Source organism: Kitasatospora setae KM-6054, assembly GCF_000269985.1.
GTDB classification, from domain to species: domain Bacteria; phylum Actinomycetota; class Actinomycetes; order Streptomycetales; family Streptomycetaceae; genus Kitasatospora; species Kitasatospora setae.
The window spans coordinates 7,738,418-7,793,838 of sequence record NC_016109.1 but is presented as its reverse complement, the minus strand read 5'-3'; the positions used below and the strand labels follow the sequence as shown (position 1 = coordinate 7,793,838).

Here is a 55,421-nt window from a genome sequence, read left to right as displayed (position 1 = left end):
CGGGAGTGGATCCTGTTCACCGACGAACAGCCGGTCACCACCGTCCACCCGGAGCGCGAGCCCGGCCGCGTCCAGCGCCCGTACCAGGGCAAGTACGCCAGTGCCCGGCGCCTGGTCCTCAAGGCGTTCGCCGAGTCCCGCAGCGAGGCCGCCCGCGCCAAGGCCGCCGCCTTCCTGGAGCAGTCCACCTGCCCGAACTGCCACGGGCTGCGGCTGCGCCCCGAAGCCCTCGCGGTGACCTTCGCCGGCCTGCCGATCACCGGCCTGGCCGCTCTGCCCGCCGCCCGCCTCGCCGACCTGCTCCGCCCGTACACCGCCGCGGACGGCCCGGCCGGAGTGATCACCACCGACCTGGCCGACCGCCTCACCGCCCTGGACCGCCTCGGCCTCGGCTACCTCGCCCTCGACCGCGCCGCCCCCACCCTCTCCACCGGCGAACTCCAACGCCTGCGCCTGGCCACCCAGTTGCGCTCCGGCCTGTTCGGCGTGGTGTACGTCCTGGACGAGCCCTCGGCGGGCCTGCACCCGGCCGACACCGAGGCGCTGCGCCGCGTCCTGGCCGAACTGCGGGCGGCCGGGAACTCGGTGTTCGTGGTCGAGCACGACATGACGGTGGTGCGCGGCGCGGACTGGCTGGTGGACGTCGGCCCCGCCGCGGGCAGCGGCGGCGGCCGGATCCTGCACAGCGGCCCGGTCGAGGGCCTGCGCGCGGTGGCCGCCTCCGCCACCCGCCGCTTCCTGTTCGACCCGCCGCCCCCGCCGCCGCCGCGCCACCGCACCCCGTCCGGCGTGCTGCGGCTGCGCGGCGTCACCCGGCACAACCTGCGCGGCCTGGACGCGGACGTGCCGCTGGGCGTGCTGACCGCCGTCACGGGCGTGTCCGGCGCGGGCAAGACCACGCTGCTCGCGGCAGTGGCCGAAGCCGCCGCCGCGGCCGCCGACGGCCACCGCGTGGTGACCTTCGACCAGACCCCGCTGGGCCGCACCCCGCGCTCCAACCTGGCCACCTACACCGGCCTGCTCGACACCGTCCGCAAGCTGTTCGCCGGCACCGAAGAGGCCCGGGCCCGCGGCTACGGCGCGGGCCGGTTCTCCTTCAACGTGGCGTCCGGACGCTGCCCGACCTGCGAGGGCGCCGGCGCGATCGAGGTCGAGCTGCTGTTCCTGCCCACCGCCTGGAGCCCCTGCCCCGACTGCCACGGCAGCCGCTACAACCCGCAGACCCTCCAGGTCACTTACCGCGGCGCGACGATCGCCGACGTCCTCGCCCTGACCGTCGACGAAGCCGCCGACTTCCTCGCCGACACCCCGCCCGCCCTGCGCGTCCTCACCACCCTCCGGCAGGTCGGCCTCGGCTACCTCCGGCTCGGCCAGCCCGCCCCCGAGCTCTCCGGCGGCGAGGCCCAGCGCGTCCGCCTCGCCGCCGAACTCCAGCACGCCGGGCGCCGCCCCACCCTCTACCTGCTGGACGAACCCACCACCGGCCTGCACCCCGCCGACAGCGAGGTCCTCACCACCCAGCTCCACCGCCTCGTCGACGCCGGCGCCACCGTCCTGGTCGCCGAACACCACCTCCCCCTGATCGCCGGCGCCGACCACGTCATCGACCTCGGCCCAGCCGGCGGCGACGCGGGCGGCCGCGTCCTCGCCACCGGCACCCCGGCCGAGATCGCCGCCTCCACCGACAGCCGCACCGGACCGTACCTCGCCGAATACCTCTCCCCGCAAGGCGGTTGATCGGCCGTGAAGCCGCCCCTACGCTCAGTGAAGCATCATCGCGCAAGCGTGGAGGCGGACTTGAGCGACCGTCAGGACATCGAACTCGCCGACGCCATCGAGGCCATCCGCCTCGCGCTCCTGGCCGCTGCCGCCTTACCCCGCCCGCGCCGCCACGAGTAGCCCGCCGTCAGCGCCCTCCAGCGCCACGCACGCCGCCGGATCGACGCCAAACTGCCTTGTGGACAGCAGGAATTGTTCAGGCCGAAGCTCCGCGGTGCGGCCTCGACGGTCCACCGCGATCCGCCGACGGCGACGGGCAGCAGGCGGGCGGTAGGCAGGCGGGGGCTGCGGGCGCTCACCCTCGTCACCTTCCGTTCGGTGCCGTGGAACGCCCCGTACTACCTCCGCCTGGGCTTCCGGGAGCTCCCGGCCGCCGACCTCACCCTGCCGCTCCGCGAGCTCCTCGCCGAGGAGGCCGTGTTCGGCCTGGACCCGGCCGACCGGGTATGCCTGCACCGCCCCACCCTGCCCCGCCCCGCTCCGACTCCGGCCCTGGCAGCGGACGTTGAACGCGCTGGCGGGTTCTCAACACTTTCGCGGCCCGCCACCGCTCTCCCCGGCGCCGGAACGGGCCGAAGGGGAGAACGAGAACTGTCAGCCCCGCTCCGACCCCGTCGCCCGCACTGCCCGCACTGCCCGTCCCTCCAGGAACTTCCGCCATGAGCTTCTGCCCGCCGCCGCCCCGCGCCACCTTCGCCCCGAGCGCCGCGCCCTGCCCCGACGACACCCCCGCAGCTCCGCCCCCCGTTCCCGTCGCCGTCCTCGCGGCGGCCCTCGTCGAAGGCCCGCTCGATCTCTCCTCCCTCGTCTCCCTCACCGCCGCCTCCCGGACGCTCACGGTCCTGCGCCGTCTCGACCTGCCTCCGGGCGGGAGCACGGGGTGGCACTACCATCCGGGTCCGATGGTGACCCTGGTCGCGTCGGGGCTGCTGACCCATGTCACCGCCGCGGGCACGCACCTGTGGGCGGCCGGCAGCGCGTTCATGGAGCCGGCCGGGTCCGAGCACGTGCATCTCGGCCGCAACGACCACGCCGCCCCGCTCGCGCTGTTCACCCTCTCGTTCCTGCCACCCGGCGCGCCCGTGGCCGTCGACGCCCCCGCCCCGGTGTGGGCCGTGCCGTGAGGGCAAGCCGGGCCCGCGCGACGCTCGCGCGGGCCCGGCGGCACCTCTCGGTGAAGTCCCTTTCTACTGACCTCAGTTGGCGAGACTGAAGTCACCGCCCACCGGTGCGGCGATCTTGTCGACGCCGGTCAGCGCGGTCAGCGTGGTGACGGGGGTGCTGCTCTCGGTGGTGGTGCCGTTGCCGAGTTGGCCGGAGCCGTTCGCACCCCAGGAGCGGACGGTGTTGTCGCCGAGCAGCACGATGGTGTGCTCGCGTCCGCCGGCGACCAGTTGGATGCCCTTGAGGCCGGGCACGGGGACGGGCGTGATCCGGTAGTCGGTGGTGCCGTCGCCGACCTGGCCGGAGGTGTTCTGGCCCCAGGCTTTCAGCTTGTTGTCGCTGTCGGTGACGGCCAGGCTGTGGTTGCAGCCGGCCGCGATCTGCGAGACGCCGCCGAGCCAGATGCCCTGGGTGTCGACGGGGGTGTACCGGTTGATGGTGCTGTTGTCGCCGAGTTGGCCGGTCGCGTTGTAGCCCCAGGCCTTGACCGCGTTGCCGCTGGTGGGCTTCACGCCGCCGCTGGGCGGTCCGACCAGGGCGAGGTTGTGGTTGCAGCCGGCCGCGATCTTGGTGACGCCGGTGAGTCCGCCGACCGGGGCCGGGACGTTGCGGCTGGCGGAAGTGCCGTCGCCCAGCTGCCCGTTGATGTTGTAGCCCCAGGCCCAGACGGTGCCGTCCTCGCGCAGCGCGATGCTGTGGTTGAGGCCGGCGGCGATCGCGATGACCTTGTTGAGGCCCTCGACCCGGACGGGGACGCTGCTGTCGCTGTTGGTGCCGTTGCCGAGCTGCCCGTAGTTGTTGCGGCCCCAGGCGACCACGGTCTGGTCGTCCAGCAGGGCGAGGCTGTGCCAGCCGCCGGCCGCGACGTCGCGGGCGCTGGAGAGGTTGACCACCTGGCCGGGCGCGTTGTGGCTGAACACGCTGCCGTCGCCGAGCTGCCCGGAGCCGTTGGCGCCCCAGGACTGCACGGTGCGGTCGGTGAGCAGCGCGAGCCCGTGCCCGGTGGCGGAACCGCCGCCGCCGGCGGCGATCTTGACGACCTCGGCGCTGGTGAGGCCGAGCACGGTGGTCGCGGTGGTGCGGAAGTCGGTCCAGGTGCCGTCGCCGAGCTGTCCGGAGCGGTTGTTGCCCCAGGCTTTGAGCCGCTTCTCCTGCGCGTGCGCGGTCCCGGCGGGCACGGCGGCCAGGCTGAGGGCGGTGAACGCGGCCAGTCCGGCGGCGAGCACCGGCCGCAGCCGGGAGCGGCCGCCGGTGGCCGTGGCCGTGGCGGTGGCCGTGGGGTCAGCGGCGGTGGCGGTGGCGGTGGCGGTCTGCGTGGACGTCATGAAGTGCCTTTCCTCGTAACGGGGTCACGGATGCGGTGTCAGCGCGCGAGGCTGAAGTTGCCGTTGCTCGGCGCCGAGACCAGGGAGACGCTGCCGGACTTGGCGAGCACCTGGACGGGGGTGTTGCGCTGGGTGGTGGTGCCGTCGCCGAGCTGCCCCTTGTCGTTGAGGCCCCACGCCTGCACGGTGCCGTCGGCCAGCACGGCCAGGTTGTGCGCGGCGCCGGCCGCGATCGCCTCGACGCCCGCCACGCCCGGGACGGGCACGCTGGTGTTGCGCTGGGTGGTGGTGCCGTCGCCGATCTGGCCCTTGTCGTTGGCGCCCCAGGCGCGCAGCGTGTGGTCCTGCAGCAGGGCGAGGCTGTGGGTGGCGCCGCCGGCCAGGGCGACGACGTCGGTCACCTCCTGGACGGGCACGGGGTAGGGCTTGTTGACGATGGTGTCGTCGCCGAGCTGACCCTTGTCGTTCAGGCCCCACGCGTACACGTGGCCGTCGGCGAGCAGCGCGAGGGCGTGGCTGGCGCCGGCGGTGATGCCCTTGACGGTGGTCAGGCCGGGGATGCTCATCGCGGTGTTGCGGGTGGCGGGCGTCGGCGCGGGGACGGCGGCGGTGGAGCTGACCGGCAGCGGGGTGACGCCGAGCTGGCCCTTGTCGTTGTTGCCCCAGGTCTTGACGGTGCCGTCCTTGAGCAGCGCGATGCTGAAGGCGTCACCGGCGGCGATCGCCTTGACGTCGGAGAGCCCGGCGACGGTGACGGGCAGGTTGGTGTTGACGGCCGTGCCGTCGCCGAGCTGGCCCTTGTCGTTGTTGCCCCACGCCTTGACGGTGCCGTCCTTGAGCAGCGCGAGGGCGTGCGAGCCGCCCGCGGCGACGGCCTCGACGCCGGTCAGCCCGGCGACCAGGCCGGGCACGGCCGCGTCCTCGGTGGCGCTGGTGGTGCCGTTGCCGAGCTGGCCCTTGTCGTTGCGGCCCCAGGCTTCGACGGTGCCGTTGCCGAGCAGCGCGAGCGCGAACCCGGTGACGGTGGTGCCGCTGGTGGTGCCGCCGGCGGAGATGCCGTTGAGCTCGGCCCCGGCCATGCCGACCACCGAGACGGGCGTGAGCCGCTGGGTCTTGGCGCTGCCGTCGCCGAGCTGCCCGTTGGCGTTGTTCCCCCAGGCGCGCAGCCGCAGGTCGTACGCGGACGCGGTGCCGGCCGGCAGGGCGGTGGTGCACACCAGGGTCAGCCCGGCCACCATCGCGGGCAGGGTGACGGCGGGCAGCTGGCGCAGCTTGCGGTGCATCGGTGGTTCCTCCATCGGCGTGCGGGACGTGGCGGGGCAGGACGTAGCGGGGCGGGACGTGACGAAGCGGGACGTGACGGGACGGGACCGCTTCACCGGGCGGCCGGGCCGGGAACGGCGCGCTGGACGGGTTCGCCCTGGGCGAGCCGTCCGGGCGGGGGCTGGACGGGGTGGACCTTGTCCACCGGCCGGTGCGCACCGTGCGGGGCGCCGGGGGCGACCGGGCGGGTGTCCGCGACGGCGGCGGCAGCGGCGGCCGGGGTCGCGGCGAGCAGGCAGGCCAGCAGGCCGGGGACGGCGGCCGCGAGCAGGGCGGCGCTTCGGGTGTGGGGTGTCATCGGTGCCTCGTGGTCACGGTCGGGCGCGGCGCGGGGAGGTCGCCGAGGTCGCTGAGGTCGCTGAGGTCGCTCGGGGGCCACTCGGGGTCGCTCGGGGCGGCGCTCCGACTCCGGTCGAAGTCGAGAAAGTGGTGATCCGATCAACGGGATGCCTAACCCACCGTCACCGGATTCGTGCGGACACGGACCGCTTTCCATGCCAACGGCGCAGCGAATCCGTCGTACACCCCCCGTTCGGGCCGCTCTCGGTTGCCATACGTAATCGCCGTGTCGAGCATGGCCAGGGATCTTGATCGTCGGAAGCACTGATCGGACATCAACCAATCGGCCCTCTAGTCGAGTTCACGGAGGAACCCGTTGCCCCGGACCTCACCGGCCAGACTCCTGGCCATTACCCTCAGTAGCGCCACCGCCCTCGCTCTCGCGGCCCCGGCGGGCGCGGAGGACACCGAGCCGGCCGTCGTGGTCAACGGCACCTTCGCCTCCCCGACCGTCACCGGCGCCTGGGCGAACGTCACCATCGACGGCTGGGACGGGCCCGGCCTGCTCTCCGCCTCCCGGGCCGCCCACCCTCGGGGCTACCAGGCCGCCTTCCTGGCCGCCGCCGACTCGGCCACCCCGCTCGCCACCCGGCTGCGCAACATCCGCGCGGGCGCCACCGTGACCCTCACCTGGGACGACAACCCGGACACCTGCGCGGGCAAGGACCTGGGCCGGCGGACGTACACGGTCTCGGTGGCCGGCGACGCCAACCAGCCCGGCAGGTTCGCCACCAACGAGCCGAACGGCAAGGCGAACTGGTTCCTCGGCCGGTCCTACTCCTTCACCGCGGCCGAGGACTCGCCGAAGGTCGCCTTCTCCTTCGACGCCTCCAACGCCTCCCAGAGCTGCCAGCCGTCGATCGGCAACGTGGCCGCCCGGCAGACCGCCCCGACCGCCCCGCCGAAGGGCACCTCCGACCCCTGCTCGGGCGACGCGGCGGGCGGCGCCCAGTGCAAGGACCTCGGCGACGCCAAGGGGGAGATCGCCAAGTGCCCGGCCACCAGCCGGGACTGCCTGACCTCGGTGGCCGGCGACGGCCAGCAGACCAACGAAGGCATCGGCCAACAGACCACCGCCGTAAAGGACTTCAACGACATCCCGCGCGACGAGACCCCGAACGCCGCCGCCCAGCACCTCTGCCCGCAGTCGAACGCCCTGATCGACGGCCTCCCGCCCGCGTACATGGTCATCCCGCCGAGCCAATGGGGTCAGTGCTGATGCTCCGTCAATTTCCTCATCTCACCGGATCGGTGCTGCTCTCCGCCGCACTCGCCCTGACCGTCCCGCCGACCGCCGCGCACGCCGCCGACACGGTCGACGCCACCGTCCCGAACGGCACCTTCGCCGACCCGGTCGCGCCCGACAACGGGACCCAGGCCGGGCACGCCGGCTGGTCGCCGGACAGCAACGGGGTGGTGTTCGGCAAGGGCCTGGCCCAGCACCCGCAGGGCTACCAGGCGGCCTCGCTGAACTGGAACGGCGCGCCGCTGACCATGCGCACCCGGCTGTGGGGCGTGAAGAACGGCTCCACCGTCACCCTCACCTGGGACGACAGCCCGAGCACGTACAAGGGCTGCAGACCGGAGCAGATCAAGGACGGCCAGACCTACAACGTCTCGCTGATCGTCGACGGGCCCGCGCCCGACCCGCAGGTCACCACCAAGGGCAGCGACACCGTCGGCACCGCCAACTGGACGGCGGGGCGCGCCTTCTCGTTCACCGCGACCGAGGACAACCCGATGGTCTCCTTCGACTCGGCGGAGCCCGCCGGGTCGCTCTCCTGCGGGCCGCTGATCACCAACGTGCGGGCCAGGCAGACGCCCGCACCGGTCGACCAGCGGATCCGCAAGGAGCAGCTGCCGCCGCCGAAGGCCTACCGCGGCAACGACCCACTGGAGCCGGGCGTGGCGGTGGACGACTGCGAGGGCTCGCCGACCACCTGCACGTTCACGGTCGACAAGCGGTACTCGTACCAGTACTACGGGCAGACCCGGATCGTCGGCGAGGTGTACCTGAACTGCACCCGCAACGCGATCACCGACGACCGGAAGCTGCAGGTCACCGAGCCGCCGTACGACAGCCTCACCCAGTACTACGCGCTCAAGGGCGCCCCGCTGCTGCCCAGCCGCTCCGAACTCGCCAAGAGCAGGCCCAACGTGGCGAGCCAGGTCGAGGCGGGGTTCAGCGTGGCGGGCGGGAACGCGGCGGCGGTGTCCACCAGCAACCCGCTGACCTGGAGCCGGACCACCGACAAGCCGCTGAACCCGGTGATCCAGCCCGGCGAGGTGAGCTGGATCGAGGTCCAGCCGGCCCGCGAGCGGGTGGTCGGCTCGTTCGCCAACTCCCGCAACAGCTACCGGCTGGACGCCACCTTCGACGTCCCGGCGACCTCGCTGCCGGACCGCTACTACCAGCGCACCGGCCCGCTCAGCGAGACCGAGCTGCAGCGCTGCGGCGCCACCCGGCCGACCGCCGGGACGCCCGACAACACGGCCGGCCCGGACAAGCGCCTCACCCCACTGGACACCCCGCCGTCCGACCGGGCCACCCGCGCCGTCCTGCTCAACCCCTGATCCCCGCAAAGCATTCGGCCGCCCGGAACCTCCGACTCCGGGCGGCCGCAGCCCTGTTCACCTACCTTTTGGAGCAACTCGTGCCGCCCACCCGCCTGTTGGCCCTCCCGCTCGGCGTCGCCCTCGGAGCCGCCCTCGCCTTCGCCCTGCCGTCGCCGTCCGAGGCGGCGGACACCGATCCGGTGCCGGTGACCAACGGGACGTTCTCCTCCCCGACCGTGCAGAGCGGCGACTGGACGTACGGCGTGGACGGCTGGACCGGCCCCACCGGCGTCGCCTCCACCACCCGGGCCGCCCACCCCAAGGGCCTTCAGGCCGCCACCCTGGGCTGGAACGGCAAGGCCGTCTCGCTCAGCACCCGGCTGCGCGGCGTCCGGTCCGGCGCGAGCGTGACGCTGACCTGGGACGACAACCCGGACTCCTGCGCGGCCTCCGGCTCCGGGCCGCGCTCCTACACGCTGACGGTCGCGGGCCCGGCCAACCAGCCCGGCAGCTTCACCACCAACGCCCCCGGGGCGAAGGCCTCCTGGTACACCGGCCGCACGTACTCGTTCACCGCCGCCGAGGACTCCCCCGAGATCACCTTCACCAACACCGCGGCCACCAACCCCGGTTGCGGCGAACTCATCACCGACCTCCAGGCCGCCCAGACCGCCCCGCCGCCCAAGGGCCCCGCCCCCGCCGACAAGAGCGACCCGTGCGCGGGCGACGGCGCGGGCAGCCCGGCCTGCACCACCGACGCCGGCAACAAGCAGCAGATCAAGGACTGCCCGGCCACCAGCCGGGACTGCCTGGGCGGCGTCGCGGGCGAGGGCGAGCGGGAGAATGCCGGCATCTCCCAACAGACCCAGGCCCTGGACGAGTTCACCAACACGCCGCGCGACCAGGCCCCCGACACCGCCGCCGACGCGCTCTGCCAGGTCTCGAACGCCCACACCGGCAACCTCGAACCGGGCGACACCGTCATCCCGCCCGGCACCTGGTGGTACTGCTGACCGTCCGCCGCCCAGCCGCCGGGCCCGGCCCGCCGCACGGATGGCTCCCGTGCGGCGGGCCGGGCCCGGCGGTCGTTCAGTCCGCTCGCGCCCACTCCTGACGATCCGTCAGGTAGTAGCGGTTGAGCGGCTGTTCGCCGACCGGGTGGGGGTCCCCCTCGTACACGCCCGCCTCGGCTCCCGGCAGGGAGCGTTGCGGGCGCAGGGTCAGGCAGATGTCCTTGGCGTTGAAGGTCTGGGCGACCACGGTGCTGATGTTGCTGCTGGACGGGCTGGTCACCAGGATGTTCCTGACCGCCATCCCGGTGCCGTCGACCGTCAGCACGCCGACCGTCCTGGTCATCGCGCTGAGCATGCCGAACTGCAGTTCCTCGCCGATGCCGACTTGGAACTTCACCTGGGTGCTCTCGGTGTTGGTGCGCTTCCACTCGTGCGAGTAGGCGGCCTTGAAGGCGAGTTGGAAGGCCGCGGTGGCGGTCAGTTTGAGCTGGCCGGCGCCGGTGGCACTGCCGCTGACGGTGGTGGTGACGCCGTTGGTGATGTCGGTGTTGGGGCCCTTGTCCTTGGGGGCGGTGCTGTCGGTGTGCGAGGTCTCGGTCTTGTTCGAGCCGGCGATCGTCCCGGACACGTTGGTGGTGTTGTCGATGGTGCCCTCGATGGTGGCGGATCCGGAGATCTCGCCGGCCAGGTTGTCGGTGGCGCTCGACTCCAGCACGACCGTCCGATAGACGTTGATCTTCTTGTTGGTGCAGTTGATGACGGTGTTGCCGACCGAAACCACGGCGGAGGTCCGTTCGGCGGTCAGGCCGGGGATGAACCGGAAGCCGCATCCGTAGTCGCGGCCGCAGCCGCGCGCGACGGCGGCCGCGTCAGGCAGCGGCGTGTCGCCGTCGAAGGCCCGGGCGACCATCTCCTCCACGGCCTGCTGCGGAACGGCCTCCTCGGCCGCCGCCGGGAGCACGGCCGGCCCGCCCAGCGCCAGCAGCGCGGCGGCCAGCGCCGCGACCCGCTTCACCGCTTGCTCCAGGTGCCGTCGGCGGCGCGCGCGTACACGGCGTCCGGCGCCCGTCCGGGCGGCTCCGGCGCCACCTCGACCGGGCCCGGTTCGACCACCGCCCGGCCGGGCGGGCGCAGCGACAGGCAGACGTCCGGACGGGAGAAGGTCTGCGCGACGATGGAACTGCTGGTGGCGATGGACGGGCTGTCCACCACGACGTTCTTGATGAACCGCCCGGTGTGGTCGACGGACAGCACGCCCACCACCCGGGTGACGGCGTTGATCGCGCCGAACTGGATCTCGTCGTTGGAGGAGATGGTGAACACCACCCTCGTGGTCTCCTTGACGCTGGCCTGCCACTGCTTGGCGTAGGACGCCTGGAAGGCCAGCTCGAAACTGGCCTTGGCCCCCAGGTGGAGGGCGTTGGAACCGGCCACGGTGCCGGTGATGTCCGTGGTGCTCTGGAACTTGTCCTGGGTGGTGGGGCCCTTGTCCTTGCTCGGCCCGTACTGGACGGTGCCGTTGGTGATGCCCGCCCCGAGGCTGCCCTGCGCCGAGGCGGTGACCGTGGTGTCGATGCTGCCGGTGACCGTGGCCTTGCCGGAGATCGAGCCGCTGATGTTGTCGGTGCTGCTGCTGGCCACCGTCAGGCTGCGGTCGATCTCCATGTCGTCGCCGGTGCAGTTGATCGCCGCGTTGCCGATCGACGCGACGGCGCTGCCGAACAGCCCGACGATCCGGTCCGTCACCCGGAACGTGCAGGTCCCGGGCCGGTCGCACTGGGCGGCCACCTCGTCGGGCGCGGCGAGCCGGGTGTCGCCGTCGTACGCCTCGGCGGCAGGCATCGGCGGCAACGGCTGCAGGCGCTCCGGCAACTGCTCCGCCCCGGCGACGGACGGCGCGCTGTCGGCGGGCGACGTGTTGCCGGTCAACGTGCTGTCGGCGGACGCGCTGTCTGCGGCCGCGACCGGCGCGGCGAGCGGCACCAGGCCGCCCAGGACCGCCAGTCCGGTCAGCGCGGCCCCGGGCGCGGCGGCGGCGCACCGGCTCATCCACCTGGGCCGGACCGTCCGCGCGGTCCGCGCCGTTCGTGCTGTCCGTACCGGGCGCGCCGTTCGCGCCGTTGGCGGGCGTGCGGAACCGACCACGGATGTGCTCCTCACTCGTCGACGACCCCCGTACCGAGCCGTCCGAGCGGGCACCGAGCCCGCGGACGGCCCCCCGGGCCCATCCTCCGCGACCTTCGGATCGCGGGCGAACGGTCGGTCGTCACGGGTGCGCCATTCGATGGGACATCACCCGGTGGGACGTCAAAGCGCGCCCAGCGGTGGCGGATCAGCCCCGACGCGGGGCCTTCCGCAGCGGGAACCAGCGCTCGGCGGCGGCGCGCGCCTCCTCCGTCAGCACGCTGTACGGGACGGGCGCGCGGCCCACCGCGACCACCAGGTCCTCCAGGTGGTCGCGCAGCACCCAGACGTCCGCCGGATCCGCGTCGTCGACACCCAGCGCCTCCGCCAACCGCCCGCCGTCGAAGCCCAGTTCGGCGCCGACCAGGTCCGCCCCGACCCCGGCCAGCTCCAGGTTGGCGCGCAACTCGGCGGCGGTACGGGCGCGCTCCTCGGCGTTCAACGACATCACGGTCTCCACGGGCGGACGGTGGGCGGCTGTTCCTGCCCGCATGCTACGTCCGCCGCGAACGGCCCGCCCCTCCCCCGCTCCCCCGCTGCCCCGTCTCCCCGCCGCCCTGCGCGCGGCGGTGCCGGTACTCGGCCAGCCAGCCGCGCACCTGCTCCGCGTCGTGCAGGTAGGGCTCGCCGGGGCCGGGGCGCAGGTCGATGCCGTGGAGCAGGTCGAGCGCCCAGACCGAGACCTCGTCCCACTCCCGCGCGTCGTCCCGCAGCAGCTCCCCGGCCCAGCGGTCGACGGCGTCCCGGTCGGCGGTACCGTCCGCGACCGCGGCGAGCCGCCGCTCGATCCCGTCCTCCGACGCCGTCATTCCGCCCTCTCCGCCCTACCCACCTGGTCTGCCTGGTCCGCCCTCTCCGCCTGGTCCGCCTGGTCCGCCTCGGCGGCATCCTGCGCGGCCATCACCTCGTCGCCGTGCGCGAAGGCCCAGGCGCCGACGACGTCGATCGCCGGCAGCAGGCTCCGCCCCAGTGCGGTGAGTTCGTAGGCCACGCCCGGGAGTTCGGGCTGCGGTGGGCGGCGGTCGACCAGGCCGTTGTACTGCAGGCGGCGCAGCGTCTCGGTGAGCACCTTGGAGCTGATGCCGCCGATCCGTCCGCGCAGCTCGACGTGGCGGCGCGGACCCTCGCGCAGGGCCCAGAGCACCACGGCGTTCCAGGTGTTGGAGAGCAGGTCGAAGGCGAGGCGGGCCCGGCAGTCGGCGAGCAGGGGATCAGCGGTCACGTACCAAATGGTGCCCGACCGGCTCCCTAGGCTCACTTCCGAGGTCGAAATCCCCGCGACCGTGCGCGCGGTCGGGGAACCCGGCCGCCCCGACACCTCTCTGACAGGAGCCAGTTGATGCGGATCGGCATTCTGGGCACCGGCAACATGGCGGACGCGCTCGGCACCCACTGGGCCCGCGCCGGGCACCGACTCACCGTCGGCGGACGGGACTTGGCGAAAGCCCGGCATGCGGCCGAACGGATCGGCCCCGGCGCCCGCCCCGGCACGCTGCGCGACGCGGCCGTGGACGCCGAAGTCGTGCTCGTCGCCCTGCCGTTCGGCGCGGGCGAGAAGGTCGCCCGGGAACTCGCCGGACCGCTCGCCGGGCGGACGCTGATCGACTGCGCCAACCCGGTCGGCCCCGGCTTCCGCCTGCTGACCGGCCACGGCCCTTCCGCCGCCGAGCAATTGGCGGCCGCCGCGCCCGACTCCCGGGTGGTGAAGGCGTTCAACCTCTGCCACGAGGACGTGTGGCGGATGCACCCGCCGGTCTTCGACGGCCGCCCGCTCGCCGTCCCGCTGTGCGGCGACGACGCCAAGGCCGTCGAGCAAGTCTCCACCCTGGTAAGCGACTTGGGTTGCACCCCCTATCCGGCCGGCAGCCTCGACCGGGCGGGCCTGCTGGAGGCCACCGCCGCCCTCTTTATCGGCCTGTGGGTCGGCGCCGGAGCGGACGTCCAGGCCATCGCGCCCCCGCTCGCCTACGCCTCCGGTCCGAACGGCGACTGACCGGCCGAACCCGCCCCGTCCACCTGCCCGCCCGCTCGCCCGCCCTCCCACCGCTCAGACGCCCCGGGCGACGACTGCGCGCACCGTTCCAGCAGCTCGTGCGCGTACTCGTCACCCGGGGCCAACTCCCCTACCACCTGCCGGGCTTCCCGGAGCCGCCCCTGCTCGCCCAGCGACCGGACCAGGACGTACAGGGCGTAACGGTCGCCGTCCGCGGCCCGCGCGTGCAGCGCGTCCGCCAGCCCCCGCTCCGCGAGCGCCCGGTCGAGCCTGCGGCGGGCGTGGACGTCGGTCGCGGCGAGCCGCTCCAGCTCCTCCAGCCGTCCCGCCGACGCCAGCAACTGCAGGTGCCAGAGGTGGTTGTCGTGGGCGTGGTAGTCGGCCGAGTAGCACGCGGCCCGGGCGCTCACCAGGGCGATGGCCCGGTCCCACTCCTGCCGCCGCTCCGCCTGCTCGGCCTCCTCGAACCACTCCACGGAGCCAGTGTCGCAGCGGCCACCCTCCTGAGCACCACCCCGTCCGGACTCCGCCTACCCCGCCGGCTCCACCCGCTCCACCCGCTCCACCAGCTCTGCGGCGAGTCCCGCCCAGGCCCGCTCCGGCACGCCCCCCTCGCCCAGCTCACCCACCCCGACCACGTGCAGGGCGACGTGGTCCGCCCCGGCCGCCCAGTGCTCGCGGACCTTGGCCGCGACCGTCCCGGCTCCGCCGTACGCCACCAGGGCGTCGACCACGGCCGGCCCCGGCGGGTCGCCCAACTCCGGCTCCGGGTGACCCGACGCGCGCAGCAGCTCGCGCCGGTTCGGCAGCGCGGCGGCCGCCAACCGCCCGGCGAGGACCTGCTCCGGGGTGATCGGCTCGGAGGTGGTCGGCTCGGGAGCGAGCACGCAGAGCTGGACGACGGCCAGCAGGCGGTCCGGGCCGAGCAGGCGGCGGGCCTCGCGGGTGTGGTCGACCGGCAGGCCGAACACCAGCGCGCCGTCGGCGCCCTCCGCCGCCACCTCCAGCATCGGCCGGCCCAGCGCCGAGACCAGCCGGGGTACCCGCGCCGTCGCCCCGGCTCCGGGCGGGCCGAACGGCGCCGCGTCCAGACCGGCCAGGTAGGCCCGGAGCGCGTCGACGGGCGGGCGGTAGGCGTGGCCACGCACGGCCTGTGCCAGGGGCGGGTGACTCTCCCAGAGCGTCGTCAGGAAACGTCCGGGGTGGGCCTCGTCCAGCGTTCGGGCTCCGGCGGCGGTGGCCACCGCGTCGCGGGCGTAGACGTCGGCCATCCCGCAGACGACGGCGATCCGTTCGCTCGCGGCCAGCAGCAGCGCCGCCTGCGCCATCGCCTCCCGGCCGCCGGTCTCCCCGAACCACAGCGCGCCGTAGCCCAGCCGCTCGGCGGCGGCGACCGCCCGGCGCAGCTCCGCGAGCGGCCACCCGTCCGCGTCACCCGCCCACACCCCGACCCGCCCGAGCGGCGGCAGCCCGCCCCGGCCGGGCCTGACGTCCGTTCGTCCCGCCTGCTCCATCTGCCCCACTCCGTCCTGTCCCGCACCGTCCAGGCGCATCCCGCTCCACCCCGGCACATCCGCGCGGCGGCCGCCCCGGAAGCAAAGCGGGGCGGCCCCCCACTTGACGGGCGCTACGATATGGAGGCCCACCCCGGTTAGCAAGCCGTCAGGAGCCCCGGTGCCCCCGAAGCCTCCCGCCTCCGTCCCCACCACCCCTCCTGCGCGGCGCCGGCCGATGCGCGCGGACGCCCGGCGCAACTACGAGCGGATCGTGGCGATCGCCGAACCGCTGATCGCCGAGCAGGGGGCGGACGTCTCCTTGGAGGAGGTCGCCCGGGTGGCCGGCGTGGGGTCCGCGACGCTGCACCGGCACTTCCCGTCGCGGCAGGCGCTGCTGGAGGCGGTGTTCAAGGGGCGGGTGGCCGTCCTCTGCGCGCGGGCCGACGAGTTCTCCGCCGCGCTGCCCCCGGCAGACGCCCTGATCGTCTGGCTGCACGCCCTCGGCGCCCACGCGGTGGCCAACCGCGGCCTCGGCACCTCCCTGCTGCGCGGCGCGCAGGAGGCGACCGGCGGCGATCCGGCCTTCGGCGCCGACTGCCACACGATGATCACCGACGCCGGCCAGCGGCTGCTCGACCGCGCCGCGGCCACCGGCACCATCCGCCCGGAGGTGACGGTCGTCCGCCTCCTCACCCTGGTCAGCGCGCTCGCCACCGCCGCCGAGGCCGACCCGGACGGACCCGCCGAGACCCGCCAACTGCTCGACCTCGCCCTGGCCGGCATCCACACCCCCGGCAGCTGACCGGCCGCCCCCGACCAATCGGGCAACCGGCCGGGTGACTCCCTTCGACCGGGCTCAGACCGCGCGCAGCAGGTGGTCCGCCGGGGCGTAGTCGATCTTCCAGTCGGTGTAGACCCCGAGCGCGCCGTCCCGTTCGCAGCGCAGCCCCACCGTCACCCAGCGGACCTCCCCGTCGGCGGTCAGCGAGAACGCCACCGCAGCCTCGAACTCGTCGCCGCCGCACGAGCATTCGGCGACCTCGGGCTCGGCCTCCTGCCACACCTCGGCGCTGTCCGCGAGGAACGCCCGCTGCTCGCAGCGCACGCACTCCCGCCCCGCGCACCCCTGGGCGTCGTCCACCCAGACGGTGAACACCCGCCCGCCGCAGCCCTCGCACACGCACCCGGCGAGCACCACCGGACGGTACTCGGCGGCACCGCGCAGGAACTCCGCGAGCTCTCCGGAGACAGCCGCCCCGACCCACTGTTCGGCATCCACGCCCCCATCCTCACCGCACCCACCGACACCCTCCCCTCCCCCCCTCCCCTCCCTTTCCGCCCCAGCCCCGCCGTCAGATCCGTCCGCTCCTGCGACGGGCGACCAACTCCCGGGCGGCGTCGGCGCAGTGCGGGAAGTCGAAGGCGAACCCGGCGTCCAGCAGGCGGCCGGGCACCACCCGCCGGCTCTTGAGCAGCAGCTCGGTGTCCGTCCGGAGGGCGAACGCGCCGAGCTCCGCCATCCAGCGGGTGGCGGGCAGGCCCACCGGCACGCCGTTCGCCCGCCGCAGCGCACGCATCAGTTCGCGCTGCGGCAGCGGGTTCGGCGCGGCCAGGTTGACCGGGCCGGTCAACCCCTCCGTCTCGACCAGGAAGCGCACGGCCCGCACGAAGTCCCGCTCGTGGATCCAGGACACGTACTGCCGCCCGCCCGCCACCGGCCCGCCCAGACCCAGCCGGACCAGCCAGGACAGCACGTCGAACACCCCGCCCCGGTCCGGACTGAACACCATCGCGGCCCGCAGCGCCACCTTCCGGGTGCCGGGCACGGCCGCCCGCTCCTGCTCGGCCTCCCAGTTCCGGGCGATCCGGACGCTGTACTCCCAGTAGTCCGGTACGCCCGGCTCGGTGCCGCCGATGACGCCGTCCGCCTCGTCGTTCGGGGCGTCGAAGCGGTGCGCGTACACCGTCGCGGTGCTCATCTGCAGCCAGACCCGGGGCGGCCGGGCCGCGGCGGCGATCGCCTCGCCGACCACCCGGGCCGAGTCCACCCGGGAGTCCATCATCTGCCGGAGGTTCTCCGGCGTGTAGCGGCAGCTCACCGTCCGCCCCGCCAGGTTGACCACGGCGTCGGCGCCGTCCAGCTGCTCGGCCCAGGCGCCGAGGGTCCGGCCGTCCCAGGCCACGTGGTGCGGGGCGGTGGGCGTCCGGGTGAGGACCACCACCTGGTGCCCGTCCGCGCGCAGCGCGCGCTCCAGCATCGTGCCGACCTGCCCGGTGCCACCGGGAATCACGTACTTCACGGGGAGACCGTACCCCGCAAATTGAACACGTTCAATTCACCTCTCCTCACCCCTCCCACTCCTCTCCCCTCCCCGCTCAGCCACTCCATCCCTCCGGCGGGCGGACCCAGTGCGCCCGGCGCTCGCCCGGCCCCAGGGGCTCCCGCCAGTACCGGAAGACCACCCCGGTTTCGATCTCCAGTCGCCCGGCGGCGATCAGCCCGGTCATCGGGGCACCCCCGCCCACGTCTCCCTCGAACGCGACCAGCACCCCGGGTGGCCCGCCGACCGACCGGGCCACCAGCGCCGCTTCCTCCGCCGTCGCCGCACGGAACACCGGATCCCGGAAGAATTCCTCTCCCACCACGAGCCGTCCGGCAGCTCGGGTATCACCGACATCACAGTCTCCTCTCCGCGGCCGCGGGCATCCTATTCGGGGGCGAACCGAAGGCAAGCGCCACATAAGCGCACCGAAACGACCTACCGGAACGACCCGCCGAAACGGCAGCCACCTCCTCACCGAGCGTGGCGGATCCGACCTCGGGGGCCCTGCCCGTTCCCGGACATTCACACCAGTCAACCGCCTTTTCTCTCCCAGATAATGACGGAGCGTCACTTGTTGACCAGCCGTCCGCGTTCGTGCGATCTTGCCTTTCGGCCGGGGACCGATCCGGTCACGCAGAGGCACAGGGGGACCTCGAATGGGCAAGAACGATTCCGCGCGGAACAGTGGCGAGACGCTCCGCCGCCGGGCGCTGCTGACGGGGGCGGCGGCAGGGGTCGCGGGCATCGCGGTCACGGCGAGCGCACCGTCCGCGGCGGCCGCGGCGACCACCGCGAGCGGGGTGGCCGACTGGTTCGACGTCAAGGACTACGGCGCGACCGGCGACGGCTCGACGGACGACACGGCGAAGGTGCAGGACGCGATCAACGCCGCGGCCGTGCAGGGCGGCACGGTGTACTTCCCGGTCGGCAAGTACCTGGTGAAGCCGGCCGACGCCAGTACGCCCGCGCTGGCCGTGGGCGGCAACGGCGTGCGCCTGGTCGGCGCGGGCAGCAAGGCGTCCATGCTGGTCAAGGGGGGCGACGGGCCGCTGCTGCGGATCTCCGGCGCGGGCCCGGACGCCACCGGCGCGACCCACCGGCGCTACTGCGCGGTGGAGGACCTCGGCTTCAACGGCAACGGCAAGACCGGCCTGGTCCTGGAGCTGTACTACAACGACAACACCGTCGTCCGGGACGTCTACATCACCAGCAACCTGGACATCTGCATCGACGGCGTGGAGCTCTGGGACTCGCGCTTCCACAACCTGGTGGTGGAGTCCAGCACCGGCCCGATCGGCACCCCCGGCGCGCCCAACATGTGGCTGCGCAACGCCTCCGCCGCCTCCGGCTGGGGCTCCAGCACCGACAACACCAACCAGGTGCACGTGACCGGCAGCCGGTTCGAGGCGTTCGGCACCGGCGCGCTGTGGATCACCGCCGGCACCGGCTCGACCAACAACCCGAACGGCATCTACGTCACGGACTGCAAGTTCGAGACCTCGCAGCTGATCAGCGGCCCGCACTTCAAGGTCGACGCGTCCAGCAAGCACGTGCACGCCAAGAACATCTACTGCTACGCGGGCAACTTCTCGTCGAGCCTCAGCCCGGCCCAGAAGACCGCCCAGAACATCATCGGCTGGGCCCCGGCTGCCTCCTCCCTGGAGGACGTGCTGATCGCCAACGGCTCGACGGCGACGGTCAATTCGGGCATCGACCTGTTCGCCGGCAACGGCAGCACCGCGTCGCTGCGCAACGTGGTCGGCCTGTACGGGACGGCGCCGACCGGCGCGCACGTGTACTACGAGTCCTCCTCCACCGGCGACTTCCGGCTGGAGAACACCTACGGCAACCAGGGCGCCCAGACCAGCGGCACCGTCCCGGGCACCAACGCGCCCAACCCGGCGCTGCGCCAGGTCGCCGGGCCGGTCTCGGACGCCTCGTTCCAGCGCACCCCGGCCAACGGCACCCTCGCCGTCGACACCGTCAACGGGCGGCTGTACGCGCGGGTCAACGGCGTGTGGAAGTCCGCCCCGCTCAGCTGAACCGGATCGGGGCGGGGGTGGGCCGCTTCGGCCCACCCCCGTTGTCCGGCAGCGCAATTGACGATCTCTCAGAGAGCTTCTGCCCAGGGCGGGTTGGCGCCCGGCACCGCGACCGTCCGGGCCGCGACGCGGGCGGCGAAGGCGCAGGCCCGTTCGAGGCCCTCGGTGGTCAACGAGTCGAGCCGGCCGCCGAGGTGGCCCTGCGCGGCGAGGGTGTGCAGCAGGCCGGCGGTGAAGGAGTCGCCCGCGCCGACGGTGTCCGCCACCGGCGTCGCGGGAGCCGCCACCCGGACCCGCCGGCCGTCCAGCGAGGCGAGCGCGCCGCGTTCGCCGAGCGTCACCACCACCAGCCGGACGCCCGCCGCGTGCCAGTGGTCGCAGGCGTCCTCGGGGGTGGTGCCGGGCAGCAGGACGCCCAGGTCGTCCTCGCTGAGGCGCAGCAGGTCGGCCAGTTCGCACCAGCGGCCGATCCGCTCCCGGTAGGTGTCGGGGGCGACCAGCAGCGGGCGCACGTTCGGGTCGATCGACACGGTGGCGTACGGCCGGGCCTCGGCGAGCAGGTTCTCGATCCGCGGGCCGCCGGGTTCGCGGGCCAGCGCGAGCGAACCGGTGTGCAGGCAGACCGATCCGTCCCGGCAGGCGGCGTCCAACTCCTCCCGGGTCCACTGCCAGTCGGCGGCGCCCTCCGCGTGGAACGAGTACGTGGCCTGCCCGTCGGCGTCGAGGGCGGCCAGCGCGAGGGTGCTGGGCTCGGCGGCCGCGACGGTGTCCGCCAGATCGACGCCGGAGCCGGCCAGGTGCGCACGGAAGAGCGCGCCGAACGGGTCGGCCGAGATCCGGCCGACGAACCGGGTCGGCGTCCCGAGCCGGGCCAGCGCGACCGCGGTGTTCGCCGGGCCGCCGCCCGGCAGCACCCGCAGCACGAGCTCGCCCGCCCGGGCCCCCTCCCGCTCGACGAAGGCGTCGGCGACGCACTCCCCGACCACGGTGATCTGCCGACCCGCCATCGAAACCAGCCTCCCCACAGGGCGAACGCACATCCGGCGGTCCGGACTCCATCATCGCGACCCACCCGTAGTCAACGCGCGGACCGCCGCCGAGTCACCGATGTACGTTTCAGCGGGCCCGGGTCGGCAACCCTCATCAAGTGGGAGCGCTCCCAAAAGTCTTGACGACCCGAAGGACTGTCTGGCTTCATATGGCGAGCCCGTGAGCGGCACGAGTGGGAGCGCTCCCGATTATCCCTCCGCCATGACCGGGCCCCCTCTCCCCCATCCCGCGCCCCGGTTCCACGAACGTCTCGGACCACCCCACCCCCACCGGACGCCCCCACCCGCGTCCAGAGAGGAACGAGACCGATGCGCCTCCCCCTGCGCCGACGCCTGCCGCACCACCTGCCGCACCGTCCGTCGAGCCGCCTGTCGCGCCGCTTGGCGGGCTGCGCCGCGGCCCTGGCCGCCGCACTCGTCACCACCCTGACCGCCCCCGCCGCCCCGGCGGCCCACGCCGCCACCAGCACGGCCGGCAGCACCGCGGCGGCCGCCACCACCACCGTCACGGCCACCACAGCCGCCGCGGGCGCCGGCTACTGGCACACCAGCGGCCGGCAGATCCTGGACGAGGCCGGAAACCCGGTGCGGATCGCGGGCATCAACTGGTTCGGCTTCGAGACCGGCAACTACGTGGCCCACGGCCTGTGGAGCCGCGACTACAAGTCGATGATCGACCAGATGAAGTCGCTGGGCTACAACACCATCCGGATGCCGTACAGCGACGACATCTTCAAAGGCACCACCCCGGCCAGCCTGAACACCGCCAACGGGATGAACGCCGACCTGGTCGGCCTGAACTCGCTCGGCGTGATGGACAAGCTGGTCAACTACGCCGGCAGCATCGGCATGAAGGTCATCCTGGACCGCCACCGGCCGGACTCCGGCGGGCAGTCGGCGCTCTGGTACACCTCCTCGGTACCGGAGTCGACCTGGCTGGCGAACCTCAAGACGATCTCCGCCCGGTACGCGAACAACTCCGCCGTGATCGGCATCGACCTGCACAACGAGCCCCACGACCCAGCGTGTTGGGGCTGCGGCGACCTCGCCACCGACTGGCGGCTGGCGGCCCAGCGCGGCGGCGAGGCGGTGCTGTCGGCCAATCCGAAGCTGCTGGTCTTCGTCGAGGGCGTGCAGAGCTTCAACGGCAGCTCCTACTGGTGGGGCGGCAACCTGCAGGGCGCCGGCCAGTACCCGGTCCAACTGAGCGTCCCCAACCGGGTGGTGTACTCGGCGCACGACTACGCGACCAGCGTGGCGCAGCAGACCTGGTTCTCCGACCCGAGCTTCCCGTCGAACATGCCGGGCGTGTGGGACAAGAACTGGGGCTACCTGTTCAACCAGAACATCGCCCCGGTATGGGTCGGCGAGTTCGGCACCACACTCCAATCCACCGTCGACCAGACCTGGTTGAAGGCCCTGGTGCAGTACCTGCGGCCGACCGCGACGTCCGGCGCGGACTCCTTCCAGTGGACGTTCTGGTCCTGGAACCCCAACTCCGGTGACACCGGCGGCATCCTGAACGACGACTGGACGACGGTCAACACGGTCAAGGACGGCTACCTGGCCTCGATCAAGGCCCCCGGCTTCGGATCGACCGGCGGCGGCACGGGCGGCGGTGACGTCCAAGCACCTTCCGTTCCGGCCGGGTTGACCGTCACCGGCACCACGGCGAGCAGCGTGTCACTGTCCTGGACGGCGTCCACCGACGACACCGCGGTCACCGGCTACGACGTGTACCGCGGCGGGACGAAGGTCGCCTCGGCCACCTCCACCTCGTACACGGACAGCGGGCTGAACGCGGCGACGGCGTACAGCTACACCGTCCGGGCGAAGGACGCGGCGGGCAACGTGTCGGCCGCCTCGGCGGCGGTGACGGCGACCACCGCGACGAACGGCGGCGGGACGAACGCCGGGTGCGCGGCGACGATCGCCCTGAACGACTGGGGCAGCGGCCTGACCGCGACGGTCACCGTCACCAACACCGGCAGCACGCCCACCACGGGCTGGCAGGTGGTCTGGACGTGGCCCACCGCCCTCCAGATCACCGGCAGTTGGAGCGCGACCGTGGCCCGCAGCGGACAGACCGTCACCGCGACGAACCTGCCCTACAACGGAACGCTGGCCCCGGCGGCCGCCACCTCGTTCGGTGTCCAGGCGACCCGGAGCGACGCCGCCGCCTCCGCCACCGCGACGGCGGTCTGCACCGCGACCTCCTGATCCGCTCCGCCCACCACCCGTTCACCGCCGACCGGTTGCCCCCGGTCGGCGGTGAACGCGCTTGTACGGTGCGGCGGTTCGGTTCCACCCGGGCCACTCGGGGGCGCCCGGGGACGCCAGGGGACGCCCGGGCCGCCCGGGCCGCCCGGGGCCTCCTGCGCTTCAGGCGACGCGCCGGGCCTCCAGGAAACCGGCGCCAGTGAAGTCCCCGACCGGCGGGAGTCCGCGCCCGAGGGAGGCCGCGAACGCGTCGATCGCGGTGAAGTCGGTCCGCCAGCCGTGTGCGTCCAGCCAGTCGGCGGTACCGGTGCCCAGGCCACCCCGCCACAGCGCGGTCATCTCGGCCAGCCCCGCCACCACGGGCACCCCGGACACGTCCCGCCCCTGCTCGGTCAGCAGCCGACTGCCGGGGGCCGACAGTCCGCCGACGGCAGCGAGCAGCCCGGCGGCCTGCTCGGCGTCCAGGTAGACCAGCAACCCCTCGGCCAGCCACACGGTGGGCTCCCCCGGGTCGAACCCGGCCGCGAGCAGCCGCTCCGTCCACCCCGGGTCCGCCAGGTCCGCGGCCAGCGCGATGCGCTCGCAGCGCGCCCCGGCCGCCCGCTCGTCGAGCACCCCCTGCTTGAAGTCGAGCACCACAGGCAGGTCGATCTCGAACAGCCGCGTCCCCGACGGCCACTCCAGCCGGTGGGCCCGGGTGTCGAGCCCAGCGGCGAGCAGCACCACCTGACGGACCCCGGCGGCGAGCAGCCGGTCGTCGTAGAACCGGGTCCGCATGATGCCCCTGGCCACCAGCACCCGGGCGAACGGCTCCGTCGGCCCCGCCGTGGGCAGCGGAGCGCCGGCGGCCTCGATGAACGCCAGCGCGTAGGGATCGGTGAAGAGCGGCTCCGACTGGGCGCTCTCGTAGGCGCGGACCCGCGCCACCGAGAGCGCAGTGCGGGAGACGGGGCTCAGCCGGGCGGCGGCGGGGTGCGTGGCGGGGGCGGAGTCTGCGGCCTCGTTCGTCGTCATGTCCGCAAAACTACATCGCCGCAGATGCATCTGTGAAGATACATCTGCGGCGATACGTTACGCGTCATCGATGACCCCGCATTGGATGTCGGAGCATCGATGTCGGAGCATCGATGTCGGAGCATCGATGTCGGAGCATCGATGTCGGAGCATCGATGTCGGAGCATCGATGTCGGAGCATCGATGACACGTCATCCAATGACTCGTCACCCGTGACTCGTCATCGATGCCCAGCCACCAATGTCCTGACATCGATGCTCCGACATCGATGACACGTCACGAATAATGCATCCCCAGCGATACATCGGCACCGATGCAGCAGCCGACGGCACGGTAGCCTGTCCGCCATGGACGGCGTACGGCTTCTGCGACTGGGCAAGCGGCTCACCGAGCTGGGCCGGGCGATGGTCACCGACCACGCCTCGGAGACCCTCACCCCGGGCGAGATCGCGGTGATCTCGGACGTCTACCAGCACCCGGGCAGTTCGGTGCAGGACATCCGGGCCCGGACCGGCTTCGCCCAGAGCCACGTCTCCACCTCCGTCGCCCGCCTGCGCGAGCGCGGCCTACTGGACGCCACCGCCGACCCGGCCGACGGACGCCGCACCCTGCTGTCCGTCTCCGCGCTCGCCCGCGGGTACGTCCGCGCCCGGGCCACCCGCCCAGCCGAACCGCTGCTGGCCAAGGCCCTCGCCGACCCTGCCCAGGCCCAGCGGGCGGCCGAACTGCTCGACGAACTCGCCGCCCTCCTGCTCCCCACCCCGGCCCCCACCTCGCCCCGGCTCCCGCTCCCGCCGCACCCGGGCGGGGCCGCCACCTGAGGGCCTCCGGAGCCGGCAGGGCCGGCCGCTCCGGGCAGCGGCGGCGGGCGTCCGAGGGGCGCCCGCCGGCGCCGTCGGTGAGCATGGAACGGACCGACCGACGCACCCCGCGGTCCGAGCCCAGCGCACGGAGGCCATCGAAATGATCCAGATCGCCGACATCCGGGAGTGGCGCGGCCACGACGTGGTCGACCAGGACAGCAAGAAGATCGGCAGCCTGGAGAACGTCTACGTCGACACCGCCACCGACGAGCCGTCCTTCGCCACCGTCACGATCGGCATGCCCGGCCGGCACCGGCTGGTGTTCGTCCCGGTCGCGGACGCGGTGGCCGGTCCCGGCTACCTGCGGGTGCCGTTCAACCGCAACGACGTGAAGAACTCGCCGTCCATCGGCACCGACGACGTGCTCGCCGCCGAACAGGAGCCCGAGGTCTTCGCGCACTACCACCTTGAGTACGTCACCGGCGCGGGCGGCGAACGGCGGCTGGCCCGCCGCTGACGCCCGCCGACGCCCGCACGCCACAGCGGCCGACCGCAGCAGCCCGGGCCGCCGCGCCCCGGGCCGCCGCGCCCCGGGCCGCCGCGCCCCGGGCCGGCGCTGCGTCGGCCCGGCACCGTTCAGGCCGACAGCAGGTCGGCCAGTCCGCCGTCCCAGTCGATCCGCTCGGACTCGCTGCCCAGCGGCACCAGTTCGGCGGTGGCGGCGAGGAAGGCCGCGATCGCGGCGCATTCGGCGGTGAGCACCACCGTGCCGCCCGCGCCGCCGAGCGCCAGGCACAGCATGCCGTCGTCCAGCGGCGCGAAGTGGATGTCGCCGTCCCCGACCGGCCCGTGCAGCGAGGCCAGCAGCATCTCCCGGGACAGCACCCAGCGGGCCCCGGCGGCGCGCGGGCCGAATTCCAGGCTCACCGCGTACGGGTCGTCGGGCCGGTAGCGCCAGTCGGTGTCGAGGCGGACGGTGGTGCCGTCGGGGGCGAGCAGGTGCAGGGTGATCCGCTCGGTGACGGGGCCCATGGCGGTGCTCCCTTCCGTTTCTCGCGGGTGGTTCGCGGGCGTTTCGCGGGTGGTTCGCGGGTGAGGCCGCCCGGCCGTGCGGCCGGCCGGTCAGGCGGCCAGATGCTGCCGGTGGTCCTCGACGTGGGCCTTGAAGGCGGCGAGTTCGTCGATGACCCGGCGGTCGGTGAAGCCCAGGCCCTCGACCACGTGGTCCCACAGCCCGTGGGGTTCGGTGTCGAGCTGGAGCATCAGGCGGGTGGTGCGGTCGGTGACCCGGTGGAAGGTGACCACTCCGGAGTGCCCCGGCAGTTCGGGGCCGCCGCTCCAGGCGATCCGGTCGAGCGGCAGGACTTCGGTCGCGGTGGCGCCGCGCCCTGCTCCGCCACGCATGCACGCGGGGAGCGGGGCGTAGGCGGTCCACTCGCGGTAGACGGCGCCGATCGGCGCGTCGATCTCGATGGATTCCTCGATCCGACCCATGGGTTTTCCCTCCTCCGCCGGGGCGCGGCCGCCGACTGCGGTCCGCGTCGGGGGCCGTCTGCCCCGCCCGTCGCGGCGCATGCGCGTTCGCCCGGGCCGAACACCGCGGGGCCGCCCGGAACGCCGGAATCCCTTCTTCACCTAATCTTCACAGGAAGACCCGGCATGATGGTCGGTAGCCCGGGTACCCGGGGACGGACCGGCCGGAGTCGAGGAAAGGACTGGCATGCGCGTGCCCACTGATGAACTTCTCCTGATCGCCCCCACTGAGGCGCCCTCCGACCACCCGGAGGCGGCCGTCGTATCGCCCCGGACCAGCGACGCCACCACCTGGGACAGCGCAGCCGCCCTCCCGGAGCTCGACCCGGACGTGCTCGCCGACCCGGTGAACGCGACGCCCGCCGACGCCCGCGAAATGACCAAGGTGCTGCTGCGCCGACTGGCCGGGCTGGAGGAGGGCACCCGCGAGTTCAGCTACGTGCGCACCACCCTGATCGAGCTGAACCTGACGCTGGTCCGGTTCGCGATCCGCCGCTTCGGCCACAGCAAGGAGCCGTACGAGGACCTGCTGCAGGTCGGCTCGGTCGGCCTGATCAAGGCGATCGACCGCTTCGACCCGTCGCTCGGCGTCGAGTTCACCACGTACGCGGTGCCCACCATCATCGGTGAGATACGCCGCCACTTCCGGGACACCACCTGGTCCGTGCACGTGCCGCGCCGCCTGCAGGAGCTGCGGCTGGACCTGGCGAAGGCGCAGGACGCGCTGGCCCAGACACTGGACCGCGAGCCGACCGTCGCGGACCTGGCCGAGTACCTCTCGATCTCCGAGGAGGAGGTGATCGAGGGCCTGGCCGCCGCCAACGCGCACACCGCCGGGTCGCTCGACCTGACCTCGCCGGGCGAGGGCGACGGGCAGCAGCCCGCGGAGCGGCTCGGCCGGGTGGACGGCCGGTTCGCGCTGGTGGAGAACCTGGTCGCGCTGAAGCCGCTGATCGCCCAACTCCCGGAGCGGGACCGGCAGATCCTGGCGATGCGGTTCTCCGAGGACCTCACCCAGTCGCAGATCGGCGCCCGGCTCGGCCTGTCCCAGATGCACGTGTCCCGCCTGCTGTCCCGAACCCTCGCCCGGCTCCGCACCGGCCTCGACGCGACGGACTGACCCGACGTACCGGAGCGACGCACCGACGCGACGCACCGGAGCGACGCCCTGACGCGGCGCTCCGGTGCGGCCGCGCCATACGCACCAGCGGGCACCCCGTCTCGACCGCAGCGCCCCCTGGTGCGTATGGTCGAGGCAGACCGGTCGAAGGAACAGGACGAGGATGCCAGCCGAGAACACGCCCGTTGCGCCGCTTGCGGTCGACGTCCGACGCACGCCCTCCCGCGCGGCGGTGTGCGCGCTGGCGGGCGACCTGGACATCGAGACACTGGCCCCTGCCCGGGAAGCGCTCGACCTGCTGGTCGCCGAGCTGCCCCGGGCGCTGATCGTCGACCTGGGGCGGGTCGACTTCTGCGACTCCTCCGGGCTGAACCTGCTGCTCCAGACCCGGATGGCCGCCGCCGACGGCGAGCTCCCCTTCCACCTGGCGGCACTCTCCGGCCCGGTTCGGCACCTGCTCGAACTGACCGGCGCGAAAGCCGTGTTCACCATCCACGAGACGGTGGACGCGGCCCTCGCCGCAGCCGGCTGACCGGTTCTGCCGTACCGCCGCCAGCTGCCTCCACCCGTACCGTCGGCCGCATCGGGCATAATCCGGGCGCGGCCGGGAAACCGAACCGTGAGAGCGACGTGTGAGCCTGTGAGAGCGCCGTCCGAACCGAAGGGAACCCGCACGTGACACCGAGCCGGGGCACCCTGGACGGCGACCGTCCGAACGCCGGGGCGAGCATGCCCCCCGGCGGGCAGCGCCGACGCCTGCGACTGGTGGGCGTCCCGCGCCCGGTGGCCCGGGCCCGGGCGTTCACCGCGGAGGCGCTCGGCGACTGGTCGTGGTCCACGCCGCCCGACCCGGACCTCGCCGAGGACGTCGTCCTGCTGGTCGCCGAACTGGTCGGCAACGCGATGCTGCACGCCGGCGGCCCGCTCGAACTCCTCCTGGACGCGACGCCCGCCCGGCTGCGGATCGAGGTCAGCGACGCGTCCGACGTCCTGCCTGCCCTGCGCACCCCGCACCGTCCCGGCCTGCCCGGCGGGCACGGCCTGTACATCGTGCAGCGCACCGCCGACCGCTGGGGCGCGGACCGGCACGCCCAGGGCAAGTCGATCTGGGCCGAGATCGACGCCGCCCGCCTGCTCGCGTGAACCGCCCGGCCCCCCGGCCGCGCGAAAGCCTGGTTCCCCTGCGCTAGTGCGCCTGTACTAGTGCGCCCGTACACCCGCCGAACGCGGTGCGGGCCGACCCACTCCGGTGGGTCGGCCCGCACCGCGTTCCCGCGCGCCGCGCGTACGCCGTACGCCGGGCCCTCGTCCGTGCTCAGCGGGCACGGGCGGCGGCGTGGACGCGGTTGCGGCGCCGGCGGCGCAGCATGCCGAGCCGCTCCTCCTCGGTGCTACCGCCCCAGACGCCGTAGCGTTCGCGGGTGGCCAGGGCGTGCCGCAGGCAGCGCTCGCGGACGGGGCAGCGGGCGCAGACCGCCTTGGCGGCGCGGTCGCGGTCGTCGTGGGCCTGGCCGCGCTCCCCGGAGGGGTGGAAGAACAACTGGGAGTCGGCGGCGCGGCAGGCCCCGTCGAGCTGCCAGTCCCACTCCTCCTCGCGGGCGCCGGGCAGGCGCGAGATCACGGTCATCGGGTGCTCCTTCCGTCGGACGGTCGGATCAACGGCTGGACGTACGGACATCCGAGCTGATGAGCTGATGTCATGTCCGTCTAACCGCCTTCCGTCGGCCGAAGCACCTGAAGCACCCCGAACCGGCCCCGACTGCCCGACCCGACTGCCCGGCGCCGGCGCCCGAGCCGGTACCCCCGAGGCCCGGGTCAGCCCTCCTCGGGCTCCGGCGGCGAGGAGACCGGGATGGCGAACTCGGGGCCGTCCTCGGGGGTCTTCTCGCTCTCGTCGGGCGGCGGCGAGCCCTCGGCGGTCATCCGGGCCTCGGAAGTCTCGGTCGGCGGCCACTCGTCGGCCGGCGCGTCGTGGTGGGCCCCGTCGTGGGTGTGGTGCGACATCGTGCCTCCCGTGTCTGCGTGTCTCCGTCTCGGCCCCCGTTCTCCATCCTGGCCCCCGGAGCGCGCCGGTGCTCGGCTGGCGGGTTCGGCCGAGACGGGGCACGGTGGACGGGGGAAAGATGTCGTGCACCGCCGTGAGAGGAGAGGCCATGTCGTCGAAGCGCCGCCGCAAGAAGAAGGCCCGCGCGAGGCGTGGAGCGAACCACGGCCGTCGGCCCCAGTGCTGACGGCCGTACGCTCCGCACCCATCGCCGAGCACTGACGACGTCGAAGCGGTCGCCGCACCGGATCCCAGCCCCGGTGCGGCGGCCGCTTCATCGTGTTCCGGCTCACGACCAGTCCGCCCCGCCTCAGCCCGCCCCGCCACCGCCCACCCGCACCGCAGGCTTCGCCCGGGCCCGGGCCGTCGCGGCGAGGCGGATCGGTGACAGGCCGCACGCCCAGACCATGACGGCGCCGAGCAGTCGGGCCAGCGGACGGTCCCAGAGCCGGCGCACCGCCCAGGGGCGGTGGACGCCGAGCGCGCGGCGGGCCCAGGCGGGCAGCAGGCCGATCGCCGCGTTGGTGAGGATCCGGACGGCGAGGCGTTCGCGCCGGGTGCGACCGAAGCCGCGCAGCAGTGCGACGGCCTCCAACGCCTCCGGGCTGGAAGCCAGTTGGCCGCGCACTTCGTCCAGGTAGCGGGCGAGTCCGGCACGCGAGACGGGAACGCCGTCCGCGCCGAGGAGTTGGCCGATCTGGGCGACCTCGGCGAGGTAGTCGTCGCACTGGCGGCCACCCAACCTCCCTTCGCCGGCGAAGACTTGGTAGCCCGCGAGGAAGCAGGCCGCTTCGGCGGTGTGCACCCAGCAGAGCAGGTCGGGATCGTCGGCCCGGTAGGGACGGCCTTCGGCGTCGCGGCCCCGGACGTAGCCGTGGATGCGGCGGACGTCGGCGATCGCGGCCTCGGCGGCGGCGGAGGAGCCGAGCGTGGTGGTGGAGACGAAGCGGGCGGTGCGGTGCAGCCGGCCGACCGGGTCGGTGCGGTAGTCGGAGTGTTCGGCGACGGCGCGCATCGCCACGGGGTGCAGCGACTGGAGCATCAGCGCGGCGAACCCGCCGACCAGCATCCCGGCCGGGTGCCCGTGCACCTGCCACACCACGCTGTCGGCCCCGAACAGCCCGGGGTCGCCGGCCGGGCGGTCGTAGCGTTCCAGGTGCAGATCGGCGCCGTGCACCGTGGAGTTGATCTCCCGGAGCAGTCGGCGCCGGAGCACCTCGGTCGGCCGCCACCGGCCGGCGCCCGGCCGGCTCAGGCCGGTTCCGTCCCGGCCGCTCCCGTCCCGCCCGGTCCCGCCGCTCCCGCTCCCGCGGCCCGCTCCCCGGTCACCGGCGTTCCGCCCGGCCGCCACTCGCCCGTCCGCCATCCTCCACCGCCGTTCCCGGTCCGCCCCGGCCGTGCCACGGCCGCGTTCCGGCCCTCTGCCGCCCAGCCTACGTCGTGGCCGCACGCCTGCGGGAGCGGCCGGGGCGGAGCGGGAACAGGCCCGGCGGCGGACCGGAACGGGGGTGACAGGGGGGCGGTCGGCGGCTACGATCGCCGCGATGACTACTCACGGATTGGAGGTCCCGTCCTTCCGAAGTGTGTGCTGATGCACGACACTTCCCTCCAGGACGAGGACACTCGCCACGACTTCTGGTCGCAGGTCCGGCGCTTCGCCGTCCCCCCGGCCATGATCGAGACCGCCACCGCCCGCCGTGCGCTGGGCGATTGGGGCGGAGCCTGCGCGGCGGCCGGGTGCGATCCCGGCTTCGACCTGCGCACCGTCACCCGCACGTACGGGTCCGAACTGGCCGGCCGACTCCGGGCCGATCTGCGGCACCTGGCCCCCGACCTGCTGCGCTGGCACCTGCCGCGGATCGCACCGGACGGGCTGCTGCGTCCAGGGGTCACGCTGACCCTGGCGCGCTACCCGCGCGACGGCGGCGGGGCGCCGGTGCGGTTGGTGGCCCGTACCGCGCCGGCCTACGCGGCGGCGGGCCAACGCGTCACACTGGCGCTGTGGGACGCCGACGCCCATCCGCCTGGGCCGCCTCCGCCGCACCCCGACCCGCGCTTCCGCCTCGACCTGCACCGCCATCTCTGGGACGCCCGACGCTCCGGTGATCTTGCCGACCGCACAGCACAGTTGACGGACAGCCACATTGCCGAGGCAGCATGGGAGTTCGAGGCCGCCCTGGTGCGCACCGCGGACGGCCTGCCGGACGACGCACCGGTGACGGTACGGCTGGCCCGCCGACGGCACGTCCTGCTCGGCGGGCGAACAGGCCCCGGCTCCGGCAACCGCACCGGCTCCGCGGGCTCCGCCGAGCCAGGCAGGTCCGCCGAGCCAGGCAGGTCCGCCGGGGCCGCCAGGTCCGCCGTCCTGCCGGACGCCGCGACCTGGACGCCGCCCGACCTGCTCCTGCTCCGCGCGGGGCGGATCGGCCCGGACGGGCTGCATCCGCTGGTCGCCGCCGCGCTCGTCCCGGACCCCCCGGGCAGTGCGGCGTCCCGCGCCGCCGGAGTCGAACAGTCGGTCGGTGAAGGAACGTTGACGGTGCGCTGCCGTGGCGACCTGCACCGGATCGCCGTGGTCGACGGGGTACTCGTCCCGCTCGACCACGACCCGGAGCAGGTACGGCGCGAGGAGCTGCTGGCGGCGTTCGGCGGCCCGCCGCTGCCCTGCCTGCGGGCGATCGACCGCGCGCACCGGCAGCCGGAGGACCTGGAGGACATCCGGCAGCGGCTGCTGCACGGCGACCGCACGGGCGTCCTGGCCGCCGTGCGCCGACTGCTCGGCGCGGAGGCCGTCCTGCGCGACGGGCCGCTCGCCGCAGCACTGGAGGCGGACGCCCGGCACCGGCTGGCCCACAGCGTGCACGCGGCCGGGCTCTCCCCCGCCCGCAACCGGTCGGGCAACGCCACCTCCCCCGTCCAGGCACCGGCCGACCTCCGTCCGGACGGCCACCCGTACCGCCCCCGCTCCCGGCGTCCACGCCCCGCGAAGCACCACTCCTTCTGACTCCGCCGGCGCCGTGCGCCCATCTTCCTGACGGCTCCGGCCATACCCACGCGCCACGCCCGCACGCCCACGTGCCGTACCGTGCCGCCCCGAACCGACCCCAGGTGAATCACTCATGACTTCCTCCGCATCCGCATCTCCCCAACTCGCCCTCGCCGACCAGCTGCTGGCGCTCCTACGGGAGTCCGCCACCGAACCCCGCCAGGACCTCCAGATCGAGGCGCTGACCCTCGCCGTCGCCGCCGATCTGCCGGTCCTGCTGTGGGGGGAGCCGGGTATCGGCAAGACCGCAGCGCTGACCCAGCTCGCCGCCGAGCTCGACCTGCCGCTCACCACGGTGATCGCCAGTGTCCACGAGCCGTCCGACTTCTCCGGCCTGCCGGTGATCGGCGACGACCCGGCCGTCCAGGGCGTGCCGCTGGCGCCGCCGGACTGGGCGGTGCGGCTGGTCCGGCAGGGCCGGGGGCTGCTGTTCCTCGACGAGCTGTCCACCGCGCCGCCGGCGGTGCAGGCGGCGCTGCTGCGACTGGTCCTGGAGCGACGTATCGGTTCGCTGCAACTCCCGCCGGGGGTAAGGATCGTGGCGGCCGCCAACCCGCGCGCCTCGGCCGCCGACGGCTGGGAGCTGAGTCCCCCGCTGGCCAACCGCTTCGTCCACCTGGACTGGGTGCACGACGCCCAGGTGGTGGTGCGCGGCCTGGGCGGCGTGTGGCCGCGCGCCGAGCTGCCCCGGCTCGATCCCGAACGGCTTTCCGCCGCAGTCGAGTTCGCCCGGCGGGCGGTGTGCGGACTGCTGACCGTCCGGCCCGAGCTGACCCACCGCCTGCCGTCCGCCGAGGCCAGGCGCGGCAAGGCATGGCCGTCGCCGCGCAGTTGGGAGATGACGATGCGGCTGCTCGCGTTCGGATCGGCGGCCGGCTCCTCCCGGGAGGTGCTGTCGCTGCTGGTGCGCGGCACCGTCGGCGACGGCCCGGGGCTCGAACTGCTCGCCGCCATGGACCGGATGGACCTGCCCGACCCGGAGAGCCTGCTCGCCGCCCCGGCCGCCGCCGTCCTGCCCGCCCGCGGCGACCTCCGGCAGGCCGTCCTGGACGGGGTGGTGGCCGCCGTCCGCTCCCGTCCGACGCTCGAACGCTGGGACTCCGCCTGGGCGTTGATGGCCAGGGCGCTGGAGAGCTGCCCGCCCGACGTGCTGGTGGTACCGGTGAGCACGCTCGCCTCGCTGCGCCAGGACGACTGGGAGGTACCGGAGTTGATCAACCGTTTCGCGAGTGCGATGCGGATCTCCCGCCGGGCGGAGCGCTCCGCCGCTCTCACCTCCGCCGGGGCGGGGCGCCGGTGAGCACGTCCGCCCGGACGGCGCGGGCCGCGAACACCGGCCACGCAGCACGTCCCGCTGAAGCCGGTCAGGCAACACGTCCCGGGCACGCCGGGAGAGCGCGTCCCCTGGACACCGAGAAGCTGTTCGCGGCCCGGCTGCGGGCGGCGCGGGCCCGCCCGTACCTGGCGACGGCGCTGTTCGCGATGCACGTGGTGGAGTCGTCGCGGGTGCCGACCATGGCGGTCGACCGGCAGTGGCGGTGCTACGTCTCACCGGCCTTCGTCGACCGCACCCCCGAGGAGGAGTTGGCGTCGGTCTGGGTGCACGAGGTCTCGCACCTGCTGCGCGACCACGCCCGGCGCGGCGACCTGGCGATGCGCGCGCTCGACCTCGACGGGCCCGGCGACCGGCTGCGGATCAACCTGGCGGCGGACTGCGAGATCAACGACGACGCGTTCGGCGACGGCCTGGTCGAACCGGCCGGCGCGATCTACCCGAAGACCCTCCACCTGGAAGACGGCCAACTGATGGAGGACTACCTGCGGCAGTTCTCCCTCGGCACCCGGTACCAGCACCTGGTGTGGCTGGAGTGCGGCAGCGGCGCGGACGGCCTCGAACGGGAGTGGGAGTTCGGCCCGGACGGCCCCGACGGCGGGCACGGCCTGAGCGACCAGGAGCGCGACCTGGTCCGCTTCCGGGTCGCCCAGGGCATCCTGGGCAACCCCGGCCGGGCGCCCGCCGGTTGGCGGCGCTGGGCCGAGGAGGCGTTCCACCCGCCGCAGCCGTGGCGGCAGTTGCTCGGTGCGGCGATCCGCTCCACGCTGGCCGCGGCGGGCGCCGGCGAGGACTACAGCCACGGCCGCCCGGCCCGCCGTTCGAGCAGCCTGCCCGGCATCGTCCTGCCCTCGCTGCGCCGCCGCCCGCCCCGGGTCACGGTGGTCGTCGACACCTCCGGATCGGTCAGCGACAGCGAGTTGGGCACGGCCCTGCTGGAGACCGCGGCGATCCTGCACGCGGCGGGCGGGCGGCGCGAGTCGGTCTCGGTGCTCTCCTGCGACGCCGCGGCCCGGGCCGTCCGGCAGGCCGCCGACGGGAGCGGCTGGGCACTGATCGGTGGCGGCGGCACCGACCTCCGCACCGGTTTCGCCACCGCCCTGAAACGGCGCCCCGCCCCGGACGTCATCGTCGCCCTGACCGACGGCCAGACCCCCTGGCCGAGCACCCCGCCACCCTGCCGGACCGTCATCGGCCTGTTCCCCCGTCGATTCCCGCGCACCCGCTGGAACATGGAGGGCGACCCCGACGACGTACCCGACGGCCCACCGGACTGGGCGAAGGTGGTCACTCTGGGCTGACCGCGGAGCCGCGGCACGGAAATTCCGGCAACCAGCCTACGGGAAAAGGGCATTCGGGCCGTCCGGCTGCCCGACCGTCCGTCCGCCCGTCAGTCGAGCACGGAGGCTTCGTCGTCGCTCTGCGCCCGGTAGAGGGTCACGATCTGGCCGAGGGCGTCGATCGTGACCGGTCCGTCGATCCTCAGCCAGGCCAGTTCCGGCAGGTCCTCGGTGCGGTCGAGTCGGCCGACGGCCTCCTCGGGCCAGGGTGCCGGCAGCGCCGGCAGGTGGGTGAGGGAGATCCGGTCGATGAAGACGGGTGTCAGGCCGTGCTCCCACGGCTCGACCGCGTAGGGGTGGGACAGCGAGATCACCACGTCGGGCTTGGACGGCCCCTCCCGCAGCCACACGTCCAGCGAGTTCTCCTTGGGGTCCTCCTGGGACTCGTCCAGGGAGACGCGTTGGAGGGAGTAGTCACCGCAGGACGCCAACACCCGCGCGGCGTTCAGGCACCGGTTCCTGAAGGCGTCGGCCGGCCTGACCCTCCCGACCGCACCGGCTGGCCCGTCCGCTCCGTGTTCGTCTGCCATGGGGCCAGACTACGTCGAACGGGACGGCCACCGGCGCGTTATGCGGAGGTCGGCTCCGCCATCGCCCCACCCCCGTGCCGCCCCCATCCCGATGCCCGGCCGCGGCCCCCGCCCGCTCGGTGTGCGGGGGCCGCGGCCGGGGCGTCCGACGGCGGCCACGCTCCTCCGCCGGACGCCGCCCCGGTCAGGCCGGGGTGGCTTCGGCGGATCCGGACGCGGCCCCGGGCGCGGATGCGGCCCCGGCCCCGGCGCCGGTACCGGGTGCCGACGTGCGGCGCGACCGGCGGCTGCGCCGCCGGGGCTGGTCGGGCAGCCAGCCGAAGGCGACGCTGCTGCCGATCAGGCCGAGCAGGAGGCCGATGAAGAAGCCGCCGAGGTTGGAGGTGATCCAGCTGCCCAGGGTCGCGAGGGCGGCGAGGACGGAGTAGAAGACCCGCTGGACGGGGTGGAAGATCAGCAGCAGGCCGCAGAGCACCATCAGGGCGGGGATGACGTAGCCGGCCAGGCCGAGCATGCCGATGCGGATGACCATGCGCATCGGGGCCTTCTCGGTGAACAGGATCTCGGCACCGGCCAGGACGACCAGCAGGCCGCCCCAGAAGGGCCGCCGCCCGCGCCAGCCGGCGAACCCCCGCGGGGCGGACGGGTCGGCCGGGGTCACCGCGACGGCTTCGGCCGTGTCACCGCTGCCGCCGTCGTCGGCGGGCCGGGCGGCCGTGGGGTCCGCCGCCCGGTCCGGTGCCGGTCCGGGTTCAGCAGCCATCGGCGCTGAAGCTGAGGTGCATGTTGGGCAGGCGGAAGGTGCCGGCGGTGGTGGCGTAGTTCTGCTGCCGGAAGTGGTCGACGGCCACGGTGTCGCCCTGCTGGCCGAACATTCCGGGCGGGCCGGCCACGCCGCCCTTGTCGAAGGTGCTGGCGTCGCGGCCGACTTCGAGGCCCTGGAACTCGGCGTCACCGCTCATCAGGTCGGAGTCGGTGGTGAGGTTGTCGGCGGTGACGGGGGTGCCCTTGTCGCCGGCGGTGATCAGCAGGTTGATGCCGCCCAGGTTGACGCTCTGGCAGAGCTTGGTGAGCGAGGCCTTCTTGACCACGGTCTGGATCAGGAACAGCTGGCCGCCGGTGTCACCGGCGTTCGGGCTGTTCTCGATCATGTTGTCGAGGGTGCCGAACTGCTCGAACCCGGAGCCGTCCAGCTTGTCGGCGGTGACCTCGAAGGCCATACCGGAGATGGCGAACTGGGTGGCGAGGACGTTCTGCGCGGTCAGGGTCACGAGGACGCCCGCGGTGACGCAGGCCGGTATCGCCATCAGCGCGGCGCGGCGCAGTCGCACCCGGCCGCGCCCGGTCGGGGTGGCGGCGGATTGTTCTGCGGAGGGTGCCATGGAGAGCTCCAGAGGGTCGGGTGGGGGATCCGCAGCTCGCCGGGGTGAGCACCTGGCGTGGTGGGTCGATCGCGGCAACTTCGGCGACTCGCAGTGCAGTTGACGATCTTTCTCACAACCGGCGGGCTGACTGGAAGTTACCCCGGGGTACATGGCCGGTCAATACTTCGCGCACCCGGTCGAAATTCCGAAACTCCAGTCAACTCCTGTGACTCATGCGGCAGTTGTCGACCAGTGTCGAGTCAACTCCACTCACTTCTCTTCCAACTTCCGCGCGCTGCCTTGACGTTGATGCGGAACGCCACCTAGAACTTGGCGAGTACCCGGCGGTAACCACGGCCCACGACCGTGCCCACCGGGTCCTTCTCGCTCCGGGCCCGACAACGCACCGCCGGCACACGGCACCACTGGTACGCGGGACACCACCGGTACGCGGCACGCCTCAGGCAGGGCGTGCCCTCCGGCCCGGCGAACCGCTCCGGCGCGACGGTGACAGTCGTGCGCCCCGGCCCGGCCGCTCGTGGCGTCGAGCACCCGGCCCGGTCCCACCAAGGCCCACCAGCCTCGTCCCACCCTGCCCTCGCGCTCCACCCTGCCCTCGCTCCGGCCCACCCCCGCCGTCAGGAGTCCCTCCGCCATGCGCACCGACAGCACCAGCACGTCCACAGCGGCCACCACCACAGCCGCCGCCCCGCGCCCGCACCGGCTGCGCCGCCTGCTGCCGCCCGCCGCCGTCGCGGCCTGCGCCGCACTGCTGGCCGGCGTCGCCCCGGCCACCGCCGCGCCCGCCGCCGCCGCGGCGCCGGGCGCGCCGTACACCGGCATGGGCAACTGTCCGGTCGCGGCGCCCGCGATGCACGATCCGAGCAACCTCCAGGTCGGCTGCCTGGTGTCGGTGACCAACGCCGGGAAGTTCACCCTCGGCAACACGGTGGTGCCGTTCAACTCGCCGATCACGCTGCAGTTCGGCTTCTACTGGGACAAGTCGGCACCCGAGGTCTCGTTCCCGGACGGCAGCACCGCCAACCAGTACACCGTGGTGCCGCCGACCAGCGCCCCACTGCTCAGCGCGCCGATGGTGCAGATCAACATCCCGGGCATCCAGAACTACCTGCCCGGCATCACCAGCGTCTTCGCCCAGGTCGAACTCGCGGGCCCGGTCACGAAGTTCACCCCACTGGCGACCGGTGAGCCGTACCCGGTGTTCCAGCTGCCGATCAAACTGCACCTGTACAACGCGCTGTTCGGCGCGCACTGCTACGTCGGCTCCGACGCCGCGCCGCTGCTGCTCAAGCCGACCACCGGTTCGACCGCCCCCGCCGGATCCACTCCGCCGATGACCGGCGACCCGGGCACCATCGGCTACGACCCGGACCCCAACGGGCACAACGCGCTGGTCATTTCGGAGACCAACGCGTCGCTGGTGGACAACACCTTCGCGGTGCCGGGCGCCAACGGGTGCGGCCTGCTCGGCTCGTTGAACCAGATCATCAACTGGACCATGGGCCTGCCCGCCGCCCCCGGCAAGGACTCGGTGAGCTTCCAGCAGACCAACGCGTCCTTCGTCCTGGACACCGACATCGCCGACCTCACCGCCGCGTTGGGCGACAGCACCGCGCACTGAGCGACCGCGCGCCGCACCGATCCGCCCCGCACCGATCCGCCCCGCGCCGACTCCGTCCCCCAGCAAGGGAGTCGGCGCGGGAGACCCCCACCTGCCCGTGCCACCCGTCCCCAGCGCGGGAACGGCACGCGCTCCGGCCAGCGACGCCGGGGCAGCTCCGTCCGCTCCGCCCCACCCATCGGAAGGAACCCTCATGCGCAACCGCACCTTCGCCGGCATCGCCGCCCTCGCCGCCGCCGGCGCCCTGCTCGTCCTCCCGGCCGTCCCGGCGGGTGCCGCCGTCTCCGCCACCCCGGTGCTGACCGTCGGCACCACCCCGGTCGCGGTCGGCGACTCGCTGTCGGCGAACCTGGTCAGCGGCACCTTCGCGACCATGTACAACCCGGGCACCACCACCGGCGTCAAGTGCTCCGTCTCCACCATCGGCGGCAGCGTCAACAGCAACCCGACCGCCACCGGCTCCGCCACCGCGTCCGGCCCGGTCAACGTCCTGACCTTCTCCGGCTGCACCTCCAACGTGGTCGGTGTCAGCGGCGTGAACAGCCTGACGATGAGCAACCTGCCCTACACCCTGAGCATTTCGGACTCCGCCGGGTTCCCGGTCACCCTCACCGGGTCCATCCAGGCCGTCGTCAACCTGAAGACCCTGGCCGGCAACGCCCTGTGCACCTACTCCTCGCCCACCGGCACCCTGAACGGCAACGCCACCAACACCCCGCCGCAGATCAACATGGTCAACCAGGGCTTCACCAAGCTGTCCGGCCCGAGCATCTGCTTCGCCAGCATCAACTTCTCGGCCTCCTACGGCCCGGTCACCGACACCACCCTGGGCGGCGCGGTCACCGTCAACTGACGCCGGCACCAAACCCGTTCGGACGCCGCACCCACCTCTCGGGCGCGGCGTCCGGCACGTCCGCCCCCCAGGAACCGACAGAGCAGAGAACCAACGAACCGTCAGTTCCCTTCCTTCTCAGCTTTGTTCGTCGTGCGCGCCCGCACGTGCACCCGCTCCCCCTGCGGGCCGAACAGGCTGAGGAACTCCACCGGCACCCGGCCCGCGTTGGCGAACAGGTGCGGCGTCCGGGTGTCGAACTCCGCGGCCTCGCCCGCCTTCAGCACCACGTCGTGCTCGCCCAGTTTCAGCAACAGCTCGCCGGAGAGCACGTACAGCCACTCGTGGCCCTCGTGCGTGCGCTGCTCGCAGTTCTCCCGGCCGCCGCCGGGCGGGACGACGATCTTGTACGCCTGCATGCCGCCGAGGCTGCGGGCCAGCGGCAGGTACGTCCAGCCGTGCCGGACGAACGGGCGCAGCCGCACCCGGGGGTCGCCGGTCGGCGGGGCGTCGACCAGTTCGTCCAGGGCCACGCCGTGCGCGCGGGCCAGCGGCAGCAGCAGTTCCAGGGTCGGCCGCCGCCCTCCGGACTCCAGCCGGGAGAGCGTGCTGACCGAGATGCCGGTCTGCTCGCTGAGCTGCGCCAACGTGGTGCCGTGCTGCTGGCGGATCGCCCGCAGCCGGGGGCCGACGCCGGTCAGCACCGCCTCGAAGTCCTCGCCCATCGCCGTGTCCCTCTCCGCTCCGTCCGACCCCGGTCCCGCCCGCCCCCTCCATTTGCCACCTCAGCAACATTGTTTGTCAATCCGGCGAACCCGCCGCACCATCGGAGCATGACCACGACGCACCAGCACGAGCCCCCGCACGAGCAGCCGAACCGCCACCAGCACCCGCACCCGCACCCGCACTCAACCCGTCACCACGACGTCCTGGTCGTCGGGGGCGGCGCCGCCGGACTCAGCGGCGCCCTGACCCTGGCCCGGGCCCGCCGCTCCGTCCTGGTGGTCGACTCCGGCGAGCCGCGCAACGCGCCCGCCGCGGGCATCCACGGCCTGCTCGGCCGCGAGGGCCTGCCGCCCGCCGAGCTGGTCGCCCTGGGTCGGGCCGAAGTCGCCTCGTACGGTGGCGAGTTCCACGACGCCGAGGTGCGGTCGGTGGGCCGCGAGGCGGACGGCGGCTTCCGCGCCGAGCTGTCGGACGGCACGGTCGTGCACGCCCGCCGGCTGCTGCTGACCACCGGCACCACCGACCTGCTGCCCGAAGTGCCCGGCCTGGCCGAGCGCTGGGGCCGCCAGGTGGTGCACTGCCCGTACTGCCACGGCTGGGAGGTCCGCGACCGGAAGATCGCCGTCCTGGCCACCAACCCGCTGGTCGCCGTGCACCAGGCGCTGCTGTGGCGGCAGTGGAGCGCCGACGTCACGCTGCTCGCGCACACCAGCGCGCCGTTCGACGAGCGGCAGCGGCGCGAGCTGGCCGCCCGCAGCGTGACCGTGGTGGCGGGCGAGGTGGCCGCGCTGCTGCCGGAGGAGGACGGTGCCGAGCTGACCGGCGTGCGGCTGGCCGACGGCACCGAGGTGGCGTGCGAGGTGCTGGCGGTCGGCACCGAGATGGCGGCGACCGCGCCGTTCCTGGCCGAGCTGGGCCTGGAGGCCACCGACCTGGTGCGCGAGGGCGTCCGGTTCGCGACCCGGCTGGCCACCACCGACCCGACGGGCGCGACCGGCGTCCCCGGGGTCTGGGCGGCCGGCAACCTGACCGACCCCGCCGGGCAGGTGGCGGTCGCCGCCGCGGACGGCCTGCGCGCCGCCGCCGCGATCAACGCCGACCTGGCCGCCGAGGAGACCCGGCTGGCCGTCGACGCGGTCGAGTTCTGGGAGAAGCGGTACGGCGAGAGCGAGCAGATCTGGAGCGGCCGCCCGAACGCCTCGCTGACCGTGCAGGCCGCCGACCTGGAGCCCGGCCGGGCGCTCGACCTGGGCTGTGGCGAGGGCGGGGACGCGCTCTGGCTGGCCGGGCGGGGCTGGCGGGTCACCGCCGTCGACATCTCGCAGGTCGCGCTGGAGCGGGCCGCCGCCCGGGCCGCCGTCGAGGGCGTCGGCGACCGGGTCGACTGGCAGCGCGTCGACCTGGCGCACGCCTTCCCGTCCGGCACGTACGACCTGGTCTCGGCGCAGTTCCTCCACTCGCCTGCCGAATTCCCGCGCGAGCGGGTGCTGCGCCGGGCCGCCGCGGCCGTCGCCCCCGGCGGGACCCTGCTGATCACCAGCCACGCCGCGTCCCCGGTCAAGCACGACCACCCGCACCCCGACATGCACTTCCCCACCCCCGAGGAGATGCTCGCCGGGCTGCGGCTCGACCCGGCTCACTGGACGGTCGAGCTCGCCGAGGAGCACGCCCGGCACGACCACCCCGACCACCCGGTCACCGACCCGGACGCCCGCCCGCACCGCGACTCCACCCTCCGCCTGCGCCGCACCGCCTGACCGCCGGGCACCGCAGGCCGCAGACCGCAGGCACAGCGGACTGGGAACTGAGTCCCCCCTCACACCGCCACGGGAGTGGATCGATGGCACGGAGTGTGGTCTAGTGGGGGTACTCAGTTCCCTCCCGCGTGAAAGGACAAGGTCGCTGTGAGCTTGCGGATCGTTGTCTGTGTGAAGTACGTGCCCGACGCGACCGGTGACCGTCGCTTCGCGGACGATGCCACCACCGACCGGGAGGGCGTGGACGGCCTCCTGTCGGAGCTGGACGAGTACGGCGTCGAGCAGGCGCTGCGGATCGCCGCGGCCCACGAGGGCGCCGAGGTGACCGTCCTGACGGTGGGCCCGGACGACGCCAAGGACGCGCTGCGCAAGGCGCTGTCGATGGGCGCGGACAAGGCCGTGCACGTCAACGACGACGACATCCACGGCACCGACGCGCTCGGCACCTCCGCGATCCTGGCCGCCGCGCTGGAGAGGACCGGCTACGACCTGGTCGTGTGCGGCATGGCCTCCACCGACGGCGTGATGGGCGTGCTGCCCGCGCTGCTGGCCGAGCGCCTGGGCGTCCCGCAGGCCACCCTGCTCTCCGAGGTCACCGTCGAGGACGGCCAGGTCAAGGGCCGGCGCGACGGCGACGCGGCCTCCGAGACCCTCCAGGCCCCGCTGCCCGCCGTCGTCTCGGTCACCGACCAGTCCGGCGAGGCCCGCTACCCCTCCTTCAAGGGCATCATGGCCGCCAAGAAGAAGCCCGTGCAGTCCCTGGACCTCGACGACCTGGGCATCGACGCCGACACCGTCGGCCTCGCCGGCGCCTGGACCAGGGTCCAGGACGTCACCGCCCGCCCCGCCCGCACCCGGGGCGTCATCGTCACCGACCAGGGCGAGGGCGGCAAGCAGCTCGCCGCCTACCTCACCGAGCAGAAGTTCATCTGACCGGCCGCCGGGAACACAGGAATACGGAGCACCCCACCATGAGCGAGATCCTGGTCCTCGTCGACCACGCCGACGGCGCCGCCCGCAAGCCCGCCCTCGAACTGCTCACCCTCGCCCGCCGCCTGGGCACCCCCGCCGCCGTGGTCCTCGGCGCCGGCCCCGCCGCCGCCGACATCGCCGCCAAGGCCGCCGAATACGGCGCCGCCACCGTCCACACCGCCGACGCCGACGAGTTCGCCACCCACTCCGTCGTCCCCAAGGTCGACGCCCTCACCCAGATCGCCCAGGCCACCGGCGCCACCGCCGTCCTGCTCACCTCCTCCGGCGAGAACAAGGAGGTCGCCGCCCGCACCGCCCTGCGCCTGGGCTCCGGCCTGATCACCGACGCCGTCGACCTCGAACCCGGCGAGAACGGCCCCGTCGCCACCCAGTCGGTGTTCGCCGCGTCCTACCAGGTCAAGTCGACCGTCACCACCGGCACCCCGGTCATCACCGTCAAGCCCAACAGCACCGCCCCCCAGCCCGCCCCCGCCGCCGGCACCCTCCAGCGGGCCACCGTCGCCTTCACCGGCAACGCCGCCACCGTCACCGCCCGCACCCCCCGCGTCGCCACCGGCCGCCCCGAACTCACCGAGGCCGCCATCGTCGTCTCCGGCGGCCGCGGCGTCGGCGCCGCCGACGGCTTCACCGTCGTCGAACACCTCGCCGACGCCCTCGGCGCCGCCGTCGGCGCCTCCCGCGCCGCCGTCGACGCCGGCTGGTACCCCCACAGCAGCCAGGTCGGCCAGACCGGCAAGCAGGTCTCCCCCCAGCTCTACGTCGCCGCCGGCATCTCCGGCGCCATCCAGCACCGCGCCGGCATGCAGACCAGCAAGACCATCGTCGCCGTCAACAAGGACCCCGAAGCCCCCATCTTCGAACTCGTCGACTACGGCGTCGTCGGAGACCTCTTCAACGTCCTGCCCCAACTCACCGACGAGGTGAAGGCGGGCTGACCCCCTCCGCTCCCCCGCCGAGGACGCGACCACCCCGGTCGCGCCCTCGCGCGTTCCTCCAGACCTCTTCCACTCCCTCAGCCCTCGACGGCGGCCAGCGCCTCCGCCGCCGCCTCCCGCAGCCGCTCGTCCTCGACGAAGCCGCGCCAGGCCGCGTTGCTCCGCAGCCGCCAGTCCCCGGCGAGGGCGGCGCGCAGCAGCGGGGCGGCGGGACGGGCGGCGGGGCCGATCCGGGCCAGCTGGCGAATGGCGGCGGGCATGACCGGCAGGTGGCGCCCCTCGTCGAGGCCGCGCAGGGCGGCGAGCAGCCCGGGGACGGCCGCCTCGGTGTCGCCGGTCACCGCCCAGAGCGCACCGGCGGCCCGGACGCGGGTCCAGTCGTCCGGGTCGGCGGTGTGGGCGCGCAGCCGCTCGGCGTGGCGGGCCGCGTGCGGGCCGAGGTCGCCGAGCCTGCGCAGCACGGGGTGCCGGTGCCACCGGTCGTCCAGGGTGGCGGCGAGGGCGTCGGCGGCGGTGGCCGGGTCGCCGCCGAGCTTCCAGCAGGCCCAGGCGGCGGTTCCCCGTGCCTCGTCGGCGGCGTCCATCCGCGCGGAGAGCATGTCTCTGGCCCGGGTGGCGGCGACGACGCCGATCGTCGCGGGGCCGAGTGCGGCGAGGGCTTCGGCTGCCTCGGTCCAGGTGCGGTCGTCGGCGAGCCGGACGAGCAGCAGGTCGACGGCGGCGGGGCTCGCGCTGCCCCAGCCGGCCAGCACCTCGCCGTACTGCCGGACCGCCGGCCGCTGCCCGTCCTGGGCGAGGCGCCGTTCGACGGCGGGCATCAGGGCGGCGGCGTGGCCGGGCAGCAGGGCCAGCGCCTCGTGCAGGCCGGGCAGCGCGACGGTGTGCAGCCCGTGGGTCGACCCGTAGTGGTTGCTGGTGTCGCCGAAGACGGCGGGTGCGGTACTCAGCGACGCTATGCAGCGCGGGTCGCCGATCCGGGTGAGCGCCCAGGCGGCCATGTCGGCGACGGTGCGGCGGCCCCGGCGGCCGACGGGGGCGGTGTCGTCCAGCAGCGCCGCGATCCGGTCGGCGTGGGCGGCGGCGGCCGGGCCGAGGCAGGCGAGCAGGTCGAGCGCGAGGTCGCGCGCCTCGGGTACGGGGTCATCCAGGTACGCGACGATCCGGGGCAGCAGTTCCCCGACCGGTGAGCGCCACTCGGCGAGCAGCGCGCCGGCCCGTCCGAGGGCGGCGGTTCGGTGCTCGGCATCCGGGTGCGCGGGCAGCAGCAGGCGGCGGACGAACGCCGCGGCCGGTCCGGGGGCGGCGAACAGCGTCGCCGTACGGTAGTACACGGCGGCGATGTTGCCGCCCTCCCAGCGGCGTGCCCCGGGGTCGCGCAGCGCGCGGACGAGCAGGTCGGCGTGGAGCGGGGGCAGCGCGGGGTCGGCAGGGGCGAGCGCGAGCAACGCGGCGTGGCGCTCCTGCAGACCGGCCCCGCCGTCGCCATCGCCGTCGCCATCGCCGTCGCCATCAGCACCGGCACCGGCACCGGCACCGGCCAGCAGGACGTGCAGCATCTCGCGCGCCTCGGGCCCGCGCGGCCCGGTGGGCTCGCGTCGGGCGGCGGCGCCCAGGGTCAGCAGCAGGTCGAGCCGGATCTCCGGGTCCGGCTCCGCCCGTCGACGCTCCAGCAGTGCGGGCAGCAGCAGTTCACCGGGCGCGTCACAGCGGCGCAGCGTTCCGGAGGCGATGCGGCGGATGGCGGGCAGCCGGTCGTCGAGCAGCGCGACGACCTGCGGCAGCGCGCGGTCCCAGGCGGTCCGCCACTCCGGGGCCACCCAGGGCTCGACCTTCGGGGCTTCAGCGGCCAGGGCGCCGACCAGTCTCAACAGGGCCTCGCGGGCCTCCACTCGGACTCCCTGGTCAGCCGCCAACCGGAGGAGGAACGGCAGCACTGCGGGTGCCGCCGAACAGATCCAACCCCCCTGGTGGAAGACGCTGTTGAACAGTTCGCCGGCCGCTTCCACCGCCGCCGAACCGCTCGCCGAATCGCCTTCCGAACCACCCGCCGTCCCACCCGTCCCCTCGCCCGCCGGCGCGCAGGCGCGCAGCAGGCCGGGCAGGTCGCCCGCGCTGCCGTAGTTGTGCTCCAGCGCGGCCCAGTCGACGGCATCCAGTTCTCCCCACATGGAGCGGGACGCTAACACCCGTCGCCGGCCTCCTCACCACTCGCGGTTGGCGATCAGCTCCTCCACGTCGGCGTCCGCGTACCCGTACGCCTGCGCGAGGTGGTCGAAGTCCGCGGCGATCGCCTCGCGCGCGACGGTCTCGATCTCGCTGCCCGCCGCGTGGAACTCCTCGTCCAGCAGGTTGAACTCCTCCGTCGCGGCCTGCGTCAGCTCGTACAACTCGTCCAGCCCGCTCGGTGGTTGGGCTTCGATCCGCTCGCACAGCGCGTGCAGGATGTCGCCGCCCTTGGCCACCAGGCGGGCCGGGTAGTAGCCGTCCCCGCGCATCGGGTGCAGGAACTCGTACCCCGCCAGCCGCTCGTTCGTGATCGCCATGCCGTCGCTCCAGCCGTTCGCGGTCCGTCCGGGGCCGCTCGACGGGCCCCGCGGCCGATCATGCCGGGCGGCACCGACAGCGGCCGACGGGCGAGCGACGGGCGAGCGACGAGCGAGCGGCGGGCGAGCGGCGGGCGAGCGGCGGGCGAGCGGCGGGCGAGCGATCAGCGAGCGGCGGCCGGGTCGCGGAGCAGGTCGTCGACGGCGCGGCGGCCGGTGGCCGCGCCGGGCGGGCCGTAGCCGATCCGGAGCACCACCTGGACGGTGCCGACGCCGCGTTCCGGGTCGCGCAACCGCCAGCGGGTCTCGGGGAGTTCGACGGCCTGGTGGAGCACCGAGACCCGCAGACCGCGGGCGGTGGCCAGCAGCCAGACCCGTTCCATCGCCTGTCCGGCCCGCAGCCAGTCCGCGGCCGTGTCGCCCCGGGTGGCGACGGTCGCGATCTGCGGCAGTGCCTCGAAGCGCTGCGCGTGCGCGGGCCCGCGCCCGGCGAAGTCCCGTACGGGGAACCGGGCTTCGTGGTCCTGGGGGCCGAGCGCGGGCTCGGGGATGCCGTCGTCGGCGGGTTCCGCGCGCAGCCAGCTCGCGGTCTCCGCGCGGCGGGCGGCGTCGGCGGCGATCCGCGCCTCGGCCTCGGCGGTCAGGGCCAGCACCCGGCGCGCCTCGGCCTCCTCCAGCACGTCCAGCACGGCGTCCTCGTCGGCGGCGGCCGCGATCAGCTCGCCGATCACCGCCTCCGGCACGTCCCGGTTCCCGAACGGCTCGCGGCTGGAGTGCCGTTGGCCGATCGCCCCGGCCAACTCGGCCGTTTCGTACGGTGCTCCGCGCGGTCCGAAGCGCAGTACGGCGACCGGTTCGTCCGTGCCGAATCCGCCGGGTAGCAGATCCAACTCCTCGACGGGGAAGCCGAGTCGGGCCGCCGCCACCCGGAGGTTGAACAGGGCCGCCCCGATCGACAGCAGCATCGCCCGGCCGTCCGGGTCGACCAGCGGTACCGCGCGGTCCGGTTCGGCGTACACCAGCACCCCGGGACCGTCCCCGGTCGGCCGGAACCGCCACGGCTGCGTGTTGTGCAGCGAGGGCGCCGCCCCGGCCGCGGCCACCAGCTCCCGCAGTTCGGCCGCGCTCGGGCCGCCCGGCGCGCCGTCCATCGTTCCCGCCATCGACTCGGTCATCGCGGATCACTCCTCGCCGCTTCCTCGTCGCGTCCCACGACTGCCTGTCCAGTGCCTGCGCTGCCTCGATCGTGCGCCCGCCCCCGCCGCCCCCGGTAGGGCCCAAAGACCCGGGCCGGACGACCTCCGCCCCCTCGCCCCGCGAAACGCCCCCCGAACGTCCCCGGGGCCACACCCGGAGCCGCACACCCCGCCCCGCCCGGCTCCGCTGGCGTACCGTACGCAGCATGGAATTCCGCCACCTGGGCCGCAGCGGCCTGATCATCAGTGAGATCGCGTACGGGAACTGGCTCACCCACGGTTCGCAGGTCGAGGAGGAGACCGCGGCCGCGTGCATCCGCGCCGCCCTCGACGCGGGCATCACCACCTTCGACACCGCCGACGTGTACGCCGAGACCCGCGCCGAGTCGGTGCTCGGGCGGGCGCTCAAGGGCGAGCGGCGCGAGGGGCTGGAGATCCTCACCAAGGTGTTCTGGCCGACCGGGCCCGGCCGCAACGACCGGGGGCTGGGGCGCAAGCACGTCATGGAGTCGATCGACGGCTCGCTGCGCCGCCTGCAGACCGACTACGTCGACGTCTACCAGGCCCACCGCTACGACCCCTCCACTCCGCTGGAGGAGACCATGGAGGCGTTCGCCGACGTGGTCCGCTCCGGCAAGGCGCTGTACATCGGCGTCTCCGAGTGGACGGCCGACCAGATCCGGGCCGGCCACGCGCTGGCCCGCGAGCTGCGCGTCCCGTTCGTCTCCAGTCAGCCGCAGTACAGCGCGCTGTGGCGGGTCATCGAGGGTGAAGTGGTGCCCACCTGCGAGGAGTTGGGCATCGGCCAGGTGGTCTGGTCGCCGATCGCGCAGGGCGTGCTGACCGGCAAGTACAAGCCGGGCGCCGAGCCCCCGGCCGGCTCCCGGGCCACCGACGAGAAGGGCGGCGCGAACTTCGTCGCCCGCTGGCTGCGGCCCGAAGTCCTGGAGCGCGTCCAGCTGTTGGAGCCGCTCGCCGCGGAGGCCGGGTTGTCGCTCGCCCAACTCGCGGTCGCCTGGGTGCTGCAGAACCCGAACGTGTCGGCCGCGATCATCGGCGCCTCCCGCCCCGAGCAGGTCACCGAGAACGTCAAGGCGGCCGGCGTGAAGCTGGAGCCCGCACTGCTCGCCCGGATGGACGAAATCCTCTCCCCGGTCGCCGAGTTCGACCCGGCCCGGACGGCGGAGAACGCCCCCAAGACCCGCCCCTGATCCCAGCCCCCCTGCGACAGCCCCACCACACCCCGCGAGCGGGCGGCCATCGGAAAAACCACCGGTGGCCGCCCGCGTCGCCTGCCCTACCCCGGCAACTCCCCAGCCGCCCCCGCCCCCGAATCCGGCCCCGACTCCGAGTCCCCGGCCCGGTCCGCCTGCTCCGGCACCTCCTGCTGCGCCCAGATGGTCTTGCCGTGCCGGGCGAACCTGGTGCCCCAACGCTGCGCCAACTGCCCGATGATGAACAGCCCGCGGCCGCCCTCGTCGGTCGACTTGGCCCGCCGCAGGTGCGGGGTGCTGTCCGAGCTGTCCGACACCTCGCAGATCAGACCGCGGTCGTTGATCAGCCGCAGCCGGATCGGCGACTTCCCGTACCGGATCGCGTTGGTCACCAACTCGCTCACGATCAGGTCGGTGGAGAACTCCAGCTCCTGCAACCCCCAGGCGGCGAGCTGGTGTTCGGCCAGCCGCCGGGCGGTGCGGACCACCGCCGGGTCCTCCGGCAGGGTCCACATCGCGACCTTGTCGTCCGGCAGCCCGAGGGTGCGCACCAGCAGCAACACGGCGTCCTCGCGCTGCCGTTCGGGCAGCAGCGCGTACACGGCCTGGTCGCACAGCTGCGGCAGCTCCTCCTCCCCGGCCCGGGCCAGCACCCGTTGCAGCACCGCCCGCCGCCCCTCGCCGGGCCCGACCGGCAGCCCCTCGTCCAGACCGCCGCGCTCCCCGCCGCTCGCCGCCCGACCGCCCGCGCCCGCCCGCCGCCCGGGTCCGGACATCAGGCCGTGGGTGTACAGCGCCAGCACGCTGCCGGCCGGCAGTTCGGCGACCCGGGTCTCGTAGCAGCCGTCGCCGCAGCCGAGCGGCAGCCCGGGCTCGACCGGGAACGGCACCGGCACCCCGTCGGGGCCGACCAGCACCGGCCCGGGGTGTCCGGCGGAGGCGGCCGTGCAGGTCCGCCCGATCGGGTCGTAGACCATGTACAGGCAGGACGCCAGGCCGTCCGGCAGGCTGGTCGCGCCGGCCGGCAGGCTGCCCTGCTGCTCGTCCGTGAGGACGCGCGCGGCGTCGTCCAGGCGCACCAGCAGTTCGTCGGGCTGCAGGTCCTGGACGGCCAACGTCCTCAGCGCGGTGCGGACTTGGCCCATCACGGCGGCGGCTTCGATGCCGGTTCCGGTGACCGAGCCGATCGCCAGGCCGACCCGGGCGGCGGACAGCGGGATCACGTCGTACCAGTCCCCGCCGGGTCCGACCACGCCGGGCAGGTACACGTGCGAACTCTGCACGGCGCTCAGTTCGACCGGTGCGCGCGGCAGCAGTTGGCGCTGCAGCGTGGTCGCGATCGAGCGCTCGCGGGCGTAGCTGCGCGCCTTGTCGATGGACATCGCACCGCGCGCGGCCAGTTCGACGGCCAGCTCCAGGTCGTCCTGCTCGAACGGCTCCGACCGCTGGTGCCGGTACAGCGAGAGCACGCCCAGCACCGCGTCGTGCACCATCAGCGGCGCGACGATCATCGAGTGCACGCCGAGCCCGGTCAGCCGCCGCCCCCGCTCCGGATCGGCGGCCAGCCACTCCTCGTCCCCGCCCAGCCCCCGGATCAGCCGGGCCCGCCCGTCCTCCAGCGCCCGGCTGTACGGGGTCGGCGCGCCGTACGTGGACAGCTCGCCGTGCGGAACGGGACCGGTGGCAGAACCGGACGCGGAACCGGATGCGGAACCGGCGGCAGGGCCGGCCGCGGGGCCGGTGCCGCGCACCGAGCGGTACGCGGCGCGGCGCAGCGGCGCGCCCGGGTCGATCGGCCCGGTGCGCAGCGGTAGTCCGCGCAGGGGTTCGTCGAGCAGGTCGACGGTGGCGGAGTCGGCGAAGCGCGGCACGGCGACGTCGGCGAGCTCCTGCGCGGAGCCGATCGCGTCGAGCGAGGCGCCGAGGCGGCGGTGCGCGTTGTGCAGGATGTCGAGCCGGTCGAGGGCGGCCTGCCGTTCGGTGACGTCCTCGACGACGGCGACCAGGTAGGGGTGGCCGGTGTCGGAGACGACCCGGAAGAAGGAGACCGCGCCGACCATCTCGTGCCCGGGGTCGTTGGGCATCCGGCCGCGCACCAGGTGTTCGCGGACGTAGCCGCCGTCCTGGAGGGCCTGGCGGGCGAGCGCGTCGAGTTCGGCGCGGTCGAAGCCGGGGGCGAACTCGGCGGGGCGGTGGCCGACGATGTCGGTGGTGGGCACGCCGCGGACGCCCCGGGCGGCGGTGTTGTAGCGGACCACCCGCAGTTCCTGGTCGAGCAGGTACAGCCCGAGCGGGGCCTGCGCGAACAGCGCGTCCAGCAGCGCCGCGTCGACCTGCCCGCCCTCACCGCCACCGCCCTCGCCGCCACCGCCCTCGCCGCCACCGCCCTCCCGCGCCACGCCGTCCACCTCCCCCTCACCGCCGTTCCCGCCGCCGTTGCCGTGCCGGTCGTCCCGGTAGCCGTCCACGCCGCTCCTCCGCATCCCGTCCCCGTCCCCGTCCCCGTGCCAGTCCCCGTGCCCGTCGCCGTCCCCGCCCGCGTCCTCGTCCACGTCGTCCCGAGACCCGTTCACGGCCGTCCTCTCCCTCTCCCGCCAGTGGCCCCCGCCCGTTCCGCCGGATCGGGCCGGAACGCGATCAGGGCGATGTCGTCGCGGACGTCGGCGACCCGGCCGACCAGGTGTTCGCAGAGGTCGGCGAGCGGTCGGTGGCGGGCTTCGGCGGCGGCGTCGCAGAGTCGGGCGATGCCGTCGCCGAGGTGTTCGCCGGGCACTTCGACCAGGCCGTCGGTGTAGAACAGCAGCGTCTCGCCGGGTCCGACCGGGTGCCGGTGGGTGACCCGGGGGCGGCGCGGGTCGACGCACAGCGGGACGTCGGCGTCCTCGGCGGCGAGCAGCCGGGGCGGCCCGTCGGCGGGGACGAGAACGGGTGGCGGGTGTCCGGCGTTGGCCCACTCCATCTCCCAGCCGCCGTCCGCGCCGTGCCGCACCAGTCGGGCGTGCACGGCGGTGGCGAAGCTGCCGACGCCCAACCCCTCGGCGGCGGTGTCGAGTTCGCGCAGCGTCTCGGCGGGTGTGTGGGCGTGGCCGCGGGTGTAGGCGATGGAGCGGAGCATGGCGCGCAGCTGGCCCATGGTGGTGGCGGCGGCGAGGTCGTGGCCGGCCACGTCGCCGATGGTCATCGCGAGCGAGCCGTCGGGGAGGGTGAACGCGTCGTACCAGTCGCCGCCGACCTCGGCGTTGCGGCTGCCGGGCTGGTAGCGGGCGGCCACGGCGGCGCCGCCGAGGCTGGGCGGGGTGGTGAGCAGGGCGCGCTGCAGGACGACGGCGGCGTGCCGGGCGCGTTGCAGGGCGAGGGCCTGGCGCAGGGGGGCCTGGGCGCGTTGCAGGATCTCGTGCTGGAGGTCGATGTCGGCCGGTCCGGGGGGCGGGGTGCCTTCGCAGCAGGCGGTGGCGGCGAGGGCGACGACGGCGCCGTCGACGACGATGGGCAGCAGGGTGAGGCTGGTGGCGCGGGTGGCGTGCAGCCAGCGGGCGGAGATCTCGGGGACGGCGCCGTCGGGCACGTCGCCGTCGGCGAAATCGAGCAGGGTGGGGGCGCGGTCGGCGACGGCCTGGCGGGCGTGGGCGCCGAGGGTGAAGGTCTGGCGGTCGAGCGGGGGCAGCGGGGGCAGTCCGGGGCGGGCGACGGAGGCGATCCGGGTGGCGACGATGCCTTCGTCGGCGGCGTCGGGGCCGGGCAGCAGGTAGACGGCGCAGACGTCGGTGAGGTCGGGGACGAGGGTGGCGGCGAGGGCGGCGAAGGCGTCCTCGGCGCGTTCGGCCTCGGTGACGGCGCCGGCCCGGGCGAGCAGGCGTTCGCGCAGGCGTCCGCGCCACTGGTCCTCGATGTCGCGGGTGGTGCCGATCCACTCGGTGCCGCGGTCCTCGTGCGGAACGGGGACGGCGCGGGAGCGGACGTGCCGGTAGCCGCCGTCGGCGCCGCGGACCCGGAAGACGTGGTCGAAGACGGCGGGCCGGTCGCGGAAGGCGGCGGCCCAGCGGGCGGCGATGGCGGCGCGGTCCTGGGGGTGGACGACATCGAGCCAGCCGTCGCCGTCGGCGGCTTCGGGGAAGGGCTGGCCGGTCATCTCCTCCCAGCCGGGCATGAGTTCGCTGACCGAGCCGTCGGCGCGGGCGACCCAGACCATCTGGGCGGCGGCGGCGAGCAGGGCTTCGTAGCGGCGCAGGGCTTCGAGGCGTTCGGCGGAGAGCCGTTCGGCTTCGAGGGCGGAGTGCAGTTCGGCGGTGGTGTCGATGGCGGCGGCGAGGATGCCGGGGCCGTACCGGGTGGTGGCGGGCGAGCAGGAGTAGACGAAGTGGCGGTGGGCGGGGGTGCCGGACGGGCAGGCGAGGGTGCGGTGGGCGGTGACCTGCCGAGCGGTGCCGTCGGCGAGGACGGCGTCCAGGGTGGTGAGCAGGCGTTCGGTGCCGGGTTCGGTGAACGCCGTGCGGGCGGGGGCGCCGAGCGGGCGGTCGCCGAACAGGGCGCGGAACGCGTCGTTGTAGTAGACCATCCGGTGCTCGGGTCCGGCGGTCAGGGCGATCGCCACGACCGCGCGGTCGAACACCTCGGGTGTCAGCTGCGGTTCCGGCACCCCGCTGTCCTCCTCCCGTTCCCGTCGACCGTCCGCCGGGTCGGTACGCCCCGGCCGGCCGGTGCGCGCGTCGGCCCGGGCCGGTACGGGTGGGGTCCCCGCACCGGCCCGGGCCGCGTCCGTCCGCGGTCCGTCCGTCATCCGTCCCACGTCACCCTTGGCTCCGCTTCCGCGCTTCTCCACCGCTCCCCCGCTCCGCCGTCCATCGGGCGGGGCGGGTCAGGCGAGCAGCTTCTGCTTGGCCTTCTCGAACTCCTCCTCGGAGATCGCGCCGCTGCTCTTCAGGTCGGCGAGCCGGGCGAGGTCGTCGACGTGCCGTGGTCCGGCGTTCTGGCCCTCGGTTCCGGCGGCCTTCCGGATGTAGTCCTGGAAGTCGCCCTCGGCCTTGGCGGCGATGGCCCGGTCGCGTTGGCCCATCTCCTTGCCGCGGGCGATCAGGTAGACTAGGACGCCGATGTAGGGCAGCACGATCACGAAGATCGTCCAGCCGGCCTTGCCCCATCCGCCCATGTCGTGGCTGCGGAAGATGTCCGTCAGCACCTTGAACATCAGGAAGAACCACAGGATCCACAGGAACAGCCACAGCATGGTCCAGAACAGGTTGAGCGCCGGGTAGTCGTCCATCGACTGGCTCCCTTCCACAGGTTCTACGAGTGGTATCACCACATTTCGGACATCGCACCTCGGCGGCCGCCCCGTGTGCGCCGCCCGCGCGCTTCCCGCGCCCCTCCCGCGCGCCCGGAGCGCGACGAACCGCCGTCCGGGTGAGGATGGCCGCGGGTGTCAGCTTCGACGGCGACGCGGGAGGCGCGGGTGGACGACGAACGGACGGTGCGCCCCGACGGCCCGGACGCCGCCACGAACAGCCCGGACGCCACGGACGCCACCGGCGGCCCGGCCCCCGGGCGGGTGACGGCGCTGCTCGCGCGGTTGACCCGGATGCTGCTGGCGACGAGCGGCGAGGGCGCCTCGGAGGTCGAGCAGACGGTGGCGCGGGCCGCGTCGGGTTTCGGCGCCCGCAGCTCGATGGTGCTGGTCCCGGACGGCGCGACGCTGACCGTCGCGCTCGACGGGCGCACCGAGACGGTCGCGGTCCGGGCCTTCCCGGACGTCGCCCGACTGGACAAGGTGGCCGCGCTCAAGCCCTGGGCGCACCGGGTGTCGCTGGGCGGCACGCCGCTCGCGGAGGCCGAGCGGCGGCTGGCGGCGATCGACGACTCGCCCGCCCCGTACCCGTGGTGGCTCAAGGGGCTGGGCATCGTGCTGTTCACGGTCGGTTTCGCGCCGCTGATGCAGCCGACCTGGTACGAGATCGGCAGCAGCGCGCTGCTCGGCCTGGTCACGGCGGGGCTGGCGGTGGCGGCGGGGCGGTGGCCGCGGCTGGCCAGGGTGCTGCCGCTGGTCGCGTCGGCGGCGGTGTCGGTGCTGGTGCTGGAGGTGTTCGCGCGGACCCCGGCGCACGGCGGGGCGGTGCTGCTGATGCTGCCGGCGCTGTTCTACTTCGTCCCGGGCGACCTGCTCTCGGCGGCCGCGACCGAGCTGGCCGCCGGGTTCCTCACCACCGGGGCGGTGCGCCTGGTGTACGCGGTGTTCCTGCTGCTGCAGCTGTACCTGGGCGTGATGCTCGGGGTGTACGCGACCGGCGGCGACACCTCGGCGCTGTTCGACCTGGCGGCGCACGCCGACCTGCCGCGCTGGGCGACGTTCCTGTCCTGGGTGGTGTTCACCGTCGGCACGGTGCTGGCGTTCGCGGCGCCGTGGCGGCTGCTGCCGGTGCTGCTGGGGACGGTGTACCTGACGGTGGCGGTGCAGTCGGGGGCGACGAAGCTGGTCGGCGAGGTCGGCGGGACGTTCCTGGCGGCGGCGGTGCTCGGCGCGCTGGCCACGGCGGTGGCGCGCGGGCCGGGCCGGCCGCCGCGGCTGCTGCTGGTGCTGCCGGGGTTCTTCACCCTGACCGTCGGTTCGCTGGGCATGCGCGGCCTGACCAGCCTGGCCGGCGGTCATCCGGTGCGG

The 55,421-nt window shown here is 74.1% G+C and carries 54 protein-coding genes (2 of these 54 running past the window's edge); 24 read left to right on the top strand and 30 right to left on the bottom strand.

Annotated elements, in window-relative coordinates; genetic code table 11:
- Together KSE_RS34230 and KSE_RS40540 are read left to right on the top strand one after the other, a co-directional pair.
- Window positions 1-1,737, top strand: the 3' portion of a protein-coding gene (locus KSE_RS34230) for an ATP-binding cassette domain-containing protein (RefSeq protein WP_033259337.1). The gene continues 603 nt to the left of window position 1, outside the view; only the last 1,737 of its 2,340 coding nucleotides appear in the window; the start codon falls outside the window, past its left edge; the stop codon is at window positions 1,735-1,737.
- Window positions 1,738-2,438: 701 nt separating this feature from the next.
- The gene (locus KSE_RS40540) at window positions 2,439-2,903 is read left to right on the top strand and encodes a cupin domain-containing protein (RefSeq protein WP_014139970.1); all 465 of its coding nucleotides are present in this window, start codon (window positions 2,439-2,441) and stop codon (window positions 2,901-2,903) included.
- Between the two features lie 72 nt (window positions 2,904-2,975).
- Here the strand turns inward: KSE_RS40540 and KSE_RS34215 are convergent, their stop codons facing one another.
- The 3 genes from KSE_RS34215 to KSE_RS34205 all read right to left on the bottom strand — a co-directional run bounded on the left by KSE_RS34215 (window position 2,976) and on the right by KSE_RS34205 (window position 5,889).
- Complete coding sequence (locus KSE_RS34215) at window positions 2,976-4,268, bottom strand: RCC1 domain-containing protein (protein ID WP_014139969.1); 1,293 nt, start codon at window positions 4,266-4,268, stop codon at window positions 2,976-2,978.
- Between the two features lie 38 nt (window positions 4,269-4,306).
- Complete coding sequence (locus KSE_RS34210) at window positions 4,307-5,551, bottom strand: RCC1 domain-containing protein (protein WP_051055527.1); 1,245 nt, start codon at window positions 5,549-5,551, stop codon at window positions 4,307-4,309.
- Between the two features lie 92 nt (window positions 5,552-5,643).
- Window positions 5,644-5,889 carry a hypothetical protein gene (locus tag KSE_RS34205; protein ID WP_033259325.1) on the bottom strand — a complete coding sequence of 82 codons (246 nt, stop codon included), beginning with the start codon at window positions 5,887-5,889 and terminating at the stop codon, window positions 5,644-5,646.
- Window positions 5,890-6,246: 357 nt separating this feature from the next.
- Between KSE_RS34205 and KSE_RS34200 the strand changes: the two genes are divergently transcribed.
- From KSE_RS34200 to KSE_RS34190, 3 genes are all read left to right on the top strand, one after another.
- The gene (locus KSE_RS34200) at window positions 6,247-7,149 is read left to right on the top strand and encodes a hypothetical protein (RefSeq protein ID WP_014139966.1); all 903 of its coding nucleotides are present in this window, start codon (window positions 6,247-6,249) and stop codon (window positions 7,147-7,149) included.
- Window positions 7,143-8,504, top strand: a complete 1,362-nt coding sequence (locus KSE_RS34195) for a hypothetical protein (RefSeq protein WP_148283207.1) — start codon at window positions 7,143-7,145, stop codon at window positions 8,502-8,504. Before KSE_RS34200 ends, KSE_RS34195 begins: the two co-directional genes overlap by 7 nt.
- A gap of 80 nt (window positions 8,505-8,584) precedes the next feature.
- Window positions 8,585-9,499: a hypothetical protein gene (locus KSE_RS34190; RefSeq protein ID WP_033259326.1), complete on the top strand. Its 915-nt coding sequence runs from the start codon at window positions 8,585-8,587 to the stop codon at window positions 9,497-9,499.
- A 76-nt stretch (window positions 9,500-9,575) separates the two neighbouring features.
- Here KSE_RS34190 and KSE_RS41700 read toward each other — a convergent pair whose 3' ends face one another.
- From KSE_RS41700 to KSE_RS34165, 5 genes are all read right to left on the bottom strand, one after another.
- Window positions 9,576-10,514, bottom strand: coding sequence for a hypothetical protein (locus KSE_RS41700; RefSeq protein ID WP_051055525.1), 939 nt, complete (start codon window positions 10,512-10,514; stop codon window positions 9,576-9,578).
- Entirely contained in the window at window positions 10,511-11,548 is a 1,038-nt protein-coding gene (locus tag KSE_RS34180; protein WP_014139962.1) for a hypothetical protein, read from the bottom strand. The genes KSE_RS41700 and KSE_RS34180 overlap by 4 nt, the downstream gene beginning before the upstream one ends.
- Before the next feature lie 283 nt (window positions 11,549-11,831).
- Window positions 11,832-12,143 carry a DUF2316 family protein gene (locus KSE_RS34175; protein WP_014139961.1) on the bottom strand — a complete coding sequence of 104 codons (312 nt, stop codon included), beginning with the start codon at window positions 12,141-12,143 and terminating at the stop codon, window positions 11,832-11,834.
- Window positions 12,144-12,177: 34 nt separating this feature from the next.
- Window positions 12,178-12,492: a hypothetical protein gene (locus KSE_RS34170; protein ID WP_014139960.1), complete on the bottom strand. Its 315-nt coding sequence runs from the start codon at window positions 12,490-12,492 to the stop codon at window positions 12,178-12,180.
- A complete protein-coding gene (locus KSE_RS34165; RefSeq protein ID WP_014139959.1) occupies window positions 12,489-12,905 on the bottom strand; it encodes a winged helix-turn-helix transcriptional regulator in 417 nt (138 codons plus the stop codon). Before KSE_RS34165 ends, KSE_RS34170 begins: the two co-directional genes overlap by 4 nt.
- A 117-nt stretch (window positions 12,906-13,022) precedes the next feature.
- Between KSE_RS34165 and KSE_RS34160 the strand changes: the two genes are divergently transcribed.
- Window positions 13,023-13,676 (top strand): NADPH-dependent F420 reductase, encoded by a 654-nt coding sequence (locus KSE_RS34160; protein WP_014139958.1) that lies wholly within the window; start codon window positions 13,023-13,025, stop codon window positions 13,674-13,676.
- Here KSE_RS34160 and KSE_RS34155 read toward each other — a convergent pair.
- Window positions 13,649-14,152, bottom strand: coding sequence for a hypothetical protein (locus tag KSE_RS34155; RefSeq protein ID WP_014139957.1), 504 nt, complete (start codon window positions 14,150-14,152; stop codon window positions 13,649-13,651). The two genes, KSE_RS34160 and KSE_RS34155, sit on opposite strands and share 28 nt — an antisense overlap.
- Window positions 14,153-14,206: 54 nt before the next feature.
- Complete coding sequence (locus tag KSE_RS34150) at window positions 14,207-15,190, bottom strand: LLM class flavin-dependent oxidoreductase (protein ID WP_014139956.1); 984 nt, start codon at window positions 15,188-15,190, stop codon at window positions 14,207-14,209.
- Window positions 15,191-15,350: 160 nt separating this feature from the next.
- Between KSE_RS34150 and KSE_RS34145 the strand changes: the two genes are divergently transcribed.
- Window positions 15,351-15,974, top strand: a complete 624-nt coding sequence (locus KSE_RS34145; protein WP_231873261.1) for a TetR/AcrR family transcriptional regulator — start codon at window positions 15,351-15,353, stop codon at window positions 15,972-15,974.
- Window positions 15,975-16,028: 54 nt separating this feature from the next.
- Here KSE_RS34145 and KSE_RS34140 read toward each other — a convergent pair whose 3' ends face one another.
- The 3 genes from KSE_RS34140 to KSE_RS34130 all read right to left on the bottom strand — a co-directional run bounded on the left by KSE_RS34140 (window position 16,029) and on the right by KSE_RS34130 (window position 17,818).
- Window positions 16,029-16,451, bottom strand: a complete 423-nt coding sequence (locus KSE_RS34140) for a hypothetical protein (RefSeq protein WP_014139954.1) — start codon at window positions 16,449-16,451, stop codon at window positions 16,029-16,031.
- Window positions 16,452-16,524: 73 nt separating this feature from the next.
- Window positions 16,525-17,472 (bottom strand): TIGR01777 family oxidoreductase, encoded by a 948-nt coding sequence (locus KSE_RS34135; RefSeq protein WP_014139953.1) that lies wholly within the window; start codon window positions 17,470-17,472, stop codon window positions 16,525-16,527.
- A 76-nt stretch (window positions 17,473-17,548) separates the two neighbouring features.
- Entirely contained in the window at window positions 17,549-17,818 is a 270-nt protein-coding gene (locus KSE_RS34130; protein ID WP_033259327.1) for a hypothetical protein, read from the bottom strand.
- Window positions 17,819-18,152: 334 nt separating this feature from the next.
- Between KSE_RS34130 and KSE_RS41695 the strand changes: the two genes are divergently transcribed.
- Complete coding sequence (locus KSE_RS41695) at window positions 18,153-19,538, top strand: glycosyl hydrolase family 28-related protein (protein ID WP_014139951.1); 1,386 nt, start codon at window positions 18,153-18,155, stop codon at window positions 19,536-19,538.
- A 68-nt stretch (window positions 19,539-19,606) separates the two neighbouring features.
- On the opposite strand, the gene KSE_RS34120 is transcribed toward KSE_RS41695, so the two are convergent.
- Window positions 19,607-20,545 carry a carbohydrate kinase family protein gene (locus KSE_RS34120; protein WP_014139950.1) on the bottom strand — a complete coding sequence of 313 codons (939 nt, stop codon included), beginning with the start codon at window positions 20,543-20,545 and terminating at the stop codon, window positions 19,607-19,609.
- Between the two features lie 351 nt (window positions 20,546-20,896).
- On the opposite strand from KSE_RS34120, the gene KSE_RS34115 reads away from it, so the two are divergent.
- The gene (locus tag KSE_RS34115) at window positions 20,897-22,807 is read left to right on the top strand and encodes a cellulase family glycosylhydrolase (protein WP_014139949.1); all 1,911 of its coding nucleotides are present in this window, start codon (window positions 20,897-20,899) and stop codon (window positions 22,805-22,807) included.
- Between the two features lie 162 nt (window positions 22,808-22,969).
- Here the strand turns inward: KSE_RS34115 and KSE_RS34110 are convergent, their stop codons facing one another.
- On the bottom strand, window positions 22,970-23,821 hold the full coding sequence (locus tag KSE_RS34110) for an SAM-dependent methyltransferase (protein WP_014139948.1): 852 nt from the start codon (window positions 23,819-23,821) through the stop codon (window positions 22,970-22,972).
- Window positions 23,822-24,168: 347 nt separating this feature from the next.
- Between KSE_RS34110 and KSE_RS34105 the strand changes: the two genes are divergently transcribed.
- Complete coding sequence (locus KSE_RS34105; protein WP_014139947.1) at window positions 24,169-24,642, top strand: MarR family winged helix-turn-helix transcriptional regulator; 474 nt, start codon at window positions 24,169-24,171, stop codon at window positions 24,640-24,642.
- 142 nt (window positions 24,643-24,784) lie between these two features.
- Entirely contained in the window at window positions 24,785-25,141 is a 357-nt protein-coding gene (locus tag KSE_RS34100) for a PRC-barrel domain-containing protein (RefSeq protein WP_014139946.1), read from the top strand.
- 119 nt (window positions 25,142-25,260) lie between these two features.
- On the opposite strand, the gene KSE_RS34095 is transcribed toward KSE_RS34100, so the two are convergent.
- Together KSE_RS34095 and KSE_RS34090 are read right to left on the bottom strand one after the other, a co-directional pair.
- On the bottom strand, window positions 25,261-25,656 hold the full coding sequence (locus KSE_RS34095) for an SsgA family sporulation/cell division regulator (RefSeq protein WP_014139945.1): 396 nt from the start codon (window positions 25,654-25,656) through the stop codon (window positions 25,261-25,263).
- 90 nt (window positions 25,657-25,746) lie between these two features.
- A complete protein-coding gene (locus tag KSE_RS34090; RefSeq protein ID WP_014139944.1) occupies window positions 25,747-26,118 on the bottom strand; it encodes an SRPBCC family protein in 372 nt (123 codons plus the stop codon).
- A gap of 226 nt (window positions 26,119-26,344) precedes the next feature.
- Here KSE_RS34090 and KSE_RS34085 point away from each other — a divergent pair, with 226 nt between their 5' ends.
- The 3 genes from KSE_RS34085 to KSE_RS34075 all read left to right on the top strand — a co-directional run bounded on the left by KSE_RS34085 (window position 26,345) and on the right by KSE_RS34075 (window position 28,420).
- Window positions 26,345-27,277, top strand: a complete 933-nt coding sequence (locus KSE_RS34085) for an RNA polymerase sigma factor SigF (protein ID WP_014139943.1) — start codon at window positions 26,345-26,347, stop codon at window positions 27,275-27,277.
- Window positions 27,278-27,440: 163 nt separating this feature from the next.
- Window positions 27,441-27,809, top strand: coding sequence for an STAS domain-containing protein (locus KSE_RS34080; protein ID WP_014139942.1), 369 nt, complete (start codon window positions 27,441-27,443; stop codon window positions 27,807-27,809).
- A 143-nt stretch (window positions 27,810-27,952) separates the two neighbouring features.
- Window positions 27,953-28,420, top strand: coding sequence for an ATP-binding protein (locus tag KSE_RS34075; RefSeq protein ID WP_014139941.1), 468 nt, complete (start codon window positions 27,953-27,955; stop codon window positions 28,418-28,420).
- A gap of 172 nt (window positions 28,421-28,592) precedes the next feature.
- Here the strand turns inward: KSE_RS34075 and KSE_RS34070 are convergent, their stop codons facing one another.
- From KSE_RS34070 to KSE_RS34060, 3 genes are all read right to left on the bottom strand, one after another.
- Window positions 28,593-28,904 (bottom strand): WhiB family transcriptional regulator, encoded by a 312-nt coding sequence (locus tag KSE_RS34070; protein WP_014139940.1) that lies wholly within the window; start codon window positions 28,902-28,904, stop codon window positions 28,593-28,595.
- Window positions 28,905-29,092: 188 nt separating this feature from the next.
- A complete protein-coding gene (locus tag KSE_RS34065; protein ID WP_014139939.1) occupies window positions 29,093-29,281 on the bottom strand; it encodes a hypothetical protein in 189 nt (62 codons plus the stop codon).
- A gap of 350 nt (window positions 29,282-29,631) precedes the next feature.
- Window positions 29,632-30,537, bottom strand: a complete 906-nt coding sequence (locus KSE_RS34060; protein WP_014139938.1) for an oxygenase MpaB family protein — start codon at window positions 30,535-30,537, stop codon at window positions 29,632-29,634.
- Between the two features lie 375 nt (window positions 30,538-30,912).
- On the opposite strand from KSE_RS34060, the gene KSE_RS34055 reads away from it, so the two are divergent.
- The 3 genes from KSE_RS34055 (at window position 30,913) to KSE_RS34045 (ending at window position 35,001) form a co-directional block, all read left to right on the top strand.
- A complete protein-coding gene (locus KSE_RS34055) occupies window positions 30,913-32,325 on the top strand; it encodes a hypothetical protein (RefSeq protein ID WP_051056039.1) in 1,413 nt (470 codons plus the stop codon).
- A 115-nt stretch (window positions 32,326-32,440) separates the two neighbouring features.
- A complete protein-coding gene (locus KSE_RS34050; RefSeq protein ID WP_014139936.1) occupies window positions 32,441-33,667 on the top strand; it encodes an AAA family ATPase in 1,227 nt (408 codons plus the stop codon).
- Window positions 33,668-33,771: 104 nt separating this feature from the next.
- Complete coding sequence (locus KSE_RS34045) at window positions 33,772-35,001, top strand: vWA domain-containing protein (protein WP_033259350.1); 1,230 nt, start codon at window positions 33,772-33,774, stop codon at window positions 34,999-35,001.
- Between the two features lie 89 nt (window positions 35,002-35,090).
- Here KSE_RS34045 and KSE_RS34040 read toward each other — a convergent pair whose 3' ends face one another.
- The 3 genes from KSE_RS34040 to KSE_RS34030 form a co-directional block, all read right to left on the bottom strand.
- Window positions 35,091-35,570, bottom strand: a complete 480-nt coding sequence (locus tag KSE_RS34040; RefSeq protein ID WP_014139934.1) for a hypothetical protein — start codon at window positions 35,568-35,570, stop codon at window positions 35,091-35,093.
- A gap of 184 nt (window positions 35,571-35,754) precedes the next feature.
- Window positions 35,755-36,231, bottom strand: coding sequence for a DUF6114 domain-containing protein (locus tag KSE_RS34035; protein ID WP_081539936.1), 477 nt, complete (start codon window positions 36,229-36,231; stop codon window positions 35,755-35,757).
- Window positions 36,232-36,322: 91 nt separating this feature from the next.
- Window positions 36,323-36,952: a DUF6230 family protein gene (locus KSE_RS34030; protein ID WP_014139932.1), complete on the bottom strand. Its 630-nt coding sequence runs from the start codon at window positions 36,950-36,952 to the stop codon at window positions 36,323-36,325.
- A 637-nt stretch (window positions 36,953-37,589) separates the two neighbouring features.
- Between KSE_RS34030 and KSE_RS34025 the strand changes: the two genes are divergently transcribed.
- The gene (locus tag KSE_RS34025) at window positions 37,590-38,576 is read left to right on the top strand and encodes a hypothetical protein (RefSeq protein WP_014139931.1); all 987 of its coding nucleotides are present in this window, start codon (window positions 37,590-37,592) and stop codon (window positions 38,574-38,576) included.
- 193 nt (window positions 38,577-38,769) lie between these two features.
- The gene (locus tag KSE_RS34020; protein ID WP_014139930.1) at window positions 38,770-39,429 is read left to right on the top strand and encodes a hypothetical protein; all 660 of its coding nucleotides are present in this window, start codon (window positions 38,770-38,772) and stop codon (window positions 39,427-39,429) included.
- A 101-nt stretch (window positions 39,430-39,530) separates the two neighbouring features.
- Here KSE_RS34020 and KSE_RS34015 read toward each other — a convergent pair whose 3' ends face one another.
- Window positions 39,531-40,133: a helix-turn-helix domain-containing protein gene (locus tag KSE_RS34015; protein ID WP_014139929.1), complete on the bottom strand. Its 603-nt coding sequence runs from the start codon at window positions 40,131-40,133 to the stop codon at window positions 39,531-39,533.
- 108 nt (window positions 40,134-40,241) lie between these two features.
- Between KSE_RS34015 and KSE_RS34010 the strand changes: the two genes are divergently transcribed.
- The 3 genes from KSE_RS34010 (at window position 40,242) to KSE_RS34000 (ending at window position 43,819) form a co-directional block, all read left to right on the top strand.
- On the top strand, window positions 40,242-41,891 hold the full coding sequence (locus tag KSE_RS34010) for an FAD-dependent oxidoreductase (RefSeq protein WP_014139928.1): 1,650 nt from the start codon (window positions 40,242-40,244) through the stop codon (window positions 41,889-41,891).
- Between the two features lie 147 nt (window positions 41,892-42,038).
- A complete protein-coding gene (locus KSE_RS34005; RefSeq protein ID WP_014134838.1) occupies window positions 42,039-42,824 on the top strand; it encodes an electron transfer flavoprotein subunit beta/FixA family protein in 786 nt (261 codons plus the stop codon).
- Window positions 42,825-42,862: 38 nt separating this feature from the next.
- On the top strand, window positions 42,863-43,819 hold the full coding sequence (locus KSE_RS34000; RefSeq protein WP_014139927.1) for an electron transfer flavoprotein subunit alpha/FixB family protein: 957 nt from the start codon (window positions 42,863-42,865) through the stop codon (window positions 43,817-43,819).
- A 77-nt stretch (window positions 43,820-43,896) separates the two neighbouring features.
- On the opposite strand, the gene KSE_RS33995 is transcribed toward KSE_RS34000, so the two are convergent.
- From KSE_RS33995 to KSE_RS33985, 3 genes are all read right to left on the bottom strand, one after another.
- Window positions 43,897-45,987 (bottom strand): hypothetical protein, encoded by a 2,091-nt coding sequence (locus KSE_RS33995; RefSeq protein WP_033260187.1) that lies wholly within the window; start codon window positions 45,985-45,987, stop codon window positions 43,897-43,899.
- Between the two features lie 33 nt (window positions 45,988-46,020).
- Window positions 46,021-46,362 carry a DUF5713 family protein gene (locus KSE_RS33990; RefSeq protein WP_014139925.1) on the bottom strand — a complete coding sequence of 114 codons (342 nt, stop codon included), beginning with the start codon at window positions 46,360-46,362 and terminating at the stop codon, window positions 46,021-46,023.
- Between the two features lie 164 nt (window positions 46,363-46,526).
- Window positions 46,527-47,537, bottom strand: coding sequence for an Acg family FMN-binding oxidoreductase (locus KSE_RS33985; RefSeq protein WP_231873259.1), 1,011 nt, complete (start codon window positions 47,535-47,537; stop codon window positions 46,527-46,529).
- A gap of 227 nt (window positions 47,538-47,764) precedes the next feature.
- Between KSE_RS33985 and KSE_RS33980 the strand changes: the two genes are divergently transcribed.
- A complete protein-coding gene (locus tag KSE_RS33980) occupies window positions 47,765-48,769 on the top strand; it encodes an aldo/keto reductase family protein (protein WP_014139923.1) in 1,005 nt (334 codons plus the stop codon).
- Window positions 48,770-48,855: 86 nt separating this feature from the next.
- Here KSE_RS33980 and KSE_RS33975 read toward each other — a convergent pair whose 3' ends face one another.
- The 3 genes from KSE_RS33975 to KSE_RS33965 all read right to left on the bottom strand — a co-directional run bounded on the left by KSE_RS33975 (window position 48,856) and on the right by KSE_RS33965 (window position 54,032).
- Window positions 48,856-51,345, bottom strand: coding sequence for an ATP-binding SpoIIE family protein phosphatase (locus KSE_RS33975; RefSeq protein ID WP_231873258.1), 2,490 nt, complete (start codon window positions 51,343-51,345; stop codon window positions 48,856-48,858).
- Window positions 51,342-53,408, bottom strand: coding sequence for a SpoIIE family protein phosphatase (locus KSE_RS33970; protein ID WP_051055515.1), 2,067 nt, complete (start codon window positions 53,406-53,408; stop codon window positions 51,342-51,344). The genes KSE_RS33975 and KSE_RS33970 overlap by 4 nt, the downstream gene beginning before the upstream one ends.
- A gap of 219 nt (window positions 53,409-53,627) precedes the next feature.
- A complete protein-coding gene (locus KSE_RS33965; protein ID WP_033260188.1) occupies window positions 53,628-54,032 on the bottom strand; it encodes an SHOCT domain-containing protein in 405 nt (134 codons plus the stop codon).
- Window positions 54,033-54,188: 156 nt separating this feature from the next.
- Here KSE_RS33965 and KSE_RS33960 point away from each other — a divergent pair, with 156 nt between their 5' ends.
- Window positions 54,189-55,421 carry the 5' portion of a threonine/serine exporter family protein gene (locus KSE_RS33960; RefSeq protein ID WP_231873257.1) on the top strand. 108 nt of this gene lie beyond the right edge of the window, so 1,233 of the gene's 1,341 nt are visible here — the first part of the coding sequence; it begins with the start codon at window positions 54,189-54,191; the stop codon falls past the right edge of the window.

What these genes read in the sequence shown, in the direction of transcription:
- KSE_RS34115 (WP_014139949.1), top strand. Translation starts at nt 20,897, where the DNA reads ATGCGCCTCCCCCTGCGCCGACGCCTGCCGCACCACCTGCCGCACCGT.
- KSE_RS34205 (WP_033259325.1), bottom strand. Translation starts at nt 5,889, where the DNA reads ATGACACCCCACACCCGAAGCGCCGCCCTGCTCGCGGCCGCCGTCCCC.
- KSE_RS34065 (WP_014139939.1), bottom strand. Translation starts at nt 29,281, where the DNA reads ATGTCGCACCACACCCACGACGGGGCCCACCACGACGCGCCGGCCGAC.
- KSE_RS40540 (WP_014139970.1), top strand. Translation starts at nt 2,439, where the DNA reads ATGAGCTTCTGCCCGCCGCCGCCCCGCGCCACCTTCGCCCCGAGCGCC.
- KSE_RS34110 (WP_014139948.1), bottom strand. Translation starts at nt 23,821, where the DNA reads ATGACGACGAACGAGGCCGCAGACTCCGCCCCCGCCACGCACCCCGCC.
- KSE_RS34105 (WP_014139947.1), top strand. Translation starts at nt 24,169, where the DNA reads ATGGACGGCGTACGGCTTCTGCGACTGGGCAAGCGGCTCACCGAGCTG.
- KSE_RS34090 (WP_014139944.1), bottom strand. Translation starts at nt 26,118, where the DNA reads ATGGGTCGGATCGAGGAATCCATCGAGATCGACGCGCCGATCGGCGCC.
- KSE_RS33965 (WP_033260188.1), bottom strand. Translation starts at nt 54,032, where the DNA reads ATGGACGACTACCCGGCGCTCAACCTGTTCTGGACCATGCTGTGGCTG.
- KSE_RS34030 (WP_014139932.1), bottom strand. Translation starts at nt 36,952, where the DNA reads ATGGCACCCTCCGCAGAACAATCCGCCGCCACCCCGACCGGGCGCGGC.
- KSE_RS34010 (WP_014139928.1), top strand. Translation starts at nt 40,242, where the DNA reads ATGACCACGACGCACCAGCACGAGCCCCCGCACGAGCAGCCGAACCGC.
- KSE_RS34095 (WP_014139945.1), bottom strand. Translation starts at nt 25,656, where the DNA reads ATGGGCCCCGTCACCGAGCGGATCACCCTGCACCTGCTCGCCCCCGAC.
- KSE_RS34100 (WP_014139946.1), top strand. Translation starts at nt 24,785, where the DNA reads ATGATCCAGATCGCCGACATCCGGGAGTGGCGCGGCCACGACGTGGTC.
- KSE_RS34015 (WP_014139929.1), bottom strand. Translation starts at nt 40,133, where the DNA reads ATGGGCGAGGACTTCGAGGCGGTGCTGACCGGCGTCGGCCCCCGGCTG.
- KSE_RS34215 (WP_014139969.1), bottom strand. Translation starts at nt 4,268, where the DNA reads ATGACGTCCACGCAGACCGCCACCGCCACCGCCACCGCCGCTGACCCC.
- KSE_RS34170 (WP_014139960.1), bottom strand. Translation starts at nt 12,492, where the DNA reads ATGACGGCGTCGGAGGACGGGATCGAGCGGCGGCTCGCCGCGGTCGCG.
- KSE_RS34040 (WP_014139934.1), bottom strand. Translation starts at nt 35,570, where the DNA reads ATGGCAGACGAACACGGAGCGGACGGGCCAGCCGGTGCGGTCGGGAGG.
- KSE_RS34070 (WP_014139940.1), bottom strand. Translation starts at nt 28,904, where the DNA reads ATGACCGTGATCTCGCGCCTGCCCGGCGCCCGCGAGGAGGAGTGGGAC.
- KSE_RS34000 (WP_014139927.1), top strand. Translation starts at nt 42,863, where the DNA reads ATGAGCGAGATCCTGGTCCTCGTCGACCACGCCGACGGCGCCGCCCGC.
- KSE_RS34150 (WP_014139956.1), bottom strand. Translation starts at nt 15,190, where the DNA reads ATGGAGCAGGCGGGACGAACGGACGTCAGGCCCGGCCGGGGCGGGCTG.
- KSE_RS34020 (WP_014139930.1), top strand. Translation starts at nt 38,770, where the DNA reads ATGCGCAACCGCACCTTCGCCGGCATCGCCGCCCTCGCCGCCGCCGGC.
- KSE_RS34050 (WP_014139936.1), top strand. Translation starts at nt 32,441, where the DNA reads ATGACTTCCTCCGCATCCGCATCTCCCCAACTCGCCCTCGCCGACCAG.
- KSE_RS33985 (WP_231873259.1), bottom strand. Translation starts at nt 47,537, where the DNA reads ATGACCGAGTCGATGGCGGGAACGATGGACGGCGCGCCGGGCGGCCCG.
- KSE_RS41695 (WP_014139951.1), top strand. Translation starts at nt 18,153, where the DNA reads ATGGGCAAGAACGATTCCGCGCGGAACAGTGGCGAGACGCTCCGCCGC.
- KSE_RS34180 (WP_014139962.1), bottom strand. Translation starts at nt 11,548, where the DNA reads ATGAGCCGGTGCGCCGCCGCCGCGCCCGGGGCCGCGCTGACCGGACTG.
- KSE_RS34025 (WP_014139931.1), top strand. Translation starts at nt 37,590, where the DNA reads ATGCGCACCGACAGCACCAGCACGTCCACAGCGGCCACCACCACAGCC.
- KSE_RS34210 (WP_051055527.1), bottom strand. Translation starts at nt 5,551, where the DNA reads ATGCACCGCAAGCTGCGCCAGCTGCCCGCCGTCACCCTGCCCGCGATG.
- KSE_RS33980 (WP_014139923.1), top strand. Translation starts at nt 47,765, where the DNA reads ATGGAATTCCGCCACCTGGGCCGCAGCGGCCTGATCATCAGTGAGATC.
- KSE_RS34055 (WP_051056039.1), top strand. Translation starts at nt 30,913, where the DNA reads ATGCACGACACTTCCCTCCAGGACGAGGACACTCGCCACGACTTCTGG.
- KSE_RS34085 (WP_014139943.1), top strand. Translation starts at nt 26,345, where the DNA reads ATGCGCGTGCCCACTGATGAACTTCTCCTGATCGCCCCCACTGAGGCG.
- KSE_RS34160 (WP_014139958.1), top strand. Translation starts at nt 13,023, where the DNA reads ATGCGGATCGGCATTCTGGGCACCGGCAACATGGCGGACGCGCTCGGC.
- KSE_RS34080 (WP_014139942.1), top strand. Translation starts at nt 27,441, where the DNA reads ATGCCAGCCGAGAACACGCCCGTTGCGCCGCTTGCGGTCGACGTCCGA.
- KSE_RS34120 (WP_014139950.1), bottom strand. Translation starts at nt 20,545, where the DNA reads ATGGCGGGTCGGCAGATCACCGTGGTCGGGGAGTGCGTCGCCGACGCC.
- KSE_RS33995 (WP_033260187.1), bottom strand. Translation starts at nt 45,987, where the DNA reads ATGTGGGGAGAACTGGATGCCGTCGACTGGGCCGCGCTGGAGCACAAC.
- KSE_RS33990 (WP_014139925.1), bottom strand. Translation starts at nt 46,362, where the DNA reads ATGGCGATCACGAACGAGCGGCTGGCGGGGTACGAGTTCCTGCACCCG.